Source organism: Olivibacter sp. XZL3 (assembly GCF_004368405.1).
Lineage (GTDB): Bacteria > Bacteroidota > Bacteroidia > Sphingobacteriales > Sphingobacteriaceae > Olivibacter.
In genome coordinates, this window is the sequence record NZ_SBJH01000013.1 from 1 (window position 1) to 42,868 (window position 42,868).

Genomic DNA, 42,868 nt, shown 5'->3' on the forward strand with positions numbered 1-42,868 from the left:
CATTCTCTGTAATTTCGCCATCATGCTTGTCAGTTTGTAAATAATAAACTGTCAACCTATATCAGGACAAGACACAAGACATAGGCTCCCTACACCCTACACCTTATACCCTTTAACCTTATAGACTCCTTTAATGCAAGGGATTGCCTTCAATTCTTTTTATTTGAGCTCCCAGCGCCAATAAGCGTTTATCGATGTGCTGGTAACCACGTTCTATTTGTTCGATATTGTAAATCACGGATCTGCCTTGGGCGGACAACGCCGCAATTAATAGGGAGACGCCGGCGCGAATATCGGGCGAGGTCATCTCGATGCCTCGTAATTTAAAGGCTTTGTTTAGGCCTATGACCGTAGCTCGGTGCGGGTCGCAAAGGATAATTTGGGCACCCATATCAATCAGCTTATCGACAAAGAACAAGCGACTTTCGAACATTTTTTGATGGATTAATACATTTCCTTTCGCTTGTGTGGCTACGACGAGCACGATACTAAGCAAATCGGGCGTAAAGCCAGGCCATGGCGCATCGGCTATGGTCAGGATGGAACCATCTATAAAGGTCTCGATTTCATAAGAGTCTTGTGCAGGGATAAAGATGTCATCCCTTCTTCTTTCCAATTTAATTCCCAGTCTGCTAAAAACAGATGGAATGATCCCAAGTTCGTCAAAATGGACGTCTTTGATGGTTATTTCCGAACCCGTCATGGCCGCAAGCCCGATAAAGGAGCCGATTTCGATCATGTCGGGAAGCATGCGGTGCGCTGTGCCCGTTAAACGTTCTACCCCCTCAATTGTTAAGAGATTGGAACCGATTCCGGAAATTTTTGCCCCCATTCGGTTCAGCATTTTACATAGCTGTTGCAAATAAGGTTCGCAAGCCGCATTGTAGACCGTGGTAATGCCTTTCGCCAACACTGCGGCCATTACGATGTTTGCCGTTCCCGTTACGGACGCTTCGTCCAAGAGAATGTAAGCTCCATGAAGGTCTGTTGCATCGACGTTGAAGAAATGATTGTCGGGATCATATTGAAACCGGGCGCCTAATTTTTCAAAACCCAAAAAATGTGTATCCAATCTTCTTCTCCCGATTTTATCACCGCCGGGCCTTGGAATAGCCGCTTTCCCGAAACGGGCGAGCAAGGGGCCGACGATCATAATAGATCCTCTTAGGCTGCCTCCCTTAGTTTTAAACTCTTCCGATTGAAAGTAATCGATATCAATATTCTTGGCTTCAAATGTATAGGTGTCGTCGTTGATACGGTGAACATCCACCCCAAGATCACGCAGCAGCTCTATCAGTTTGTTAACATCTTTTATGTCGGGTATATTACTGATAGTCATCTTCTCTGAAGTGAGCAGTACGGCCGACAGGATTTGGAGGGCTTCATTTTTTGCTCCTTGCGGGGTTATTTCGCCTTTTAATGGCTTCCCGCCATAAATTTCAAATGCATTCATTTAATTATCCTGTTATAGATAAAAACTAAACCGGCCTGTATCTCCTGATGCCACTGCTGACAGGCTAGATATAGGCCGGTTATTTTAAATATAGAATTGCGGACTAGAAGCGCTTGCGCTTTTTAGCTCCGTTGTTTTGGTTTTTATTATGTTGTTGTTGGCGATTCTTCTGGCCGCCGTTGTTCTGTTGATTGTTCGTTGCCCCACTTTTAGTTCGGTTACCTGGAGGCGGCGTTTTAAATTCCAGCTTCGTCAGATTCACGTCTTCATCCAAAACCAGTTCCCCATTAGATAGTTCTTTCAAGTCCTCTACAATGTGATCATCGCTAACCGAATCTTTATTCCAGGTGACATAAGCCATTTTCATAAAATTCGCCATCGATTGCACCATGTTTTTCTTGCGGTCGGCATCTCCTATCTTTTTCGCTTTTTCTATCATTAACTCAATGATATAGCCATAGTGCTTGTACTTGATACGATGTTGGGGGTAATTTAACGTTTCCGGCTTCGCGTGTATGGCTCCGGGTGTTGGCTTAGGGTAGGGCGAATCCACATCGATCTGAAAATCAGAGATGATATGCAAATGGTCCCAAAGCTTGTGCTTGAAATCGGAGACATCTCTCAAATGCGGATTTAAAAAACCCATCAAGTCGATTACGACTTGCGCATGGCGATTTCGCTCTTCTTTTGTAGGAAGGGTGCAGATATAGGCTACCATGTTTTGGACATTACGGCCATATTCTGCCAATATTAATTTTTTTCGGGTGCTATTATAGTCAAATTCCATGTTTTTCTTTCGTTACCAGTTGTTCGTTGTCAGCGGCGAGAGATAAAAGATATCGAGCTGGTTGTCACCGATAACTCACAACGCATAACTCGCGGTTTTAATTATTAACAATTCTAAGTTTTGCAAATTTAAGCAACAATTGCTTTTGTCCTAATTCTTTGAAAAAAATAGTTGCTTTTATGTCGGGTTTATTGCCTTCTAAATTAATTACTTTGCCAAAACCAAAGCGCTCATGCTCCACTTCCATGCCCACTTGCAGATTACTGGTGTCCGACGGCGCGAAGTCGGCGCTGGGTTGGTGCGCTTTTGGCAAAATGGAGGTCGTCTTTGGAAGTACTTTTGGTTTCGGTTTTGTAAATGTGTCTTGTGGTTGCGACCAAGCGCTTCTCGCTTTGCCGAAAATATCGTCGGCATTGGATTTAGCAGGCGTTGGTGTATTGTAATCCAGTGCCAGGTATCGTGGGTCGATTTCGTCTATAAATCTACTCGGCTCACAATTATTAAGCGTGCCCCAACGATAGCGTGAAGTTGCGTAGGACAAGGTAAGCTTTTTTTCTGCCCGTGTGATTGCTACGTAAAACAGCCTGCGTTCTTCTTCCAGTTCTGTACGGGAATTTAAGGCAAGCTGTGATGGAAATAGATTTTCTTCCAATCCGACGATGAACACCTGCGGAAACTCCAGCCCTTTCGAGGAGTGGATGGTCATTAATGACACCGTATCCGCATTGGGGTCTTTATCTTTGTCGTCGTTGGTGAGCAAGGCGATATCTTGCATGAATACGTCCAGCCCCTTGTCTTCAATGTCTTCTCTTTCACTAAATTCTTTGATACCGTTCAGTAGCTCCTGAATGTTTTCATAGCGATTTAGGCCTTCAACGGATTTATCTTCGTATAAATCCTTCAAAATGCCGGAATGCTGTGCAATATGCAGCGCTGTATCGTATGCACTGTTTTTTTTGGCCAACACCTGAAAACTTTGAATAAGCGAACCAAAGGGATAAACAGCGGCTGCTGTGCGTCCGTCTAAGAATTGTTGCGGACGGGTAATGATTTCCCAAATCGTTTTTTGATGCTGGTCGGCGGCAATAAAAATACGCTCTACAGAAGTATCGCCAATACCCCTTCTCGGATAGTTAATAACGCGCTTAAGAGCTTCCTCGTCATTGGGATTGAAGGTGAGTCGGAAATAAGCAATCAGATCTTTTATTTCCTTCCGTTGATAAAAAGATGTACCGCCATAGATTTTATACGGGATGTTGAGTTTGCGCAAAGCCTCTTCCATCGCCCGCGATTGCGCGTTGGTACGATAAAGAATCGCAAAGTCCTTAAAACGAAGTGATTGTAGGGAGCGATCCTGGAGGATGTTTTCAGCCACCATTTTCCCTTCTTCATTATCGCTGAAAGCGCGTACCACCTTTATCTTATCGCCGGTTTCATTTTCAGAAAAAACGTTCTTTTTTAGCTGATTTTTATTGTTGGAGATAATGCTGTTTGCGGCATTTACAATATTTTGAGTAGAACGGTAATTTTGTTCCAGTTTGAAGACATTTAAGTCGGGATAGTCTTTTTCAAAATTCAGAATATTTTGAATGTTAGCCCCTCTGAAGGCGTAGATACTTTGTGCATCATCGCCCACAACACATATATTTTCGTTAATAGCCGCTAAGCGCTTAACAATAAGGTACTGGGAAAAGTTGGTGTCCTGGTACTCGTCCACCATTAAATACTTAAACTTGGTTTGGTATTTATAGAGGACCTCCGGGTGCTGATTCAGCAATACATTCGTTTTGAAAAGTAAATCGTCGAAATCCATCGCACCCGCTTTGTAACAACGTTGGCTGTAGGTCTGGTAGATTTGTCCCAAGTTACCTCGTCCACCGGATTGATCTTCTGCTTGTATTTGTGCGTTTTTTTGATATTCAGCGGCTGATATCAAGTTGTTTTTAGCAGCCGAGATGCGGTTGTACACAAAGTTGGCGTTGTATAACTTGTCGTCTAACTGCATCTCCTTAAGAATGGATCGGATTAAGCTCTTACTATCGTCGGTGTCGTATATAGTGAAATTAGCAGGATAGCCAATGTGATGCGCTTCGACCCGCAGGATTTTTGCAAAAACGGAGTGGAAGGTGCCCATCCAGATGTTCTTGGCTTCACTTCCAACCACTTTCATGATCCGCTCGCGCATCTCTTTGGCGGCTTTGTTGGTAAAAGTTAATACTAAAATGTTGAATGGATCAACGCCCTTTTGTATCAGGTGTGCTACTCGGTAGGTTATCACTCTCGTTTTGCCTGATCCAGCTCCTGCTACTATCATAACAGGGCCCTCTGTCTGTTCTACTGCTGCCCGCTGTGAAGGGTTTAATCCTTGTAAGAAATCCACAAAATGTTCGCTTTGATTTAAGAGGTGTAAAGATAAGCATTTTGAGCGGAAAGCAAAAGTAATCGCCAACAGCCCTTATTCAAAAGGTGCTCAAAATTTTTTACTTTTGAATTTAAATTTAATGAACTGATGCCAGCGTTATATCCATTTAATGTACGAGTTTACGGAATTCTTTTAACTGAAAATCGTGAAATTCTGATCAGTGATGAACAGGAGTTCGGGACCCGTTTTAGTAAGTTTCCCGGTGGCGGCTTGGAGTATGGCGAAGGCCTGAGGGAAGCCTTACGCAGAGAGTACATGGAAGAATGTTCGGTCGATATCGAGGTGTTGGATCATATCTACACAACCGATTTCTATGAACGTTCGTATTTCAACGACAGCCAGATCCTTTCGGTGTACTACCGGGTTGTAAATAAGACGCCGTTTCAACTTTCTTTCAAAACCAGTGCTTTTGATTTCGATCTTTTGGAGAGTGATGTCCTTCAGTCGTTCCGACTTGTAAAATTGGAAGATATAAAAGTGGATGATTTAACTTTTCGAACCGATCGTATCGCCTTGGAGGAGTTTCTAAAAAAAGAGAAAGGTCTTGTTAAATAGCCTGGACTTGCTGTTCAGTTTGTTCATTCTCTGCCCTATGCTTTCCTAAAGCATACCTCTTCGGTATCTTTAGGTCCTATGCGTATTATCGTCTTAAACCTACTTTTATTAATTACTTGTTTTAATCGCGGGGGCCGGTACGGTACTGCTTCGCTATTCTTTGTGCTCATTACTTCATTTGCTCACACCATTGCTTTTGGCCAAACGGAAAATGCCGGACTAATCGAACAGCTCGTTGAGTCAATGGCCGACGACCTGCCGGAGAATTATGATTATACAGAGCTGATAGATCAATGGAATCATTATCTGAAACATCCCATCGATTTAAATAAAACAAGCGCAGAAGAGTTGCGCGAGCTTCGTTTCTTATCGCCCTTACAGGTAGCCGCCATTATCAACCATCGGGAACTTGCAGGGGCTTATCTGACGACCTATGAGTTGCAAGCAGTGGATGACCTCGATTTAGACGTTGTGCGCTTATTGCTGCCTTTTGTCGTGGTTGAAAAGAACTTGACTTCGGCGATGTCGGCAAAAGAATATCTGGGAAGTGGAAGACACGATTTAATGTTAAGGTATGGACGTATCCTCGAAACGCAGCGAGGATATACCATAAAAGACCCAACAAGGTCAAGATATCTCGGCAGTGCTGATCGTATATTCACCCGTTATCGTTATACCATTCCGCAGAAGTTGCAAGTTTCGGTAAATATGAAAAAGGATGCAGGCGAGCAGTTCTTTGGAGGAGCGCAGCACTTGGGTTTCGACTTTTACTCCGCTAGTGTTTACCTCCAAAAGGTCAAGAGATGGCAGCATGTGGTGATCGGTGATTATTCCTTGCAATTCGGACAGGGACTGGCCTTATGGACGGGAGTCAGTTTTGGAAAAGGAGCTTTGATTCAGCATGTCGCCCGCCAAGGGATTGGTTTGCGTCCATATACATCCGCTAACGAGTTTTCTTTCTTCCGCGGTTTAGCGGCAACCTATTCACGTAAAAATTTCACCCTTACACCTTTCGTTTCCTATAAGAAGTTGAGCGCCACTTTTGTGGATAGTGTAGCGGGTATAGCACGCTACAGTGCTATTCGTGAAAACGGTTTGCATAGAACACCGAGCGAAATTTCGAATAGGCATAATTTAACGCAATTGCTTTATGGCTCCAATGTGCAGTTTCAAAAGAATTCCTTTGCCATGGGCGCCAATGTATTGCACATGCATCTCTCGGGCGAAATAGAACCCAGGGCCTTATTGTATAATCAGTATGCATTTAAAGGAAGCGACTTGACAAATACCAGCGTTTATTATCATGCTTATATTCATGATGTATATCTTTTTGGCGAACTGGCGCACAGCTTGGGCAGCGGATTAGCTTATACAAACGGTGTCATCGCTTCGTTGTCGCGTGACTTATCACTGGTGCTGCAATATCGCGACTACCAAAAAGACTACCATGCGTTTTATAATCAGGGAATATCGGAAGGGACTAATGCGGTAAATGAACAGGGCTTCTATACGGGACTTATTTTCCAACCCAGCAAAAAGGTGCTGTGGGTTGCCTACGCGGATTTCTTTAAATTTCCCTGGCTCAGGTATCGCGTGGATGCGCCCTCGGCCGGACATGATCTTTTTACACAATTAACGCTTAATCCCAATAAAAAAGTCAGATACCTCCTTCGTTATCGCTTTCGAAATAAAGCTGAAAATGCAGACGCTGAACACGCTGTCGTCGTATTGGAACGGGTAAAGAGGCAGCAGGTCAGGGCGGAAGCACAGTTCCAGTGCGGGGAGAAATGGGTTTTTCGTAACCGGGTAGAGTATGTTTCCTACAGAAAAGCAGCGAATGCCGAAAATGGGCATTTATTTTACCAAGATGTAATCTATAAAACGCGCGGTATGCTTTCCGGTAATGTCCGCCTCGCTTTATTTAAAACGGATGGTTATAATTCACGGATATATGCCTTTGAAAATGATGTGCTTTACGCCGCGTCGTTTCCTTTCTATAGCAATAAAGGTCTTCGATATTATCTTAACCTACGATGCCGAATAAAAAAGGGAATTGATTTTTGGTGTCGATATGCTGCCAGTCATTATGCCGGGCTTGGCGAACTCGGATCTGGGCTGGACAGAATTGAGGGCAATCGCAGGTCGGAACTAAAAATGCAAATGCGATTCCAATTTTAATGATGATGCCACCGCTTGCCAACAGTCGCGCAGGAGTCCCTTTCGTATCCTTTTCCTTTGCCTTAATGACTGGAATTGGTCTCGCTTACCTATTGCCGGTTGACTTGCTTACGTATCGTCTTTTACGCATTATTTGTTTGTTGTTTGCCGGATGCTTCTTTTTTATTGCCATCAAAACGAAATGGCAGTACCGTCAACTGTATGGCCCTGCATTTGGTCTTTTTATGGCAACGCTCATTTCGCTTGGATGCGCATCGGTTTGGAAAAGCCATCCGCTCGTCAATGATAAGCACTTTAGTCGCTTCGAGAGTTCCCATTTGCTGGGTTTTGTATCCGCTGAGCCTAAAGCGAAGGAACACTTTCAAACCGTCGAACTCACCATTAATTATGCTAAGCTGGGAGGCAGGTATAAACGGGTTAACGGAAAATTATTGCTAAAAATCAGAACGGATACTGTCGATTTTCCACTAGCTTACGGGGACGAGCTTAGCTTTGTTAGCGATTTTCAACCGATTGCAGGGCCGTATAACCCGCATGAATTCGATTATGCGGCCTATACGGCTAATCATGACCTTTGGCACGCGTCATTTCTATCGAAGAACGCCCTAAAAAAGACTGGGCGTATACGAGGAAATTCCGTCATCAGGTATGCGCTTGCAACAAGGAAAAAACTGGTAGAGAAATTCAATCGATATTTTAAGGATCAAAATGCAGCTTCCTTACTCGCCGCCCTTGTTTTGGGATATCGTGCATCCTTAGATCAGGATGTGGTGAACGCTTTTTCGGCAACCGGCACCATCCACGTATTAGCTGTTTCGGGCATGCATGTCGGCATTGTATTCGCCTTTTTAGCTTTCAGCTTGCGGTGGCTCGACCGACCGGGCTGGCTGAAATACATCCGTCTTCTTTTGCTACTGTTTTTCGTATGGGCTTATGTATTAATAACCGGCTTCGCGCCGTCTGTTCTTCGCGCGGCTTTTATGATCAGTGTTTTTGTTCTTGGCGATACACTTCGTCGTAACAGTAATCGTTATAACAGTATTGCCATTTCTGCTTTTTTTCTGCTGTTGTGTAATCCGAAATTGCTTGTCGAAGTCGGTTTTCAGTTATCTTATCTGGCCGTTATTGGCATTATCTGGCTCATGCCCCTTTTATCCAATTTGCTAAGGTGTAGATATTCATTGGCGCGTCGGGTTTGGTCTTATGTGTCTCTATGCTGTGCGGCACAGTTGGCCAATTTTCCATTGGTATTGTATTATTTTCATCTTTTTCCGGTGTATTTTCTGCCGGCAAACCTGTTTGTAAGCCTACCCCTAACCCTTATTATTTATGTTGGCTTTTTATTGTTAGCGCTTCCTGTAAATGAGATCACCCTCTATATTGCTGGAATCGTCGAGCAGTTCATCGTTTTTGTCAGCCAGGTATTGGTGAAGATTGAACAATGGCCCTTGGCTACGGTAAAGGCAGTTTGGCTGTCTAGCTATGAATGTATTTTGCTATATGTGTTTATGATCACCTTGGTCTTGGCTTTTCAATTTGCCTGGCGACCGATGTTGTACGCATCGATTGCGAGCCTCCTTATTTTGGGGCTAGCGGTTAATTTAACGTGGTGGACTAAATACCGGAGTCGGAATCTCATCGTTTTCAACGTTCGAAATAATATGGCAATTGGACTGATTGACGGATTAAAACCCATCCTGTATTCCAATGCCGATTCTGCGGGCCAACCGTTCCTGGCCTACGCCGTCTTGCCAGCTCTCGAAGCCTATTCATCCATTAATCACCTATCTTTTGTTTCAAAATCTGCCAAGTTCCACTATGGGGATATCTATATTAAGAAGGATCAGCTCCTATTCGGAGGCAAACGCATGCTCATTCTAGATGGTCAGCAAAGCGATTCGATCGATTTTGTGCCCGATTGGGTATTGGTACGGAATAATCCGAAAGTACTGCCAAGGAGTCTACTACAACACCTAGAGAAAAAAACCGTTTTGATTATGGATGGCTCCAATAGTCGGAAAACCATCGAGAAGTGGCGACTGGATGCTGCGCAATTGAATGTTGCCTTTTACTGCCTAAAGGATAATTTTGCTTATGTTTGGAACGCTAAATAGCAAGGGAAGCTATGTCTATATATGAAATTCTAGAACGCTATTGGAGTTATTCACATTTCAGACCACTTCAGGAAGACGTTATCAAACATGTATTAGCCGGACATGATGCCTTAGCATTGATGCCCACCGGTGGCGGGAAATCCCTGTGTTTTCAGGTTCCGGCGATGGCGAAGAAGGGAATATGTATTGTTGTAACGCCACTTATTGCCCTGATGAAGGATCAGGTGGAGAACTTGAAGGCCAGAAATATAAAAGCCGTATCCATATTTGCTGGTATGACGAAGCGGGAAATAGATATCGCTTTAGACAACTGCGTGTACGGCGATATTAAGTTTTTATACTTGTCGCCCGAACGCCTGATGAACGATTTGGTAAAGGAGCGGATTCGTTATATGCCGGTTAATTTATTTGCGATCGACGAGGCACATTGTATCTCACAATGGGGCTACGATTTCAGACCGCCTTATCTTCACTTATCTGAATTACGTGACTTACACCCCAAGGTGCCCTTTTTAGCGCTAACGGCTACTGCTACACCAAAGGTAGTGGACGATATCCAGAACAAACTGAAATTTAGGGCTACGACCGAACAGCGCGTATTTGTAAAAAGTTTTGTCCGGGAGAACCTGGCCTATATGGCGTTCGAAGAAGTAAATAAGACAGCGCGGCTGGTTAAAATCATAAAGAAGACGGGAGGAAGCGGTGTTGTTTACGTTAGGAACAGAAGAGAAACGCAGGAGCTTACTCGGTTTTTACTGTTTGAAGGAATAACGGCTGATTTTTATCATGCTGGTTTATCTACGCTTGAGCGATCCAAGAAGCAAGACGCCTGGAAAAAAAATCAGACGCAAGTCATCGTAGCGACAAATGCCTTCGGTATGGGGATTGACAAGCCCGATGTACGTTTTGTCGTTCATGTCGATATTCCGGATACTTTAGAGGCCTATTATCAAGAAGCTGGGCGGGCCGGGCGCGATGCAAAAAGGGCTTATGCGGTGCTCTTGTACAATGAGGAAGATAAAGTAAGATTGAAAAAGAATTTCGAGTTAAGCTTTCCTACGGTCAAAGAGATCACCCAAATCTACTATCATCTTGGCAACTACTTTCAGCTCGCTTATGGCGCTGGTCAGTATTTATGCTTCGACTTTGATATTGCCGCCTTTTGCAACCGATATCAACTGGAAGCACTTAAAACCATTAGCGCTTTAAAGTTTTTGGAACGTGATGAATGGCTGACAGTAACCGAAAATGTTTATATACCCTCACGGCTGCGTTTTGAAGTGGATGCCCGCGATTTGTATAGTTTTCAGGTGGCCCATGCCAATCTAGACGCATTTATCAAGGCAATCCTTCGTGCTTACGGGGCTGCTTTCGATTATTATGTGACGTTCAGAGAATCAGATTTAGCTCGAAAAGCGGGCCTCTCGCTGGCTGAAACACTCCATCATTTAAAGCAGCTCGAGCAGTATCAGATTATCAGTTATCTACCGCAAACAGACAAACCACAAATTCAGTTCTTACAGCCAAGAAGCGATTCGCAGCATTTGCATATCGATAAAAAGCATATTGATGAGCGAAAACAGATAGGAGAGGAACAGCTCAACGCGGTACTTCGCTATTTGAAGGCAGACGCCTGCCGTTCGCAGCAGTTGCTCGCCTATTTTGGCGAGAAAAGTCATGAGCGCTGCGGAATATGCGATTATTGTTTAAGAAAGCAGAAAAAGTCAAAAGAAGAGGAGATCGAGGACCGACTCGTAACGGAGATTGCTAATATACTTGCAAATGGTCCTTTGTCCCTGGATGAATTGGTGGACGGACTGCAAACAGGTGAAGAAGACGATCGGGTTGCCTGTATCCGCTCATTAGTGGACGCAGGCAAAATAAAGTTCAATCGAGACAAGTATTATTTGTAGTGAAACATTTTTGTTACAAAATAGCTGTGAAATAGTCACATTTGATCACAATTCAGCCGATTTATTTGCTTAATTAAATGTTGTTTATATATTTGTGATAACCACTTTATAAACGATATGGAATACTGCAACTCTACGGATGCTGAATTACTGACGAAAATAAAGCAAAGCGACCATCAAGCATTCAAAGAGATTTATAAGCGATATTGGAAAGTGTGTTTCTTACAATTATTCAGAAAATCAAGCAGTAAGGAATTAGCTGAAGAATTAACCCAGAACATTTTTATTTCCTTGTGGGAGCGCCGCCATATTCATGAGATAACTAATCTTTCTTCGTACCTCAGTTCGGCAGTCCGATACAGTTTCATCAATTACCTAAAAAACGCGCTGCAGTTTGACCGATATGCAAAATATAAGAAAGGGCAGGGCGACATCGGGGCGAATAGCTTGGAAGAGCAATTGTCGGTTCGTGAGCTTTCCATCTCGATCGAAAAAGGGATCAATCTGCTGCCGCGAAAAACGAGAGAGGTCTTCGTCCTGAGTCGTCTAGAATATAACTCGGTGAAGGAAATTGCGCAGAAATTAAAAATTTCAGAGAAGGCGGTAGAATACCATATTACGCAATCGTTAAAAGCCATGCGGCTGGCCTTAAAAGACTATATGATCATTATAGCGCTTGTTTCGTTATCAGTTGTTCATTATTCATTGCCTATTTTTATACTCAACAATTAAACCCAGAATACGCATTAGCTCATGAACTGCAATGAAATGCTCCTTTTCATGCCTGGTTTGGATCATTCCCTTTCGATTTACTTCCTAACATGTAATCCGGGTTAAACGGAGCAAAAAAAATAAAAAAAAATTTAGGGATAAGGCTCAGTTGTTTTACTATAGTTATGTAAAGCCTTTATAAAAGGAGTACTAACCAAATTAGTATGAGTCGTAAAGCCTTTCATAACTTATTGGAGCGCTATTTAAAGGGCAAATGCACACAAGAGGAGCAGGAGACCGTTCGCCGCTGGTATGACTTATTAGATAGTGATGCCGATTTAAATTTAAGTGAGGTGGAATTTGGAGAGTTGGAGGACCGATTATGGGAAAAGATTAATAGGGAAACGCAACCCAATGAGGGCAAAAAAAAAGATCGTCCGACTTCGATTAGGCTCTTTAAGAAAAGCTATGTCGCCGCTTGCGCAGCGATCGCGCTATTGATTGTTAGCTCCGTTTGGATTTATATTCGCTTGAAATGTAATCCCGTTGAACCCGATTTCGTAAATAGAAAGGAAAGTTTAATTACCAAGGTGATAAACCCTTATGATGAATCCTTAGAAGTTGTTTTGCCAGACTCCTCCCGTGTCAAACTTTTTAGCGGGGCTGAGTTAAGTTACGCTACGCAGTTTGACAAAAGAGAAGTTTCATTAACTGGAGACGCCTTGTTCGATGTAAAGGGTAACCCATCCAATCCCTTTATAGTGTTTCATGACGAAATGATTACAAGGGTATTGGGAACCCGTTTCAAAATTCAATCCGGAGGGGCATCAGGCAGAGAGGAAGTGATTGTATATACAGGCAAGGTTCAGGTAATACGTAGTGCAAAGAACAACCTGGTGAAAAGAGTTATAGAGACGCCGAAGGCTTTGAACTTAACGATGAATCAAAGAGCGATATTAGACCAGCAGCGAGACAGCTTCAGCGAAACATTGGTCGAACGGCCTATCCCTATCGAAACCAAAAGGACCTTGCTTAACGATGGGACGTTTAGCGAAGTTACCTTGAATGAGCTTGCCGGTAAACTAAGTGAAGCTTATAACGTAGCGATAAAAGTAAATCCTACTATTAGGAAAGTCACATTTACAGGGGATTTAAGTAATATGGAATTATTTAATCAGCTCGATGTTGTCTGTAACGTTACAGAAACGAGTTATCGTATTGTTAACACAACCATTGAAATCCGATAAAGAATAAACAAACCAAATAAACATGAACCACTTATGAACACGACGTAGACTTAGCCAAACAAAGACCGGCAATATGGGGGTATTGCCGGTCGGAGATTAAATTATGATTCCGGGTCAGCGCATGCACTGGCCCTTCACAAACCAAAATTTTTCGAATTTATGAAAAAAGAACGAATTATTGCTTTAACAAAAACAGCGATGAGAATATCCTTTATTCATGCTCTCCTTATTTCGGTAGGAACTTTAAGTGCCTATGCGCACACTGCCGAGGCTCAGGGCGCATTGAAGAAAACTGTTCACATAACGAAACAGCGGATGACGTTAAAGAACTTTCTGGAGAACTTGGAAACCCAGTCCCAAGTGAAGTTTGTTTACAGTCCTTCTATATTAAAAAGTCACCGTATCGTAGAGGTAGGAACTTTACAGAGCAATTTAGCAGATGTGTTGGACGAGGTATTAGTCCCTATGGACATTAATTATAAGATTGAAAATGAGAAAATCTTACTAATCCAAAACCGACAAGAACTAAAAATTGTAGGGCGAGTTACGGATGCGACGAACAATGCACCCCTTCCCGGTGTCAGTGTATTGGTAAAGGGCTCGAGCAATGGGATCCTGACGGATAACCAAGGTCAATACACCTTGACCGTTAACGCGAACGATATGTTGGTCATCTCATATGTGGGTTATACCAGTAAGGAAATGCGCGTTTCCGGTGGACAAACAACTTATAATATCAGTTTAGAACCGTCTACCAGCGATTTAGATGAGGTGGTGGTGACCGGTTATTCCGCACAACGTAAGAAAGACCTTACAGGTGCGGTGGCGGTGGTTGACGTTGGCCAGTTAAAAAGTCAGCCCGCTGCCAGTCCGGTTGAAGCCTTACAGGGTAAAGCTACAGGGGTACAGATCGTATCCGACGGGGCACCTGGAGCAACCCCCCAAATCCGTATCCGGGGTTATAGTACCATCAATAATAACGACCCCTTGTATGTAATAGACGGGGTTCCTTACGAAGGGAAACTAAGCTGGTTGAACTCGAATGATATTGAGAGCATGCAGGTACTGAAAGACGCTTCCGCGGCTTCTATTTATGGTGCCCGTGCGAACAATGGGGTAGTAATTGTGACGACAAAGAAGGGGGCTCCGGGAAAGACGAACATCAGTCTGGACGCATACTATGGCGTGCAACAGGCCCGGAGCGGTGCTTTTCCGGAGATGTTAACGCCACAACAGTGGGCAGAGAACCTTTACCAAGGCTTTCGTAACGCAGGCTTAGATCCTGTAAGCGCATGGGGTAGGATGTACGGTTCCGGTGATAACCCGGTATTGCCGGATTATCTACTGGCCGGAGGAAACGTGGGCGCTCAGATTACAGCAGCAGATGTAGATCCGAGTTTGTACAATTATTCACGTGATAACTCCACCTTTTATCAGATTACGCAGGCCAATAAAGAAGGAACCAATTGGTTTAAGGAGCTGACGCATACCGCGCCGATGCAAAGCTATCAAATCAGTGCCTCCGGAGGATCAGAGGATGCGACTTATGTTATGTCTGGCGGCTATTTCAAACAACAAGGGGTCGTGATCAATAGCGGTTTTGAACGGTTTAATTTTAGATCCAATACCCAGTTCAGTACATTAAATAAGAAATTACGTATTGGAGAAAACGCGCAGTATTCTTATACCGAAAACTACGGAATAGGAGCCAACGTCAATACCTCGGGCGACTATCAGGGTGAAGGCAGCGTATTGGGTTTTGCGTATCGGATACAAAATATTATTCCCGTATACGATATCATGGGCAATTTCGCCGGATCCAGAGGGGGCGCTTTAGGGAATGGTGAAAATCCGGTAGCGATATCTTACCGGGCGAAGGACGATAAATCCAAAAGCAATACCTTCTTTGGTAATGCGTTTGCTGAATATGATATCATAGAGGGCTTAACCTTGCGCACCAGCTTTGGTCTCCGCTATGAAAATTGGGGAAGCATTAATATTACCTATCCGAATCCGGAGTTCCAGGAGGGTAGTTTTAATAACGCCTTAGAGGAAAACCAAGGATACAATACGGAGTGGACTTGGACAAACACCTTGAACTATAAGCCAACCCTGGGCGAAGATCACAGTCTGAATGTATTGTTGGGTACAGAAGCCTTTAAGAGCCGTAGCCGGCAATTGACAGGCGGCAGGAATAATTTCTTTATTTTAAGTAGTTTGGATTACCTCTACTTGAGCCAAGGAAGTTCAAATATCAGCAATAACAGTGAGGGTGATGTGGGTTCCTTATTCTCGCTGTTCGGTAAAGCCGATTATGCTTTCATGGATCGCTACCTGTTGAGTTTAACCGTACGTCGTGACGGATCATCCAACTTTGGCCCGGATAACCTATATGGGGTGTTCCCGTCAGCGAGTGCGGCCTGGCGGATATCTCAGGAGGAATTTTTGAAAGACGCCTCTTGGTTGTCTGATTTGAAGTTCCGTGCGGGATATGGTGTTACCGGTAATCAGCGGATTCCGACCTTCCAGTACCTCAATCGCTTTTCTTCTACCATTGCGCAGTCTTCTTATCCAATGGGCGGAAGCTCCTTTGTAACCGGTATTTATCAAAACGCTTATAACAACCAAAATATCAAATGGGAAGAAGTGAAATCCCTCAACTTAGGGGTCGACTTCACCTTATGGAATGGGGATTTTGATGGATCGTTCGACTGGTACAACCGCAAAACGAGCGACATGCTTTACCAGTTGCCTTTACCGGCCATCGCGATCGGTCTGGGAACGTCGCCTTACGTGAATGTGGGCGATATGCAGAACAAAGGGGTGGAACTGTCTTTGGGGTATCATTATGGCAGAAGCCAGCAAAAGCCGTTTACCTTGGATGTGACAGCGAATATTTCGCGAAATGTCAATGAAGTAGTTTCTTTGGCACCATCGGTAACCCAACAGGTATATGGTAACTTTAGAAGTTTGCAGACGACCATTTTGAGAGAAGGCGCGCCTTTTGGATCCTTTTATGGTTATAATATGATTGGCATTTATCAAAACGAGGAGGATTTAGCGAATAGTGCAAGCTACTCTGGCGCCCGGGTGGGTGGGCCTAAGTATGCGGATATCGACCAAAATGGTTCCATCGGGCCTGAAGATCGCGATATTATAGGTAATCCACATCCTGATTTCGTTTATTCGCTGGGTATTAATGCGGCATATAAAAACTTCGATGTTCAAATGTTTTTTAACGGATCGCAAGGCAACGATTTATACGAAGCTACTCGTTATTTTACCGACTTTGGAACTTTTGCCGGACAGACCAGTACCCGTTTATTAGACGCCTGGAGTCCGACGAACACAAACAGCATGATTCCCTCAGCTTATCAGGGAGCGTCAGACTTTGAATATGCTTCTTCCAGCTACTATGTGCAGGACGGAAGCTTTTTCCGGATGAAGAACTTCCAAGTGGGATACAATCTGCCTGTGAAAAAGCTCTTTGGTGCGAACACCGATATTAACAGATTTCGGGTTTACTTCGGCGTAACGAACTTATTTACCATTACAAACTATACCGGTCTGGATCCGGAAGTTTCGCAGACCAATAGCACGTTCCAGGCATTGGGAGTCGACTTTGGGGTTTATCCGGTACCACGTCAGTATATGTTGGGTTTAAATATTGGGTTCTAATAATTGATGTTTCTGATGATGTTTGTCAGCTATCAGATAAAAAACAAAAAACGTATTCCGATGAAAAAGAATAAAATTGCGATATTAATAGGTGTCTCCTTCTTAGCGTTGAGCTCTTGTAGCAAATCCTTTTTGGAAAAAGTTCCACAAGGTCAGTTATCAGACCCGCAAGTAGTGAGCAGTGAAGGGGTAGAGGGTTTGTTAGTGGGTGCCTACGCGCTCCTGAACGGTAATCAGGATGGTACTTGGGGTAATTATGGATCGGCGCCGAGCCAATGGCTATTTGGAGAAGTGGCTTCCGACAACGCACATAAAGGAAGTGACGGCTCGGACCAACCCAATATGAACCTGATTGAGGTGTATCAGCCTACCAGTACGAATGACAACCTTTCGGTTTTGTGGACCCGTTATTATGAAGGGATTGCTAGATGTAATAATACCCTTCGCGTGTTAGCCGCTGATCAGGCGGGCGGACAAACGGTAAGTGCAGAAAGGGCCGTTCAAATACAGGCTGAAGCACGTATGTTACGGGCTCATTATTATTTTTTCCTGGTGAGGGTATTTAAGAATATTCCCTATGTAGACGAAAATACGCCTGCCGACGAAGCAAAGACGAAGCCTAATGACACGGATGTATATCCCATGATTTTGGCGGATCTGCAATTTGCCACTGAAAACCTGCCGGTAGAAAAAATAAACGGACAGGTTGGCCGGGTCGATAAGATGGCTGCTGAAGCCTATTTGGGTAAAGTATTGTTGTATCAAAAGCAATATGCGGAGGCCTTGCAGCATTTTACTACGGTAATGGCGGGAAAAGATATCACAGCGATGCCTTATCAGGATAATTTTGATGTAACAACTGAAAACGGTCCTGAATCTATTTTTGCTGTACAGCACGCCATTAGTCCGGACGGAACTGGCGACAACGCCAACGTGGGCGATATGCTAAGTGGACTTTACGGAACTTCACCCGTGGGATGTTGCGGTTTCTTCCAGCCAACCATCGACTTGGTTAATTCCTTTAAAGTGGATGCCAATGGTTTGCCTTATTTGGACGGATCCTACCGTACAGATCCCTACGTGTCGGATTTTGGGTTAAGCGGCAGCGCCAAAACCAATTACGCCGTAAACGTAAATCTGCGTTTTGATCCCCGGTTGGACTATACCGTTGGAAGGCGTGGCGTTCCTTATCTCGACTACGGTACCATGCCTGGTGATCCGTGGATTCGTCTGGCAAGTTATGCGGGACCTTTTGTTGGTAAGAAGAATCAGGTGCCGGTTGCGCAGTTTCCGTCGCATACGGTGTCGGGTGCAGCCTATATCAATGACTTAAACGTGAATTTAATCCGCTTGGCCGATGTTGTTTTAATGGCAGCTGAATGTCAGGTGGAATTGGGCAACTTAAGTGAAGCGCTGCGCTTGGTGAATTCCGTTAGAGCGAGGGCCGCTACCTTACCTCCCATTACGATAGGGGAAACCCCGGCGGCTAATTACGACGTTAAACCTTATCCTTCCTTTCCTAGTGTCGAATATGCCCGGAATGCCGTGCGCTTTGAACGTCGATTGGAACTGGCGATGGAAGGTCATCGGTTTTTCGACTTAGTCCGATGGGGCGTTGCTAAACAGGTGCTGGAAAGTTACTCCGGGTTTGAGGGCGGATTTTTACAGTCTTACCGTAATTTGACCTTCGATTCCCGAAACGAATATTTTCCTATACCGCAAGATCAGATTGATCAAAGTAGTGGAACGCTGAAGCAGAACGAGGGCTATTGATTCCTTTTTCGCGTTAATGAAAGGGCTGTTTCTATCTCAGAAGCAGCTCTTTCATTTTAATGCTGCCCTCAAATTAAACCCAGAATACGCATTAGCTCAATGAAATGTTCGTTTTCAGAGGCCAGAAAGAACCTTCTGTACGAAACTTGTAATTCGTTTGCATGCCTGCATGAAGGTTTTCGATCATTCCCTTTCGTTTTAATTCCTAACGCGTAATCTGGATTAAAAAAAGAAATAGTAGGTTTGTAGTGACGCAAATTGTTTTGATGAAAAAAAACGATAAATCAACCATTAGGGCTTGGGCGATGTTCGATTGGTCGAACTCTGCTTATAATTTAGTGATTACTTCTACTATTTTTCCAGCCTATTATACGGCTATTACGACTAGTCAGGACAAGGGGGATGTGGTCGGTTTTTTTGGATTCCAATTTATCAATACCGCCTTGGCGAACTATTCGCTTGCTTTTGCTTACCTCGTGATGGCCCTGGTACTTCCCATACTTTCTGCAATTGCCGATAACCGGGGGAACAAAAAGTCTTTTATGAAAGGCTTTACTTATATGGGGAGTTTTGCCTGTATTGGTCTGTTCTTCTTTAAGATTGAAACCTTGGAGTGGGGTATTATTTGCAGTACACTTGCCGCTATGGGCTATATAGGCGGCGTACTTTTCAACAACTCTTATTTACCGGAAATCGCCAGTATTGATGAGCAGGACCGCGTAAGTGCACAGGGCTTCGCTTATGGCTATATCGGAAGTGTTTTATTGCAAATTATTTGTTTCGTATTTGTCCTTAAACCGGAATGGTTTGGTATTCAGGACGCCACTTTCGCTCCGCGTCTCTCTTTTTTATTGGTTGGGCTCTGGTGGATGGGCTTTTCTCAAATACCTTTTAAAAAGCTGCCATCAGGGAAAGCTAATGCTAAGCCGTCTAAACACAATGTTTTTAAGAGCGGTTTTACAGAGTTGAGGAGCGTTTGGACGAAAATCAGCAGATTAAGCAGCCTTAAAAGGTTTTTAGGGGCTTTCTTTTTCTATGCCATGGGCGTACAAACAACGATGTTGGTGGCTGCCGCTTTTGGCGAGAAAATACTGCGGTTAGGAGCATCAAAATTAATTGTTACGATCTTGATTATTCAGCTCGTAGCGATCTTAGGCGCTTTTTTAATGTCCGCTTTAGCCAAAAGAATGGGCAATATACAGGTCCTGCTCATTGTCGTGTTATTATGGATCATTGTATGTGTTAGTGCATATGTAATACAAACAGAAATGCAGTTCTATATGCTGGCGGCGCTGGTAGGTCTGATCATGGGTGGGATTCAATCGTTGTCGAGATCTACTTATTCCAAATTAATACCGGCAGATGAAACGGATACCACTGCGTTTTTCAGTTTTTACGATGTAACGGAAAAACTCGCCATTGTTGTTGGTTTATTCTTTTTTGCTTTTATCGAAGAACAAACGAAGAATATCCGCTATTCCGCTTTATCCCTAGCTTTGTTCTTTGCGATAGGATTATTTTTTTTAATTCGCTTACTTCGGCAGCATAATAAAGAGAAGGGGTCATTAAATTCGTACGTTGGTTAAAGGAAGGTTTTTTTTAAGTTAATTTTTATTGTCGCTTTGGCTTGATCCAAACCGACGCAAAGATCAAGGCTGTCTGGTTCTCGCTAAAAATTCGGTCCCAACCCACCGTTCTGCGGAGCCGCCCTGACGCCCAATTCCTTCCCTTCGCTTTTTCGCAGAACGCTTTTTCTCGCCCTTCTAACCGAATTTCTTTACGCTCACCCTAGAAGGCCATCATTCCTCAAGCACCATAGCCCCGTTGCAATGGTCGTTCCGAAACGCTTAAACGGCCTTGGAGGATACTGACGCAACGAGCAGGAAAGCATGGGTACCATCGCTCATGTTGCAATATCCAAGCGGATTGAGGAAGTGAAACGGCTCCAATACGCGCCATGAATGCTTTGCCATCAGTTGCAAAGTGGCCTACAAAGCCTTGATTTTTGTTCAACTTTTGATCAAGCAAAAGTTGATAAAAAAAACCTTCTATTAAAATAAACAATCTAAGCTCCTACCTGTCTTAACTAAGCCATCATAGCACCTGTCAAAAACAATTACTACCTTTGAAAATAAATGAATACCTATGCAAGTGGACTTATTTATACCCTGTTTTATAGACCAACTGTATCCAACAACAGCTTTTAACACGATGAAGGTGTTGGAAAAGGCGGGGTGTAAAGTGAATTATAATCCAGAACAGACCTGTTGTGGGCAGCCTGCCTATAATGCGGGATTTTGGGATGAGGCTAAGCTCGTCGGTAATAAATTCCTCGATGACTTCGTTGATGCTAAATATATTGTTTCTCCGTCGGCTTCCTGTACGGGTATGGTGAAGAATGCTTACAATGATCTATTTACCAATTCGATGGTGCATAACCAATGCCGTAGCATTCAATCGAGTATCCACGAGCTTTCTGATTTTTTAGTAAACATCATAAAGAAAGACTATTTCGGAGCCGAATTGGAAGGCAGGGCGGTTTATCACGACTCCTGCTCGGCTTTGCGCGAATGCCGGATTAAGGAGGAACCTCGTCAGCTGCTGGCTAATGTAGACGGACTGGAACTTGTCGCCATGCGTGATCAGGACACTTGTTGTGGCTTTGGTGGGACTTTTGCTGTGAAGTTTCAAGGGATTTCCTCGGCCATGGCCGAACAGAAGGTAAATAATGCCTTGGCGATGGACGCCAATTACATTATTTCGACGGATGCGTCCTGCCTGCTACACTTACAGGCCTATATTGATAAACAAAATCTCCCCATAAAAGCCATGCATTTGGCCGACGTGTTGGCTAACGGATGGGGAAATGTATGACTATACTCTGTTTTTTGCAAGAAGTAAATAAAGCGGAGAAACTAAAGCGAGCTGTTAATTGTAAAAAGAACTTGACAAGTAGGCCTTCTTCGTATTATTTTTGCTTTGCAAAAGCCGACGTAGCTCAGCTGGTAGAGCAACGCACTCGTAACGCGTAGGTCGCAGGTTCGATCCCCGTCGTCGGCTCTTTTTAATGTCAGCAAATGCCTGTTCGCTTCTTGCGGGTCAAAAAATAAGCCGCTATAATATTCCACAAGAATAGAAGAACTTTCTTCTTTTTTTTCTAAATTGCCTACCTATACAAACCAATAAATCATGAGTAATAGAAGAGAATTCTTAAAGCAAATGGGGGCAGGAGCTTTAGGCCTTACCGCTTTATCTAATTTACCGCTGGACCTTTTTGCGTCTTCGAAAGGGAAGTACTTTTTTGATATCTCCTTAGCACAATGGTCTTTGCACAGAACGCTATTCGGTAAACAAATGGACAATTTGGACTTCGCGGAAACAGCGGCAAAGAAATATGGCATTTTCGCCGTCGAGTATGTAAACCAGTTTTTTAAGGATAAGGCGAATGATCAAACGTACCTTAAGGAGATGTTAAAACGATCGAAAGATAATGGCGTGAAGAATGTACTGATCATGATTGACGGGGAAGGAAGTTTGGGCGCACCGGATGATGCAGAACGGAAGACAGCCGTGGAGAATCATTATAAATGGGTAGAGGCTGCTAAGTTCTTAGGATGCCATGCTATCCGGGTAAATGCGGCAGGCAAAGGATCGGAGGAAGAGGTGAAAAGTGCGGCAGTGGATGGTTTAGGGACGTTAAGCGAGTTTGCTGCCAAACATAAAATCAATGTCATTGTGGAGAATCATGGCGGCATGTCTTCAGACGGGCAATGGTTAAGTGCTGTTTTGAAGCAAGTGGGAAAGAAAAATTGTGGAAGTCTTCCGGATTTCGGTAATTTTTATGAATACGATCGCTATCAGGGGGTTACGGATTTAATGCCATTCGCCAAAGGGGTGAGTGCTAAAACCCATGATTTCGACAATGACGGCAATGAATCTCAGATTGACTATTTGCGCATGATGCAGATTGTGAAGGACGCTGGCTATAAGGGATATGTGGGTATAGAGTACGAGGGAAGCAAGCTGAGCGAAGACGAGGGGATAAAGAAAACGAAACAATTACTTGATAAAGTCGGAGCTTCTTTGAGCTAAGTCCGCTTATCCAGACGTATATCGAAGATGCTTTCTGGTGCTAATCAGAAAGTATCTTTTTTGAATAAAGCTTTCGGTGTCCTTGAACGAAGAGCTCCATTTACGTATCGTTAACCAATTAATAAAAACATAACCTTAATATAATATGGGAGGTTTTTTTGTTTACTATTTTGGCCAAATATTTTGTCAAACTGTTTGATGTGACGGTCGAACTTTGTTTCAGAGATGGATAATCTAAAAGAACGTACGTGTTGGAAAGCATTTATCAATGGTAATGACAGCGCTTTTGAAACTCTTTATAAGCGCTATGCAGATCGGCTTTTCGCTTTCGGTATGAAATATCATTCCGATGGCGATGTGATCAAAGATTGTTTACACGATCTCTTTATAAACCTTTTTCATTACCGTAGTAATTTGAACCCGAACGCGAATCCGCTTTCTTACCTTTTTACTGCTTTGAGAAACAATATTTTAGCGCGAGTAAGGAGAAATTACAGAGATCAAGCATTGATAGAGCGATTGGAATACACTTTTGATCTGGAATGGAGTGCCGAAGCTACGTGGATTAAAAAAGAGGAAGACAGACTGCTTGTTACTAAAGTTCAACAACTGATCAAGCGCTTGCCTGCGCGGCAAAGAGAAATTATCTACCTAAAATTTAATGAAGAGCTTTCTTATGAAGAAATAGCCAATATGCTCGACGTTTCAGTAGCGACCTGCCGTACCTTGGTATATCGTGCTATCAAGCAATTAAGAGAAGATATAGAAGAGGTTCCTTTGGCACAGGTATTCTGTCTCCTGATATCCCTTGCCCGTTGTTAGTATTCGTTACTAGTTATCAGTTTCCAGTTGTGAGTTACCGGTTGTCAGCGGCTGGTTTAATTCCTAAAGCGTAATCTGGGTTAAACTTTTGCACTTTTTCCTTTTCCACTTTTTTCAAAAAAAACAGAAAATCCAGTCTATAAAAACCAACCTTTTTACTCTTACCTATAAACGGCATATTAATGAGCAAGAAAAAAGTCGAAGATCTACTAAGCGAGGATAAACAGTGGGACGGGGAACAAGCTAGCGGAGTCGAGAATAAACAAGCGTCTTTGGCACATACTATCGTATCAGTCGTAAAAGATGCCAAACGCGAATCTCTTTCTGAGGAAGAAAGGTCCGCATTATGGCGTGGAATTCACGAAGAGACCCAAAGCCGAAACAGTCGAAGATCCACTTTGCCGAAAAATCTAGTGGCACTTTTCTTTCTTTTCGTTATTGGTTTAGGACTTTACGGGTATTACGTTTCGGAACGTGGGAATGATATTCAGGAAGCAGCCATGGCCCATCAGAGGCACTTATCGAAATCAGGCAATGTGCAATTCATTGGCGCCGATAAGAAAACACAGGTACTTCAAGACAGTTCGCCGGTGATCTATAATCAATTAAGCAAGCTTTACAAGTCGTCGCCCGACTTCTCAGCACTTAAGGTTCGTTACAGTTCAATTGGTGTACCTTACGGTAAGCGAAGTGAAGTGGTATTAGAAGACGGTACAAAAGTTTGGCTGAATGCCGGTTCGTCTCTGACTTTCCCCGAAAAATTTGATAACAACGAGCGGGAGGTCTATTTGGATGGAGAAGCCTATTTCGAGATTGCCAAAGAGGCGAAAAGACCTTTCTTTGTATTGTCGGAGGTAATGAAAATACAGGTGCTAGGCACCAGTTTTAACTTAAGTTCTTACGCTGATGACGACTACACCTCGTTGGTGCTAATAACGGGCAAGGTTGCCCTATTGCCAAGTAAGGATAACTCCTTTGAGAAACAGCTGCTGGAACCTGGCATGGAAGCCCGCTTCAGGAAAAGTCAGCACAAATTACTTATTCAACCCGCTGCCGAAACGGCTGTTTCCTGGACGAACAGACGCTTGCTTTTGAACAGTATGAACCTTGACGAAATTCTAAAGAAATTGGAGCGTTTCTACAATGCTGATATTGAAATTTCCGAGCGTTTGGCTATTGATGAAACCTTTTCAGGTAGTTTCGATTTAACACAAACATTGCCGGAAGTGTTGCAAAATATCTTTGACGTATCGAAATATTCCATCAATCAAATAGGAAGGAGGGTGTATATCCAGACGAAATAAAAAAATCAACCGAATTGAAGTAGGGGAGGTGCTGCAACACCTCCCCATAACAAAAAATTAACTGGAAAAATTAATTAATTGATCTACTAAAGTATGAAATTTTTTTATACCTGCCAATCACCATCCATGCAGGTGAACTTTATTACAAAAACTTTTCGAATGTTAAAATTGGCTGCATTTTTAGTCTGCATTAACGTCATGGTAGTGCATGCAAAGTCGTACTCCCAAGGTAAAATCAGCGTTAAGATTGAAAACGGTGAGTTAAGCAATTTTTTTAAAGAAATTCAAGCCCAAACAAAGTATGCTGTCTTCTACAACGATAAAACTGTTAAAGGCAAAAGAGTTAATATCCAAGCCGCCGATAAAGACGTATTACAGGCCTTGGATCAGGTGCTCAAAGGGTCGAATTTAGCTTATTCGGTATCGGGCAATCAAATCAAAATTTATGAGCAAGCGGTCGTGCCACTGAGAGCAAAGTCCAGACAGGATTCCGTTTTTACCGTCAACGGACGTGTTTTTGATACGCAAGAACCCGCAAATCCGTTAATCGGCGTTTATGTTCGGAACAAACATCGCCAGGGAGGTACCACAACAGATGGGCAGGGAAATTTTTCTCTATCAGTTAAATCCGGCGATGTGCTGGTTTTTTCGTCTATGGGTTATGAAACGGTTGAACGGAGAATACAGGGTAGTGACGCGAATTTCAATGTCTTTTTGGAAGAAGATGTCGCATCACTTGAGGAAGTGGTTGTTGTCGGTTATGGTACGCAAAAGAAGATTAATCTGACCGGCGCTGTGAGTACCGTTAGTCCAAAAGAGTTGGCATCCCGGCCGATAACCAATTTAGGAAGAGGTTTACAAGGCCTGATGCCGGGAGTTACCGTTAGAAGTACCAATAACGTTCCGGGGGGCAATGCGCCATCCATTAGAATTCGCGGTGTAGGTACTTGGGGAGATGCTACTCCATTGGTAGTCATTGATGGAATTCCCGGTGGCGATTTAAATATCCTGAATCCCGACGATGTTGAAAGCATTTCCGTATTAAAGGATGCTGCATCTTCTTCCATCTATGGTGTAAGGGGCGCCAATGGTGTTATTTTGGTGACAACGAAACAAGGAAAGAAGGGCGACCAGCCAACGATTACTTTAAATAGTTACTATGCCCAGCAAAGGCCGACGGCTTTGCCTAAATTTTTGGGGTCTCCGGATTTTATGACGCTTCAAAATGAGGCTTCAATTAATGCCGGACAAACACCGGTTTATACGGAAGAGCAAATCGAAATCGCCCGGAATGGCTCAGACCCGAATTATTTTGCTAATACCGACTGGATAAAGGAAGTATACAAGGATCATGCGCCTCAACAGGGTTATAACCTCAACATCAATGGTGGGGCTAACAACATGAACTATTATTTATCCTATGGTTATTTGAGTGAAGGCGGGCTCGTTGTTGGGGATAATTTCAAAGCCGGCCGCCACAATTTACGTATGCGCCTGAACACCACCTTGATAGACCGACTGAAGGTCGATGCGATCGTGGGCTATGTTGATAGAGATGTGAACAGCAATTCCGGCGGTAATGGTGGAAGAGATCTCCTTTCTGCGGCTACGAGTATCCGTCCTTTGGTTCCGGTAAGGTTTACGAACGGGAGCTGGGGCTATCATGGCGGACAAAGCAATCCGGTAGCCATTGCGCAGGATGGTGGCTTCAACGAATTCGGCTCGCAGGAAGTAACCGCAAATATCGGCGCCACCTTAAACATTGTGGAAGGTTTGGATATTAAAGGGCAGTATGGCTTGGTACGTTATAACTCCAAACGTACTGTGCTGGATAAAACCATTAATTATTACAGTCCGGATGATAACCAGTTGATTTATCAGACTAACGCGCCGAATCGAATTGGAGCGACTGATTATACCGGCTTGTATCAGACCTTTATAGGAACGCTCAACTATCAAAAAACCTTCAACGATAAACATGCCTTGTCTGGTTTATTAGGGATATCGCAGGAAGAAGATATCGCTTCAGAATTCAGCGCTACACGCCAAAACCTACCCTCGGAGGACGTCCCTTCTCTAAATTTAGGTACGGAAAATCCACAGAACAACAGCAATGGTAGGCAGTTCGCCTTACAATCTTTCTTCGGTCGGGTTAACTATGCCTACAATAACAAGTACCTGGCGGAAGCTAACTTTAGATACGATGGTTCTTCCCGTTTCGCGCCTGATGTGCGGTGGAGCTGGTTCGGCTCTGCGTCTTTAGGCTGGGTGTTGTCAGAAGAAGATTTTTTTCAGGGACTTAAGGCGGTCATCCCTTCCGCCAAGCTGAGGGCATCTTACGGAACCCAGGGAAATGATAGAGTTGTAAATACCCTCGATCCTAACAATCCGATACCTATTTATTATGCTTATCAAGCGATCTTGGAACCCGCGCAGATTGGGGTAAATAATCCGATAGGAGATGTGCCTCAGGTAGGATTTCGGCAGACCTTAATACCCAATACGGGTTTAACTTGGGAAAAAGGAGAAAAGTTCAATGTGGGGATGGACCTGAGTTTTCTGAACGACCGCTTGGCGCTGACCGCAGACTACTACATTAATACCACAAAGGACATCCTTTTAACACCGCCTTTGCCGGATGTGATCGGTGTCGGAACGGGTTATCCACCTCAAAATTCGGGTTCTGTGCAGAACAAAGGGTGGGAAATCAACGTGGCGTGGCAGGACAAAGTGGGTGATTTTCGATATGGTATAGGTGCCAATCTTTCTGACGTTCGGAATAAGATCACCAAACTGGAAAATTTTGCAACTAATTTAAGCGATCGGGTTCGTCTAGAAGGTTATCCGATTGACGCCTTATACGGCTTTATCGCAGAAGGGATTGCCCAAGTGAGTGACTTCGATCTAATAGACGGGGAGTACGTGCCGCGATTCCCTTATCAAAGCGGTGACCTCGTTGCACCTGGTGATTTGATTTATCGACCAGCAAATCCGGATGATACCGAGATTACCGTCGGAAAAGATAGGCATGTGTTGGGAAGCGATATACCGCGGTATACATATGGTATCCGAGGGGATTTAGGATGGAAGGGTATAGACTTCAACTTCTTTATTCAAGGGGTAGGCAAGGCCGATGGTTGGTTGACCGGATCCGCAAGGCATCCCTTTATTAACAATAGTGCGATGCCACAAGATATACATTTAGACCGTTGGACACCCGAAAATACCGACGCGTCTTATCCGCGTTTCGTTTACATGCGGACCCATAATACGAGATTATCCTCTTACTGGGTAGAAAATGCGGCTTATTTACGGTTGAAGAATGTGCAATTGGGCTATACCTTTCCTGCACGTTTAACGGATAAATTTCGGGCAAGTAATCTGCGAATTTATGCATCAGCAGAAAACCTACTGACATTTACTGATTTCTTTCGCGGTTATGACCCTGAATCGCCAATAGGGCAGGGAGCGAATTACTATCCGCAGATGAAGACCTTTGCTTTGGGTCTACAGGTTACATTTAAATAGATACGAGCAAATTAATTACCATGAGAAGAAGAACTTTTTTTATACTGATAACAAGCTCCTTATTTATTCTTTCTGCTTGTAAAGATTACCTGGATCGCGTTCCATTGGATGCGATTGCTGACGAAACTTTCTGGAAAAACCAGGAGCAATTGGAAATGGCGGCAACAGCTATCTATTCGCGCGTCAAAGCAAAGAATACCGTAGATATGGAAAACATGGGGGAAAATACCATGTGGCCGACTACAAACCAATACAAAGATATCGGTTCTGGCGTATTTCCTGTGACGCAGCCTACGGTGGATGGCGAATGGCGTAATATGTACCGCGATGTTCGGGAATGTAATACCTTCTTGGCCAATTATCACACCGCCACAGAGAATGAGCCGGGCGCAAAGGAAAGATTGGCCGCCGAAGTACGGGTACTCAGGGTCCTGGCTTATAGTTTCCTGGTATCCTTTTACGGCGATGTTCCTTTGGTCACGGTGCCACTTGAGCCGGATGATGAACAGGTTTATGGCCCGCGAAATCCCCGAGAGGAGGTGGTCGATTTCATGCTGTCGGAACTCGATTTAGCCGTCGATCAACTTCCGGCAAGTATCCCGACCGGCGAAAATCTGGGGCGTATCAACAAGGGCGCCGCGCTGGCTTTGAAGGCTCGGATTGCCTTAGCAGAAAAGCGCTATGATGTGGCCGAGCAGGCGGCAAAAGAAGTGATGGACATGGGCATTTATCGCTTGTATTCCAATGGTAATCCTGAAACCAGTTACTGGGAACTTTTTACTGATGCAGGGAAGTTGGCCAATGGACGAAATCAGGAAACGATCCTGGCAAGATTGCATAAAATCGACATCATTATGCACAACTTAAGTCGGGAAATCCAAGTGCCAGACCAGTTTGCCCGTTTTGTGCCGACGAAGTCTTTAATTGATTCCTATCTATGCGCGGATGGTTTACCCATTGACCAGTCGCCTTTATACAGCGATGCCTCTTATGAGGATGTCTTTAAGAACCGGGATCCGCGGTTGACGCAGACAGTAGTGGTACCGGGCGACCAGTGGGGCGGTAATTACGATGGTCGGCCTGTAAGTGAAAACCCAGACCCCTCTATATTCGTGCGGCCCAAATTTAGTCAGGATGGCAGGGGAAGTGTTACTACAACAGGATACTACTATAAAAAGTATGTAGATCCGGGTGCGGTGCCCACCTATAACCGCGACGACAATGATATCCATTTGATCCGTTATGCCGAAGTCTTACTCACCTATGCCGAGGCGCGTATGGAACAGGGCAAATTGACGCAAGATGATCTGGACATCTCCATCAATCTCTTACGTCAGCGGGTCGGGATGGTGCCCATGAACTTGAATTTTTTGGCGCAACATCACATGGATGTACGCACCGAGATTCGTCGAGAACGTAGAATAGAGCTCGTATTAGAAGGGCAACGTTATTTTGATGTACGTCGTTGGAGAGAGGGCGAGAAATTGGCGCAGCCTATTGAAGGGGTGAAAGCCTCCTGGTTTCCTGAGCTCGAAGGGTCAACTTTCCGTATTGGTCCAGACGGTTATTTACAAGCCCAATGGAACAGACGCTTTGAAGATCCAAAGAACTATCTGTGGCCGGTTCCACAACCACAGCTAGATCGGAACCCCAATTTGGGCCAAAACCCGGGTTGGTAATTACCAAACAGGTCGGAAGAACTTTAGACATTCCGACCTGTTTGATTTCGAAATCGTTCATTTGCATAATTGAACGGCGCTTTCACATTGGAAGTAAAAAAAGGTAATGTGCTGGTTTTTACTTCTGTGGGATATCAGGAGCAGTCTGATTAATTTCTACTGCTCCTTTTTATTTTTTCCGGCAACAGTGATTAAAAATAATGTTTAGATCTCACTTTGCTTGTTTTCAAGTATCTTCAGCAGTTTATGGTTTATATAAAGTTTTTCTTTGCCGACTTTAATGGAATGGAGTATGCCTTTTTCTTCCAGAGCTATTAAGTAGTTACCTACCGTCTTGGCATTTCCTACGTTTTCATCGATAAGGTTCTGCCGTTTGGTGTATGGAAGCCTGAACAAAATTTCCACGAGGTCCTTAGAGTAAATTTTGGGTAGTTCGTTTTTGATTTCGTGGGTCATTTCTTCCATTGCTTCTGTAATGAGGTGAAGGCGTTCCAATCCTTTCAGCGAAGTCTGCTCTACCATATCCAGCATATAAAGGATGAAATCTTCCCAGTTTTCTTTTTCCGTTACGCCACGAAGCTTTTGGTAATATTCGTTTTTATGGCGGATAATGTATTCACTCAAATAGATGGCAGGAATCTCCAATAGTCCCGACGCCTTTAAGTACAGCAACAGCAAAATCCGCCCCGTCCTGCCGTTACCATCAACAAACGGGTGGATAGCCTCAAACTGATAGTGCAACAATGCTATTTTTATAAGCGGGTCCAATCCGTTGTCTTCATTGATGAATTTTTCAAGATTGGACAGCTTCTTTCTAATAATATCCTCTCCACTTGGAGGCGTATATATCACTTCGCCCAGATTATTTGCCAACGTTGTTCCCGGAGTTACTCGGATCGATGCACTGTTGTTTTTGATGCACTGGACAATTTTGACACATAGATTGGTTGTTATGAACGGTTTGCTCTTCAGCTCTTCCAATCCAAGCCATAGCGCTTCTTTGTAGGCCAGCACTTCTTTTGTAGCTGTTTTTTCAACTTTCTTTTCTGCTACAAATGATTGATAAAGCTCGTCATTTGTTGTGATGATATTTTCGACCTCCGAACTCGCCTTCGCTTCCTGGAGATATATGGTGTCAAGAAATAAAGTTGGGTTGGGCAGATTCAGTAGCGTTCCGTTCAGTTGAGCCAAAGCACGCCCCGCAGAAATTGTTTTTTTCAAAATTCTTTTGGTTTCAATGTCTGCATTTGGCGGTAATGGTGGCAGATCATTGTATGGTATTTTGGGGTCAAATCTTTTCATTCTTCAAGAGTAAATCTTACTTGCGTATTTTGAACAGATGTAAAAATACTAAAAAATTACTCTCGTTTTATTTTGAGGGTAAAAATTACCCGTTAAAATCAATCGTCCAAATAAATAAAAATCCCTCATTGTGTTAAGGAGTGTGGGATTTGTTTATCTGTATATGTATAACCGCGACGACAATGATATCCATTTAATCCGTTATGCGGAAGTCTTACTCAACTATGCAGAAGCCCGTATGGAGCAAGTCAGCGAATGGAACAGGCGCTTTGAAGATCCAAAGAACTATCTGTGGCCGGTTCCACAACCACAGCTAGATCGGAACCCCAATTTGGGCCAAAACCCGGGTTGGTAATTACCAAACAGGTCGGAAGAACTTTAGACGTTCCGACCTGTTTGATTTCGAAATCGTTCACTTGCATAAGTCGATAAAATCCTTATATTTGTTTTTGTCGGACCCTACCGATATAACCAATTCTACCTGGTATTAGCTGCGGGATCGCAGTAATTAAGGTCTTGCCAGGAGACTTCATTATTGTTCAACAGTGATTTTTTAAGATAAAGGCTGAAGGAATAAATTTTTTTGTTCCCAGTGGTCGGTTGTGCCTTTGTCTACCTGGTTTAAGCGCGTTTGGATCGTATTTGTTACGAGATACATGATTTTGAAACGTAAAGAAAGGAGGTGAAATAAGCAATAAATCGTCGGTACTAAAACTCAATTCAAAGATTTTATCACTTATAAGCTACAACCCAATGAACAAAACACAATCAAGCCCCCACATCTATAGGCGGAATCTTTTAGGTATCTTTTTTCTTTTTTTTATCGTAAACGCTTCCTTCGCTGTTGCAGGCAATGCTCATCAAGCTCGGCTGCAGGACTTTACGGTTAAAGGAATCGTAAACGATAATGCAGAACCTCCCAACCCTATTCCCGGCGTTAGTGTCCGTGTTAAAGGCAGTAGTAAGGCGACCGCCACGGATGCTAATGGCGCTTTCGCGTTGCAGGTCAAAGAAGGCGACGTGCTGGTCTTTACCTCGGTGGGTTATCAGGCGCGGGAGCTGACCATAGCTAACCAAACTACCTTGAACGTCACTCTCAACCAAGATTTAAACACCTTGGAAGAGGTGGTATTGACGGGCTATTCCACGCAGGTCAAAAAAGACATCACGGGGGCCGTTTCGGTGGTAGATGTCAAGGAATTAACGAAGGTGCAGGCGCCCAATGTAGCGCAGCAGCTACAGGGAAGAGCAGCCGGTGTTACCGTGACAAGCAACAACACACCCGGGGGAGAGGCGACGGTTCGGGTGCGTGGTTTCAGTACTATTAATAACAATGATCCACTTTACATTATTGATGGTGTTCCTACAAAGGGTGGATTAAACAGTATTAATCCAAACAATATCGAATCCATGCAGGTACTGAAGGATGCGTCTTCCACCTCTATCTATGGGTCGCGGGCGGCTAACGGCGTTATCATTATTACGACAAAAAAAGGAAGTGCTGGCGACTCCCGAATAACATTTGACACGCGCGTAGGGGTACAAACCGGCCATATTGATCTCGGGCTGATTCAAGACCCGCTGCAATTTGGGCAGCTCCTTTGGACACAGCGTAGAAATGCCGGTATTTTAACGAATGGCAACCCCTCCCATCAACAGTACGGTAACGGCCCCAACCCGGTTGTTCCCGATTATATTCTGGCTGGCTCGAGCTACGGCCTGTTTGAAGGAGATCCCCGCGTAGATCCGTCTTTATATAGTTATAATGCCGATAATTTTTATCAGATTGTCCGTGCAAATAAAGAAGGCACCGATTGGCATCAGGAAATTTTGAGACCCGCAATTGTACAAGAGTACAATTTGGGAGCGACGGGAGGCTCTGATAAGGGACGCTATGCTTTGTCGCTCAATTACCTGAATCAAGAAGGGGTATTAGAACATACTTCTTTCGACCGCTATTCACTTCGTTCAAATACCGAATTTAACATTAAGAAGATCATCCGTTTGGGTGAAAATCTAGAGGTCAGCTATACACAGAACAAAGGCTATTATTATAACAATGGAACAGCCAGTACGACCAATAATCAGGATGGTAACCCCATCGGAAATGGTTATAGAATCCCTTCGATCATTCCTGTTTATGATATCATGGGCAATTTCGCAGCTACCAGAGCGGCTGGTTTAGGACCTGCCACCAATCCGGTTGCCCAGTTGTATCGTACGAAAGACAATCAGGCCAAGACCTTGAGGGCCTTTGGAAATGTTTTCGCAGAGGTGGACATCATTGAGGGGCTTACGGGACGTACGAGTGTGGGCTTCGACTATACCAATACCAATCGTGTGAATTATGTGTTGATGGACAGGGAAGAAGCCGAGATAGAGGCGGCTAATTCCATGACGAAGGCCAATCTCAATGATATTAACTTAACTTGGACGAATACGTTAAACTATAAAAAGGTTTTTAACGAAATCCATAGTTTGAATGTACTGGCCGGTACGGAGGCAATAAAAGGCTTTGGCGAAGACTTCTCTGCTATTCGGACAACTTACTTTTCCGAAGATCCCGATTTTATGGATCTAAACTCGGGCACGGCCGGGATCAACAACAGCGGCAGTCGATATGAATGGGCTCTGTTCTCCATTTTTGGTAGGGTGAATTATAGTCTTAAGGATAAGTATTTGTTAGAAGCAACTGTTAGAAGAGATGGTTCGAGTAGATTTGGAAGCAACAACCGTTACGGAACATTTCCGGCGTTCAGCGGTGGTTGGCGAATCTCTCAAGAAAGCTTTATGTCCGGCCAAGAATGGCTCGATAACTTAATGATACGCGCAGGGTGGGGGCAAACCGGTAATCAGGAGATCGGCAACTATAACGGCTTCAATACCTATCGTTCGACATTGAATCAGTCCTCGTATGCCATCGACGGATCTAACAACTCCGTTAAACCGGGATTTGATACGGGTGCTTTTGGAAATCCAGATGCTAAATGGGAAACAACCACGCAAACGAATATAGGTTTGGATATGACCATTTTGAAGGGGATGCTTGGGTTCAACCTCGATTTGTACAACAGGACGACCTCCGATATGCTTTATCAGCTTGCTTTGCCTGCCACGCAAGGCACTGCTACGGTACCTTTCGTCAATGTTGGTGAAATGAACAACAAGGGAATCGACTTCGCTGTTAATTTCCAGAATACCACGGGAAAGGACTTTTCATACGGAATCAGTGCTAATATTTCGGCGTATAAAAACGAAGTAACCAAGTTAAACGATAATGAATCAGCGATCCTTTTGGGGCCGAATATCCGTAGCTATGTTTGGACGCGGTCGACAACCGGGCAACCGCTGTATTCTTTTTATGGGCATGTTGTCGATGGGATCTATCAGAATGAGCAGGATGTAGCCGACGGACCGGCTTATCCAGGCTATGCTGCTGTAGGGAAATACAGGTATCGCGACTTAGATGGCGATAATGTAATTACGGATAACGACCGCACCTTTATCGGAAGTCCGCATCCAGATTTTACTTACGGACTGAATATTAATCTCGGTTATAAAAATTTTGATCTCTCGGCTTTCTTTCAGGGCGTACAGGGAAACGAAATTTTAAATATGGTAAAACGATGGATCGATTTCAATAACCAAGCCGGGAATAGAAGTTTACGAATGTTGAACGATTCGTGGACGCCCGAAAACCCGGATGCGGTATTGCCCATTTTGGACGCTAACGACAGTCGGAGTCAGCAACCTTCATCCTATTTTATTGAAAACGGATCGTATTTCCGACTAAAGAATCTGACCATTGGTTACACATTACCCGCGAACGTTTTACAGAAATTGGGGCTGCAAAGTGCCCGGGTTTATGTGCAGGGTCAAAACCTATTTACCATTACAGACTATTCCGGCATCGACCCTGAAATCACATCAGTAGGCTCTACGCCGGGAACTACAACCTTGGGGGTTGATCAAGGAAATTATCCTTTGTCGAAAATGTATCAATTGGGAATAAATGTTGGATTCTAGAAAAATAAAAGAGCGAATTATGAAGCGATTAAATTTGTCAATATATGCGTTACTAACCCTTTTTATTGTTCAAGGGTGTGGTGAGAGTTTTTTGGAAAAGAAGCCGTTGGGTTTAGCGGATGAAGAGCTGCTAGCGACGAAAGCGGGCGTTGATGCCGTTCTAATTGGCGCCTATAGTTTATTAGACGGGGTCGGCTCGGGCTATACGTTCACGTCCTCGGCCAGTAATTGGATTTACGGCTCGGTAGCCTCGGACGATGCTTACAAAGGAAGTGATGTGGGCGATCAGGCGCAGATAACAACGATTGAACGCTATGTCAGCCAACCAGACATTGCGGCTTTTAACGAAAAATGGATTACCGTTTACGATGGCGTTTCGCGTAGCAATGATGCCTTAAAATTAATTAATAACGCCAGCGATATGACGGAGGCTGAAGTTGCGCAAGCCGTTGCGGAAGCCCGTTTTTTGCGCGCTTGGTATCATTTTGAAGCTAAGAAAATGTGGAATATGGTGCCTTATGTAGACGAAAATGTGACCGACTTTTTCAATTTACCGAATGATGTGGATATATGGCCTATGATTGAGGCAGATTTGCAGTTTGCTGTAGATAATTTATCTCAGACAAAGGCCGACGTGGGAAGAGCAAGTCAGTGGACAGCAAAAGCCGTATTGGCGAAAGTACACATGTTCCAAAATGATTATGAAGCTGCAAGGCCTTTACTTGATGATATCATCAACAATGGTCCTTTTGTGTTGGTAAATAACTTTCATGACAATTTTAGAGTTGCTACCGAGAATAATGCGGAGTCTATCTTGGAAGTGCAGATGTCGGTGGGTGACGGGGGGAACGGAGAAAATGGATTTTGGGGAGATAACCTCAATTTTCCATATGGCTCGGGGCCGGGCGGTTGCTGCGGCTTTTTTCAGCCTTCCCAGAATTTGGTAAATGCCTTTAAGACCGATGAAAACGGATTGCCCTTACTTGATAGTTTTAATGATGTAGATGTAAAGAATGACGAAGGTTTGGCATCTTCCGACGCCTTTGAGCCCTATACGGGAAATTTAGATCCTCGGTTAGATTGGACCGTTGGCAGACGTGGTATCCCTTTTCTTAACTGGGGCATTCATCCCGGTAGGAACTGGATACGCGATCAAAGTTTTGCAGGACCTTATACTTTTAAAAAGTTCTTTGCAGCGGATGGTGATAATGCCGGAGCAGAATCGCCGCGGGCCAATTCAAATAATTATCGGGCATTGCGGTATGCCGATATTTTACTGATGCGAGCCGAAATTGCTGTGGAAGACGGTGATTTAACCGGCGCACTGAACTTAGTGAATCAAATAAGGCGGAGAGCAGCAAACGATGTGGTTACTAATGACGACGGTACACCGGCCGCGACTTATGTGATCCAGGAGTACCCTTCATTTCCAAGTCAGGATTATGCTCGAAAGGCGGTTCGATTTGAGAGGCGACTCGAGCTAGCCTTAGAAGGGCATCGTTTTTTCGATTTAGTACGTTGGAATGTTGCTGCAGAAACTTTGAATACGTATTTGGCGCAAGAGATGACAAAGCGGACTTATCTTCAAGGGGCCAGCTTTACGGCTGGTAAAAACGAATATTTTCCGATTCCCCAGGCCCAGATCGATATAATGGGCGCGGATGTGCTAAAACAAAATCAATAATATTCGATCGCAAGGGGGTGTCTAAAAGTCGTCGTTCGACCGCAATGAAATGGAGAAATGACGCTGGCGCTTTTAGACACCCCTGTTTTATTTTAGATCGGAAGATGCTAAATTGCATCGGCCGACTTTACAGGACGCCTCTGAAAACAATTTCAGATCGCGCAAACGGTTGCGTGTTGAATAAAATTGGAAATCGTACTATTTTATTATTAAATTAACAGCCATTTCGAAGGTTGTACGTTAATCGGCGATATGCTATGAGCACAATCCGTCAATGATTTATGATGAACCTTCTGCCTTTTATTTTTTAAGCGGATAGGATAAGAAGGTCGCTTTATGCAATGAGCTAGGATTTTTACGTCTTTGCTAAAGTGATAGTCAATTCCATGCGCTTAAATAAATGAGGTAAGTAAGCTTATTAGTAAGGCAATAGTCAATACTGAAACAATAAATCTAAAGGAATTCGCTTCATGTTGGAAGCAGGTTCCAAAACCAAATTAAACACAATGAAAGAAAAAAGTACCTCCAGAAGGGATTTTATCAAGAAATCTGCCTTGGCAGCAGCAGCATTTAGTATTGTCCCACGCTTTGTGCTGGGCGGGCAAGGGTATCTGGCACCGAGCGACCACTTGACAAAAGGGATTATCGGTGTAGGTGCCATGGGACGTGGGCATTTTTCATATGCAGGGACCAAGACGGTCGCCATTTGTGATGTAGACACCCGGCATTTGGCAATTGCCATGAAACAACTAAATGACAGCGGCGTTAAGCAGCTCTCCGATTTCCGAGAGCTCATTCAGCTTCCGGAGGTAGACATTGTTCATATTGCCACGCCGCCACACTGGCATGGTATCATGGCTGCCGAGGCCGCGCGTGCCGGAAAAGATATATGGTGCGAAAAGCCGATGACACGAACCATAGGGGAGGGCAAACGCGTAAAAGAAGCCGTACAACAACATGGGAGAATCTTTAGGCTAAACACTTGGTTTAGATTTAAAGACAATTTCTATGGCATGGGCGTACCCGTTAAAAAGATAAAAAAATTAGTGGATTCGGGTATGTTAGGTTGGCCCTTAAAAGTAACCGTTAGCCGGCATACGGGTTTTGATTGGAAATTCTATTGGGTAGGAAAAGAGAACTTGGCTCCGGAACAGGTTCCGGCTGAGCTCAATTACGATATGTGGTTGGGCCCTGCGCAATATAGACCCTACAACGCGCATCGGGTACATCAGACATTTCGCGGTTATTGGGATTATGATGGCGGCGGATTAGGCGATATGGGACAGCATTATTTAGATCCTATCCAATACTTTTTGGGTAAAGATAACGAAAGTCCGGTATCGGTTGAAGTAGATGCACCGCAGCAACATAGCGATGCGGTCGGCACTTGGCGCCGGATTGAATATACCTATGCCGACGGCTGTAAAATTATTTTAGATGGTGAAGGAAAAGACAAAGACGTCCCTTATATAGATGGGCCTAACGGCAAATTGTATCCGGGTTTTAGATCCGACATTGCAGACATGGAACGTAAACTCGCAACGTTCCCCGAACCGGAAGAACAAGTGACGGATTTCGTGGAAGCGGTGAAAAAAAGGCAGAAATTTGCCTTAAACGAAGACAATGGTTACCGCTCCTGTACATTGGTTAATATGGGTTTGGCGTCGGTTAGGTTAGGTAGATCGTTGAAATTTGATCCGGAAAAGCAGTTGTTTGTCAATGACGAAGCAGCTAATCGTTTAATTGATCAGCCAATGCGCGGACCATGGACTATCTAAATAATAAACTTATCACGAACTATAAAACCAATATGAAGAATTACCTATATGTCTCTGTTGTTGCTTTTATGCTGGCTCATCCGCCGGCCTTTGCTCAGCAGGATCAGCAGCGTACCACCACTACCAAAATTGCCGATTTATTAGCGACACAGCCCGCGCAAAATGGCGACAAGCTCGACGCGGCTATGGAGCAATTAGATAATTTTACTGCGGATGATATCAGTGCCTTACTTTTACAGCTAAAGCCGCAGGGAGGCGATAATGCCAGAGTCGAATACGCTACAAACAGCTATTCCTATTTTGTGATGCAAAATGGAAAAGAAGCCATGCGCGCCAAATTTGTTCAAGGTGCCTTGGATGCTTTGGGAAAAATGCAGGACAAAAATAATAAAGGATTTGTTCTCAATCTGCTCACGAACGCAGGAAAAGACGATGCCGTTTCGACCGTTGCTACCTATTTGCAGGATGAATATCTGGGCGATCGTGCGGCACGTACCTTGGCAAGGATCCGTACGGATGCGGCAGGGAAAGCACTTACTACGGCATTGCCTGCTGCTAAAGGCAGAAATATAACCTATATACTAGAAGCCATTGGAGACGTAGATTATGTGCCGGGAGCGGCGGCGATCGTCCCTTTTGCTACAGCGGAAGAGTTGACGGTACGAAAAACCGCATTGTATGCCCTTGCTAAATTGGCCGATCCGTCTTCGGAGGAAGTGTTGAAGGCTGCAGCTGAGCAAGTCAACTTTGGTTACGACGAATCGAAAGCAACCGCTTCCTATATTAACTATGCAAACAATTTGCTGCTAAAAGGGAATAAAGAATTGGCGGAGAAAGTCGCCAAAACCTTGTTAAAGGCAGATGATGAACATACGCCTACCCGGATTGCAGGACTCAATATTTTAACGCATATCTATGGGGAGGAATACGTGCCGGATTTAGTAAAGGCTGCCGGAGCGAAGGATAAAACCTACAGCATAGCCGCTTTAAAATTGGCACAACCTTATCTAACAAATGCTTCTATAGGCAAGTGGGGCAAAGCGATAAAAAAGGCACAACCCGAAGCACAGGCCGCCATCTTGAAAGCGCTGTCTGATACGAAAGATGATAGTGCACTTCCCTTTGTTGAAAAAGCTCTGAGAAGCGATGATACCTTAGTGAAAGTAACGGCTATCAAAGCCTATGGTAAGCTGAAAGGTACAGAAGGAACTTCCGAATTATTGAAGCTGCTCGCTGAAGCGAGCGATCAAGAGAGAGCAGCGATTAAGGAAGCTTTTTTTACAATGAAGGGGGATGGTTTGACCAACAAGTTAGTTGCCTCTTTAGAAACAGCAGGCCCGATGGAGCAAGTCACCATACTACAGGTATTAGCGAATAGAGGCGCTAACGACGCCTTCCCCTCGGTTACCAATTTATTGAAAAGTTCAGATACTGCCGTAAAAGACGCCGCTTATAGTACACTACCTGCGATCGCTAAATCGGAAAATCTGGCCACTTTAACGTCTTTATTGGCAACGGCGACAAGCGAAAAAGAGACACAGTCGGTGCAGGAGGCGATGGTTGCTGCCGTTCAGGGGAGCCAGCAAAAAGAACAGGATATACAGGCCTTATTGGCAAGTTATCAGGCAGCGGATGCGAATCAAAAAGCACTTTATTTAAACGTTTTTTCCGGTATAGGCCAGGGCAAAGCGTTGGAGCCTGTGGTGGAGGTGCTGGGCGGAAACGACCCGACACTGAAAGCGGCGGCGATTCAGGCACTGGCTAATTGGAACGATAGCGGCGCTTTACCCGAGCTAGTGAAGCTGAGTCGTACCGTCAACGATTCAAAACAATTAAACCAAGTGATAAACGGTATTGTACGGCTGACAGCGCAAAGCGATTTTCCGGCAGAACAAAAGGTATTGCTTTTAAGGGATGCAATGGGCGTAGCGCAAAGTGTTCAACAAAAGCGAGCGATACTGGCCGCTTTGAGCGACAACTTTACTTATAATGCACTCATTTTTGCCGGGAAGTATTTAGATGATCCTGAATTGAAATCTGCTGCAGCCATGGCTGTCTTGAATATCGCCTTATCGAATACTGGTCTTTATGGTGAGGAGGTGAGCGAGATCTTAAATAAAACGGTGGATGCATTAAGTGGACAGGACAGCGATTACCTGAAGCAAGCCTTGATTAAACATATAAACGAATTGCCAAAGGGCAAAGGCTTTGTCGCCCTTTTCAATGGTAAAGACCTGACAGGTTGGAAAGGCCTTGTGGAAAATCCTATTAAGCGAGCAGCGATGAGCGCGAGCGCATTGTCTTTGGCCCAAGAGAAGGCAGATCAATTGATGCGCAGCGGTTGGTACGTAAAGGATGGTGTGCTTTATTTTAACGGCAAAGGGGATAATATTGCGACGGTCAAGCAATACGGCGATTTCGAAATGTTAGTTGATTGGAAGTTGAGTCCCATCGGTAAAGACGGCGATGCCGGTATTTATTTGCGCGGAACGCCGCAGGTGCAAATTTGGGATACCTCGAGGGTAAATGTAGGTGCTCAGGTCGGCTCTGGCGGCCTTTATAACAACGAAAAAAATGAAAGCAAACCGATGAAAGTGGCCGACAATCCGCTTGGGGAATGGAATACTTTTCGTATTATCATGAAAGGCGATAAAGTGACCGTTTATCTTAACGGCCAACTGGTTACTGATCAGGTCACCTTAGAGAACTATTGGGATAGGAGCCAACCCATTTTCGCTAAGGAACAGATCGAACTTCAGGCACATGGCACCGAGGTGGCTTACCGGGATGTTTATATTAAGGAGATACCCAGAAAAGAGATTTTTAACTTAAGCAAAGAGGAAAAAGAAGCCGGCTTCCAGGTGTTGTTTGATGGTTCGAATTTAGATAGTTGGACGGGGAATACAAACGCTTATACGATCAGTGAAGAAGGAACCTTGGCCTGTTATCCAAGCAAAGGTTCCGGCGGGAATCTCTATTCTAAAGAGCAGTTCGGTGATTTTATTTATCGTTTCAGCTTTCGCTTAACTCCGGGTGCGAACAATGGAATTGGAATCAGAGCCCCAATGGAGGGTGACGCTGCTTACGAGGGCATGGAAATCCAGGTATTGGATAATGATGCGGATATCTATAAAGATCTAAAGAAATACCAATACCATGGATCCGTATATGGTGTCATTCCGGCGAAAAGAGGATTTCTTAAACCGATGGGTGAATGGAATGAGGAAGAAATTTATATAAAAGGAAACAAGATTAGGGTAACGTTAAACGGTACGGTTATAGTAGATGGTGATATTGCCGAAGCTTCGAAAAATGGTACACTCGACGGTCGTGATCATCCCGGTCTTAAGCGGAAAACAGGGCATTTGGGCTTTTTAGGACACGGTTCTGAAGTCCATTTCAAAAATATACGGGTAAAGCGGTTGTAGTTGTTCGTTATTCATGTCCATCGATGGCGGTTCACTTTCACGATGGCTGATGATCCCTAGCTGCTTGTAAAAACAAATCTTTCCACCGCTTGTTTCATTAATAAGGTTTAGGTTGGATAAAAGTAGAAAGTCCGGCGTTCCCAACGTTCGGGCTTTTTACATTTTAGATGTTCGTTATTGGCTGCCTGTTGTTAGTTGTCAGTTGTTAGTTGTTAGTTGTCAGTTGCCAGTTGTCAGTTGTCAGTTGTTAGTTGCCTGTTGCCAGTTGCCTGTTGTCAGTCCTATTGCCTACTGCTTACTCCCTAATACCTACACCTTGTCATGTCCTAAAAAAAGTAGACACTTTTATTGTTGTTGATTAAGATGTTGGAATGTGGGAAACTCCAGAGGAGTT

At 44.0% G+C, this 42,868-nt stretch carries 25 protein-coding genes and 1 tRNA gene; 21 read left to right on the forward strand and 5 right to left on the reverse strand.

The genetic code is table 11. The features are described from left to right. Positions 1-130: 130 nt before the first annotated feature. From murA to EPX21_RS05410, 3 genes are all read right to left on the reverse strand, one after another. Positions 131-1,453: a UDP-N-acetylglucosamine 1-carboxyvinyltransferase gene (gene murA / locus EPX21_RS05400; RefSeq protein WP_134088654.1), complete on the reverse strand. Its 1,323-nt coding sequence runs from the start codon at positions 1,451-1,453 to the stop codon at positions 131-133. Positions 1,454-1,556: 103 nt separating this feature from the next. Continuing rightward, positions 1,557-2,240 (reverse strand): DUF4290 domain-containing protein, encoded by a 684-nt coding sequence (locus tag EPX21_RS05405; RefSeq protein ID WP_134088655.1) that lies wholly within the window; start codon positions 2,238-2,240, stop codon positions 1,557-1,559. Positions 2,241-2,337: 97 nt separating this feature from the next. Then, positions 2,338-4,620, reverse strand: coding sequence for an ATP-dependent helicase (locus EPX21_RS05410; RefSeq protein WP_134088656.1), 2,283 nt, complete (start codon positions 4,618-4,620; stop codon positions 2,338-2,340). A 129-nt stretch (positions 4,621-4,749) separates the two neighbouring features. Between EPX21_RS05410 and EPX21_RS05415 the strand changes: the two genes are divergently transcribed. The 9 genes from EPX21_RS05415 to EPX21_RS05455 all read left to right on the forward strand — a co-directional run bounded on the left by EPX21_RS05415 (position 4,750) and on the right by EPX21_RS05455 (position 20,417). Further along, positions 4,750-5,217, forward strand: a complete 468-nt coding sequence (locus EPX21_RS05415; protein WP_134088657.1) for an NUDIX domain-containing protein — start codon at positions 4,750-4,752, stop codon at positions 5,215-5,217. A gap of 78 nt (positions 5,218-5,295) precedes the next feature. Next, complete coding sequence (locus EPX21_RS05420; RefSeq protein ID WP_134088658.1) at positions 5,296-7,395, forward strand: helix-hairpin-helix domain-containing protein; 2,100 nt, start codon at positions 5,296-5,298, stop codon at positions 7,393-7,395. Between the two features lie 65 nt (positions 7,396-7,460). Then, positions 7,461-9,509, forward strand: coding sequence for a ComEC/Rec2 family competence protein (locus EPX21_RS05425; RefSeq protein WP_166670682.1), 2,049 nt, complete (start codon positions 7,461-7,463; stop codon positions 9,507-9,509). 11 nt (positions 9,510-9,520) lie between these two features. Further along, entirely contained in the window at positions 9,521-11,422 is a 1,902-nt protein-coding gene (locus EPX21_RS05430) for an ATP-dependent DNA helicase RecQ (protein WP_134088660.1), read from the forward strand. A gap of 117 nt (positions 11,423-11,539) precedes the next feature. Then, complete coding sequence (locus EPX21_RS05435; RefSeq protein WP_134088661.1) at positions 11,540-12,154, forward strand: RNA polymerase sigma factor; 615 nt, start codon at positions 11,540-11,542, stop codon at positions 12,152-12,154. Positions 12,155-12,357: 203 nt separating this feature from the next. Further along, a complete protein-coding gene (locus EPX21_RS05440; RefSeq protein WP_134088662.1) occupies positions 12,358-13,380 on the forward strand; it encodes a FecR family protein in 1,023 nt (340 codons plus the stop codon). Positions 13,381-13,539: 159 nt separating this feature from the next. After that, a complete protein-coding gene (locus tag EPX21_RS05445) occupies positions 13,540-17,058 on the forward strand; it encodes a TonB-dependent receptor (RefSeq protein ID WP_134088663.1) in 3,519 nt (1,172 codons plus the stop codon). Positions 17,059-17,118: 60 nt separating this feature from the next. After that, positions 17,119-18,831 (forward strand): RagB/SusD family nutrient uptake outer membrane protein, encoded by a 1,713-nt coding sequence (locus tag EPX21_RS05450; protein ID WP_134088664.1) that lies wholly within the window; start codon positions 17,119-17,121, stop codon positions 18,829-18,831. 266 nt (positions 18,832-19,097) lie between these two features. After that, entirely contained in the window at positions 19,098-20,417 is a 1,320-nt protein-coding gene (locus EPX21_RS05455) for an MFS transporter (RefSeq protein WP_206106004.1), read from the forward strand. A 220-nt stretch (positions 20,418-20,637) separates the two neighbouring features. Here the strand turns inward: EPX21_RS05455 and EPX21_RS22600 are convergent, their stop codons facing one another. Further along, entirely contained in the window at positions 20,638-20,844 is a 207-nt protein-coding gene (locus EPX21_RS22600; RefSeq protein ID WP_166670683.1) for a hypothetical protein, read from the reverse strand. 132 nt (positions 20,845-20,976) lie between these two features. Between EPX21_RS22600 and EPX21_RS05460 the strand changes: the two genes are divergently transcribed. The 7 genes from EPX21_RS05460 to EPX21_RS05490 all read left to right on the forward strand — a co-directional run bounded on the left by EPX21_RS05460 (position 20,977) and on the right by EPX21_RS05490 (position 30,256). After that, positions 20,977-21,705: a (Fe-S)-binding protein gene (locus EPX21_RS05460; protein WP_134088665.1), complete on the forward strand. Its 729-nt coding sequence runs from the start codon at positions 20,977-20,979 to the stop codon at positions 21,703-21,705. 113 nt (positions 21,706-21,818) lie between these two features. Then, positions 21,819-21,891: transfer RNA gene (locus EPX21_RS05465), tRNA-Thr, on the forward strand. A 129-nt stretch (positions 21,892-22,020) separates the two neighbouring features. Further along, positions 22,021-22,923, forward strand: a complete 903-nt coding sequence (locus tag EPX21_RS05470) for a sugar phosphate isomerase/epimerase (RefSeq protein WP_134088666.1) — start codon at positions 22,021-22,023, stop codon at positions 22,921-22,923. A 225-nt stretch (positions 22,924-23,148) separates the two neighbouring features. Next, a complete protein-coding gene (locus tag EPX21_RS05475) occupies positions 23,149-23,745 on the forward strand; it encodes an RNA polymerase sigma factor (protein WP_134088667.1) in 597 nt (198 codons plus the stop codon). A 182-nt stretch (positions 23,746-23,927) separates the two neighbouring features. Continuing rightward, positions 23,928-25,049 (forward strand): FecR family protein, encoded by a 1,122-nt coding sequence (locus tag EPX21_RS05480; protein ID WP_134088668.1) that lies wholly within the window; start codon positions 23,928-23,930, stop codon positions 25,047-25,049. A gap of 159 nt (positions 25,050-25,208) precedes the next feature. Then, the gene (locus EPX21_RS05485; protein ID WP_240768526.1) at positions 25,209-28,577 is read left to right on the forward strand and encodes a TonB-dependent receptor; all 3,369 of its coding nucleotides are present in this window, start codon (positions 25,209-25,211) and stop codon (positions 28,575-28,577) included. A gap of 20 nt (positions 28,578-28,597) precedes the next feature. Further along, positions 28,598-30,256: a RagB/SusD family nutrient uptake outer membrane protein gene (locus EPX21_RS05490; protein ID WP_134088670.1), complete on the forward strand. Its 1,659-nt coding sequence runs from the start codon at positions 28,598-28,600 to the stop codon at positions 30,254-30,256. A gap of 204 nt (positions 30,257-30,460) precedes the next feature. Here EPX21_RS05490 and EPX21_RS05495 read toward each other — a convergent pair whose 3' ends face one another. Beyond that, positions 30,461-31,558 (reverse strand): Fic family protein, encoded by a 1,098-nt coding sequence (locus EPX21_RS05495; RefSeq protein ID WP_134088671.1) that lies wholly within the window; start codon positions 31,556-31,558, stop codon positions 30,461-30,463. A gap of 130 nt (positions 31,559-31,688) precedes the next feature. On the opposite strand from EPX21_RS05495, the gene EPX21_RS05500 reads away from it, so the two are divergent. The 5 genes from EPX21_RS05500 (at position 31,689) to EPX21_RS05520 (ending at position 42,474) form a co-directional block, all read left to right on the forward strand. After that, entirely contained in the window at positions 31,689-31,913 is a 225-nt protein-coding gene (locus EPX21_RS05500) for a RagB/SusD family nutrient uptake outer membrane protein (RefSeq protein WP_240768527.1), read from the forward strand. A gap of 398 nt (positions 31,914-32,311) precedes the next feature. Further along, the gene (locus EPX21_RS05505; RefSeq protein WP_134088672.1) at positions 32,312-35,584 is read left to right on the forward strand and encodes a TonB-dependent receptor; all 3,273 of its coding nucleotides are present in this window, start codon (positions 32,312-32,314) and stop codon (positions 35,582-35,584) included. 19 nt (positions 35,585-35,603) lie between these two features. Then, a complete protein-coding gene (locus EPX21_RS05510; protein WP_134088673.1) occupies positions 35,604-37,268 on the forward strand; it encodes a RagB/SusD family nutrient uptake outer membrane protein in 1,665 nt (554 codons plus the stop codon). 506 nt (positions 37,269-37,774) lie between these two features. Continuing rightward, complete coding sequence (locus EPX21_RS05515; protein WP_134088674.1) at positions 37,775-39,046, forward strand: Gfo/Idh/MocA family oxidoreductase; 1,272 nt, start codon at positions 37,775-37,777, stop codon at positions 39,044-39,046. Positions 39,047-39,078: 32 nt separating this feature from the next. Beyond that, the gene (locus tag EPX21_RS05520; protein ID WP_134088675.1) at positions 39,079-42,474 is read left to right on the forward strand and encodes a DUF1080 domain-containing protein; all 3,396 of its coding nucleotides are present in this window, start codon (positions 39,079-39,081) and stop codon (positions 42,472-42,474) included. The last annotated feature ends 394 nt before the right edge of the window (positions 42,475-42,868 follow it).

Bases quoted from the DNA above. Each gene is read 5' to 3' on its own strand.
- EPX21_RS05490 (WP_134088670.1), top strand. From the start codon at position 28,598: ATGAGAAGAAGAACTTTTTTTATACTGATAACAAGCTCCTTATTTATT.
- EPX21_RS05430 (WP_134088660.1), top strand. From the start codon at position 9,521: ATGTCTATATATGAAATTCTAGAACGCTATTGGAGTTATTCACATTTC.
- murA (WP_134088654.1), bottom strand. From the start codon at position 1,453: ATGAATGCATTTGAAATTTATGGCGGGAAGCCATTAAAAGGCGAAATA.
- EPX21_RS05495 (WP_134088671.1), bottom strand. From the start codon at position 31,558: ATGAAAAGATTTGACCCCAAAATACCATACAATGATCTGCCACCATTA.
- EPX21_RS05520 (WP_134088675.1), top strand. From the start codon at position 39,079: ATGAAGAATTACCTATATGTCTCTGTTGTTGCTTTTATGCTGGCTCAT.
- EPX21_RS05435 (WP_134088661.1), top strand. From the start codon at position 11,540: ATGGAATACTGCAACTCTACGGATGCTGAATTACTGACGAAAATAAAG.
- EPX21_RS05420 (WP_134088658.1), top strand. From the start codon at position 5,296: ATGCGTATTATCGTCTTAAACCTACTTTTATTAATTACTTGTTTTAAT.
- EPX21_RS05440 (WP_134088662.1), top strand. From the start codon at position 12,358: ATGAGTCGTAAAGCCTTTCATAACTTATTGGAGCGCTATTTAAAGGGC.
- EPX21_RS05470 (WP_134088666.1), top strand. From the start codon at position 22,021: ATGAGTAATAGAAGAGAATTCTTAAAGCAAATGGGGGCAGGAGCTTTA.
- EPX21_RS05445 (WP_134088663.1), top strand. From the start codon at position 13,540: ATGAAAAAAGAACGAATTATTGCTTTAACAAAAACAGCGATGAGAATA.
- EPX21_RS05510 (WP_134088673.1), top strand. From the start codon at position 35,604: ATGAAGCGATTAAATTTGTCAATATATGCGTTACTAACCCTTTTTATT.
- EPX21_RS05405 (WP_134088655.1), bottom strand. From the start codon at position 2,240: ATGGAATTTGACTATAATAGCACCCGAAAAAAATTAATATTGGCAGAA.
- EPX21_RS05480 (WP_134088668.1), top strand. From the start codon at position 23,928: ATGAGCAAGAAAAAAGTCGAAGATCTACTAAGCGAGGATAAACAGTGG.
- EPX21_RS05425 (WP_166670682.1), top strand. From the start codon at position 7,461: ATGACTGGAATTGGTCTCGCTTACCTATTGCCGGTTGACTTGCTTACG.
- EPX21_RS05415 (WP_134088657.1), top strand. From the start codon at position 4,750: ATGCCAGCGTTATATCCATTTAATGTACGAGTTTACGGAATTCTTTTA.
- EPX21_RS05485 (WP_240768526.1), top strand. From the start codon at position 25,209: ATGTTAAAATTGGCTGCATTTTTAGTCTGCATTAACGTCATGGTAGTG.
- EPX21_RS05450 (WP_134088664.1), top strand. From the start codon at position 17,119: ATGAAAAAGAATAAAATTGCGATATTAATAGGTGTCTCCTTCTTAGCG.
- EPX21_RS05460 (WP_134088665.1), top strand. From the start codon at position 20,977: ATGCAAGTGGACTTATTTATACCCTGTTTTATAGACCAACTGTATCCA.
- EPX21_RS05475 (WP_134088667.1), top strand. From the start codon at position 23,149: ATGGATAATCTAAAAGAACGTACGTGTTGGAAAGCATTTATCAATGGT.
- EPX21_RS05455 (WP_206106004.1), top strand. From the start codon at position 19,098: ATGAAAAAAAACGATAAATCAACCATTAGGGCTTGGGCGATGTTCGAT.
- EPX21_RS05515 (WP_134088674.1), top strand. From the start codon at position 37,775: ATGAAAGAAAAAAGTACCTCCAGAAGGGATTTTATCAAGAAATCTGCC.
- EPX21_RS05505 (WP_134088672.1), top strand. From the start codon at position 32,312: ATGAACAAAACACAATCAAGCCCCCACATCTATAGGCGGAATCTTTTA.